Origin of the sequence: Microbacterium sp. H37-C3, assembly GCF_027157935.1 — a bacterium.
Taxonomy (GTDB): Bacteria; Actinomycetota; Actinomycetes; order Actinomycetales; family Microbacteriaceae; genus Microbacterium; species Microbacterium plantarum.
Window position 1 is genome coordinate 282,796 of the sequence record NZ_JAPVLR010000002.1, and the last position, 55,822, is coordinate 338,617.

The following is a 55,822-nucleotide window of genomic DNA, read 5'->3' on the forward strand; positions in this document are numbered from 1 at the left end:
CGCCCCGATCTTCGCGATCGCGGCCGCGGCGGAGCTCGCGGCCATGCACGCGCAGACCCTCCGGCAGTACGACCGGCTGGGCCTCGTGGTGCCCGGGCGCACGCAGGGAGGGTCGCGTCGATACTCGCTGCGCCACATTCGGCAGCTGCGAGAAGTGGCGCGGATGTCGGCGGAAGGCATCAGCCTGCCTGCCATCGCACGCATCCTGGAGCTCGAGAACGAGGTCGCGGGACTCCGCCGCGAGGTGCGGGACCTCGAGCAGCGTCTGCGCGACGAGATGCAGCAGCGCCCCGGCGCGCGGGTGTTCGCCGCCGGCGCCACGGGTGCCGTCGTGACCCTGCGTCACGGTGCGCGCGTGCGCCGGGCCACCGAGGTCGTGCTCTACCGCCGCCCGTCCGACCCGCCCGCGTCCGCGCAGCCGTAGCCGACCCGACGCAAAGGGGCGTTATCCGACGCGCGGACCGACCATTCGGGTCGGTTCGCGCGTGTGGCGGGGATGTGCGCAGGGGGTCCTGCACAGGCGGGGCGACGGAGATCGGATGTCGAACGGGCTGGGGAGAGCTCGGGGTGGGTGCGGGGGGCCGACAGCCTGGACGGGTGGCACGCACTCCTGCTGAACTCCCCGAGGCGCTGCCGGGTGCCTTCTCGGTCGGGACGGCGCGCGCGACCGGCGTGACGCGCGGCAGACTCCGTTCAGCCGACCTGGCCGCGCCCTTCCACAGCATCCGCTCGCGTGCGCCCGTGACGGACGTGCGCGCGCTGGTGACCGCTTATCTGCCGAAACTGCGCGCGGGCGAGCACATCAGTCATGCCACGGCAGTGGCTCTCGTCGGCGGCTGGATCCCCGAGCGGCTGCGCGCGCAGGTGGATGTCGCAGCGCCGCGACCGCTCGGGCGTGCCCGTGGTGCCGGGGTGCGCGGGCACGAAGCTGCCGCGGCGAGTCTGTGGCGATTCGGACCCGTTCCGATCGCGCACCCGGCCGTCGCCTGGTGCCAATCGGCCGAGCTCATGGACGAACGCGAGCTCGTCATCGCGGCAGACTCCCTCATGCGCAGGCATGATCCTGTCTTGTCGATCGAGCAGCTCCGTGGAGCGGTGACGAAGTGGTCCGGTCGGCGCGGCGTACGCGCGCTCCGACTCGCGTACGAACGTTGCCGGGAACGCACCGACTCGGTTGCGGAGACGGAGCTGCGTCTTGACGCCGAAGACCTCGGAATGACCACCTTCGAGGTCAACGCGGTCATCCGCGATGAGGCCGGGCGCTTCGTGGCCTATGGCGACCTCGTCGACGTCGAGCGGCGCGTGCTCCTGGAGTACGACGGTCAGCAGCACCGGCTCGACGACGCGCAGTACGGCCGCGACGTCGACCGCCTCGACGACCTCGCTCGCCTCGGCTGGCGCGTCATCCGGGTGAACAGGACCCACCGCGGTGCGCGGCGGCGAGCCATTCTCCTCCGCGCGCGCGAGGCGTTGGCCCGCTGACCCCCGCCCTCCGCAACTCTGAGCCCAACCGACACGAAAGGTCGCTCCGGCCGGTGATCGGCGACGCTTTGCGTCGGGTCGGCGATCAGGCGGGGGGGAGGCGGAGCGTGTTGGCGGACTCGTCGAGGGTCAGGTCGTCGACGACGCGGAGCGAGCGGGCGAGGTGATCGAGCTCCTCCAGAACCGTCCCCACGCGCTCGCGGTCGCTGCACACGGCCGACAGCGTGACGAGATGGGTTCCCGTGTCCCAGGTGTACGAGACGAACGGGGGAGTCCGCGGGTCAGGCGGCAGCGTCATGACGAGCTTCTCGCCCGCCCCGAGGTAGGGGGAGCGGAAGTCCTCGGTGTCGTCGTACTCCATCGGCATCATCGCTCGCGCGGTGCGCACCTGCGGGGTCGCCTCCTGAATCTGCGCGAGGACGACGAGCAGCTCGGGGTCGGCCTTCCACATCCAGGCCCGCACCCGACCGTTCGCGCGCCGCATGAGCATCGGCACCGCCTGGCTCGCGGCCCACGCGGCGAAGCGTCCACCGGGGCGGGGCGCCGCTCCTGTCGCGGCATTCGCCTGGCTCAGCAGCATCCCGATCGCGCGCTTGCGAGCGCTGCGTCCGGAGAATCCGAACGATTCGGTGACGGCAACCCAGCGGGCGGGATCGGCATCGGCTTCGAGTCGGGCCATGACCCCAGCCTAGGGATGCCGCCTGGGTGCGCGCGGGGCGTCGCGTGCAGCACCCGACGCGGCCCGAGCCGGTTTCCCCCAACGCCGTGCCGCCTCCCGGGAGCCCCTATACCGCTCGGGTAAGCTCGGGGCCGCCGCGTCGGCCACAGCCGGCGGCACGCCGCCGTACAGATTGGGCCTGACCCGTGACCGAATCCACGACGACCGAGGGTGTTCCCGCCGAGAGTTCTCGCGCGCCCCTGACCATCGTGATGGGCGCCGACACCTTCGCCCCCGATGTCAACGGAGCCGCCCGTTTCGCCGAACGCCTCTCCGCCGGCCTCGCCGCCCGCGGTCACGACGTGCACGTCGTGACGCCCAGCGTGAAGCACTCGCAGTCGGGAGTCTTCACCGAGAACATCGAGGGCGCCGACCTCACCGTCCACCGCCTCCCCGGGTGGCGCTGGTACCCGCACGACTGGCTGCGTTTCGTGCTGCCCTGGCGCTCGAAGCACTACGCCCGGCGCGTGCTCGACTCGGTCAAGCCCGACGTCGTCCACAGCCAGTCGCACATCGTCATCGGCCGCGGACTCACGCGCGAGGCGAAGAAGCGCGGCATCCCCGTCGTCGCGACCAACCACGTCATGGCCGAGAACGTCATCGACTTCACGACGCTGCCGCCGTTCCTCGACAAGATCATCATCAAGCTCTGCTGGGACGACGCCAAGCGCACGTTCCTGATGTCGCGCGCCGTGACCACCCCGACGCGCAAGGCCGCGCAGTTCCTCGAGGACACAATCGACATCTCGGGCGTCATCCCGATCAGCTGCGGCATCGACAAGCGCAACTACACCCCCGACCTGACTCCGCGCGAGCACCGCCGCATCCTGTTCGTCGGGCGCCTCACGACCGAGAAGCACGTCGAGGTCACCCTGAAGGCCGTCGCCAAGCTCGCCCCCGAGCTGGACGTCCATTTCGACATCGTCGGCGGCGGCGACCAGCGTCGGAATCTCGAGCAGACCGCGCAGCAGCTCGGCATCACCGACCGCGTCACGTTCTATGGGCGCACCGACGAGGCCGACCTCCGCGCGGCATACACGCGGGCCGACGTCTTCGCGATCGCCTCGATCGCCGAGCTGCAGTCGATCGCGACGATGGAGGCCATGGCCTCGGGCCTGCCCGTCGTGGCGGCGGATGCCGTCGCCCTTCCGCACCTCGTCCAATCGGGTGTGAACGGATACCTCTTCGAGCCCGGCAACGTCGACGACCTCGCCGACAAGCTGCGGCGCGTGCTGACCGCCTCTCCCGAGGAGTACCTGCGGATGCAGCAGGCCTCACTCGACGGCGTCGAGATCCACGACATCGAGCGCACTCTCGACACCTTCGAGAAGCTCTACCGCGGCGAGCCGCTCGACGCCTGACGATGCGGCTCTTCTTCGACGCGCGCTACATCCGCACCGATTTCCACGACGGCATCAGCCGCTTCTCCCATGAGCTCGCCCACGCGCTGTTCGCGGCGGCGCCCGCCGAGGGTGTCGAGGTCACGTTCATCGTGCACGACCCCGCGCAGCTGCCGTTCCTCCCGGCAGGGGCGCCGCACGTCACGCTGCACGCGCCGACCTCCATGCTCGAGCCGTTCGCGGCGCTGCGGCTGAACCGGCACCGACCCGACGTCGTCTACTCGCCGATGCAGACGATCGGGGCCCTCGGTCGGCGGTTCGCGCTGATCCTCACGCTGCACGACACGATCTACTACCGGCACCGCACACCGCCCCGCGATCTGCCGTGGTTCGTGCGCTTGGGCTGGCGGCTCTTCCACCTCTCGTATGCGCCGCAGCGGGCGACGCTGAACGCCGCAGACGTCGTCGCGACGGTCAGCGAGACGAGCAAGCGTCAGTTCGCCGACGTCAAGCTGACCAAGCGCGAGGTGGTGGTGCTGCCCAACGCTCCGCAGCGTCTCGCCGAGCTGGCGCCCGCGACGGCCATGCCCGGGGCTGCGAAGCCGCAGAACATCGTCTACATGGGCTCGTTCATGCCCTACAAGAACGTCGAGACGCTCGTCCGCGCGATGCAGTGGCTGCCCGGCCGCACGCTGCACCTGCTGAGTCGGATCTCCGACGGTCGACGCGCCGAGCTCGAGGAGCTCGCGCCCGCCGGTGCCCGCATCATCTTCCACGGCGGAGTGACGGATGCCGAGTACGCCGCGCTCCTCGCCGATGCGGGAATGCTCGCGACGCTCAGTCTCGACGAGGGGTACGGGCTGCCGATCGCGGAAGCCCTGGCGCTCGGGGTGCCCGCGGTGGTCAGCGACATGGCGATCTTCCATGAGGTCGGCGGCGACGGCGCGCTCTACGTGCCGCCGCGCGACCCGCGAGCCTTCGCCGCGGCCGTCGAGTCACTCGATGACGATGCCGCCCGAGCGGCGCTCGTCGCGGCGGGTCGTGCGCACATCTCCCGATTCACCTGGGCGGAATCGGCGTCGCGACTGCTCGCGGCATCCCGTCGCGCCCGCGCGCGCCGCGACCGCTGACGGCGACCGCGCTCCGGCGCGGTGACCGCTCGCGCTCGCGGTGTGTGGGCGCCGATTCCTCCGCCGGCGGCACGCGTGTCGCATCGGTGGGGACGCGGCGGTAGCCGTCGCGTGCGACCACCGCGAGCGTGCCTGTCACGGCGGCGATCACGAGGAGGACGAGTGCGAGAAGAAGGATGTCGGAAGGCATGGCAGAAACGCTACGATGAGCGTTATCCTGCCGATGCTGGCGGATGAGACGGTATTCGGAGGAATCCTGCCATGCACACGGTCGCTTGCGTCGTCCAGCCCGGGTTCGCGCCCTTCGAGTTCGGTCTCGCGTGCGAGGCGTTCGGTCTCGACCGCAGTGACGAGGGCATCCCGAACTTGGACTTCCGGGTGGTGGCACCCGATCCCGGGGTGGTCCCCGCCAATCTCCCGTTCTCGCTCAACGTCGACGCGGGACTCGGGTTCGCCGACGAGGCCGATCTGGTCGTGATCACTCCCATCCCGCGCGAGACCTGGGACTCCGTGGATGAACGTGTCACAGCGGTCGTCCGACGTGCGGTCGAGCGCGGCGCATGGGTGCTCACCGTCTGCAGCGGAGCCTTCGTGGTCGCGGCATCCGGTGTGCTCGACGGCAAGCGCGCCACGACGCACTGGCGCTACGCCGAGACCATGGCGCAGATGTACCCGCGCATCGAGGTCGACCCCGACGTGCTGTACGTGCAGTCGGACCGGATCATCACGTCTGCGGGCACAGCGGCGGGGCTCGACGCCTGCCTGCACCTGCTGCGCATCGAGCTCGGGGCCGAGGCGGCGAACACGATCGCCCGGCGGATGGTCGTGCCGCCCCTCCGCGACGGTGGGCAGGCCCAGTTCATCGCGCGTCCGCTCCCCGAGGCGGCATCGCTGTCGCTCGCGCCCATCACCGACTGGATGATCGCGAACCTCGACCTCGATCTGTCCGTCGATCTGCTCGCGTCGCGCGCGCACATGTCGCCGCGGACGTTCGCGCGCCGATTCAAGGCCGATTACGGGACGACCCCGGCGGCGTGGCTCGGGCGGCAGCGGATCCTGCGGGCGCAGCGGCTGCTCGAGCGGACCGACCTCGGGCTCGACCAGATCGCGGCAGACAGTGGATTCGGCTCGGCCTCCGTCCTGCGGCAGAACTTCGCGCGAGCCCTCGGGCTCAGCCCCTCGGCGTACCGCGCCCGCTTCGCCTGTACGCCCGAGGCTGCGTCGGTGGCCGGGGCTGCGGCAGAGGCCGTAGCGTCCTGAACGACACGGTGATAAACTTGAGTCACACAGGCTCAAGTTTGAGCCGAGAGATTTCAGGAGAGATATGAACGCCACACAGCAGCCCGGACAGGAGGAGGCGCAGAGCGCCCTCGAGCAGTTCGGCATCAACCTCACCGACCGTGCCCGGCAGGGCAAGCTCGACCCGGTCATCGGGCGCGACAGCGAGATCCGCCGCGTCAGCCAGGTGCTCACCCGCCGCACGAAGAACAACCCCGTCCTCATCGGCGAGCCCGGCGTCGGCAAGACCGCTGTCGTCGAGGGCCTCGCTCAGCGCATCGTCGCGGGCGACGTCGCCGAGAGCCTCAAGAACAAAGAGCTCGTCTCGCTCGACATCTCCGCGCTCGTGGCCGGCGCCATGTACCGCGGTCAGTTCGAGGAGCGCCTGAAGAGCGTGCTCAAGGAGATCACCGAGTCCGACGGCCGCATCATCACCTTCATCGACGAGCTGCACGTGCTCATGGGCGCGGGCGGCGGCGAAGGCTCGGTCGCGGCATCCAACATGCTCAAGCCCATGCTCGCCCGCGGTGAGCTCCGCCTCATCGGTGCGACCACCCTCGACGAGTACCGCGAGTTCATCGAGAAGGATGCCGCGCTCGAGCGCCGCTTCCAGCAGGTCTACGTCGGCGAGCCGAGCGTCGAGGACACCATCGCCATCCTCCGCGGGCTCAAGGAGCGCTACGAGGCCCACCACAAGGTCGCCATCTCGGACGGTGCGCTCGTGGCCGCGGCATCCCTCTCGAACCGCTACATCCCAGCCCGCCAGCTGCCCGACAAGGCGATCGACCTGATCGATGAGGCCGCGTCGCGCCTGCGCATGGAGATCGACTCGGCGCCGCTCGAGATCGACGAGCTGCGCCGACACGTCGACCGGCTGAAGCTCGAGGAGCTCGCGCTCAAGAAGGAGAAGGATGCCGCCTCGCGCGAGCGTCTCGACGCCTTGCGCGCGACGCTGAAGGACGAGCAGCAGAAGCTCGACGAGCTGCAGGCGCGCTGGGAGCGCGAGCGGGCGTCGCTGAACCGCGTCGGTGACCTCAAGACGCGTCTCGACGCGGCTCGCGTCGAAGCCGAGCGCGCGCAGCGCGAGGGCAACCTCGAGAAGGCCTCGCGGCTTCTGTACGCCGAGATCCCGGCGCTCGAACGCGAGGTCGTCGAAGCGGAGCGCGCCGAGACCGCCGTCGACGGGCCCGAGCGGATGGTCAACGAACAGGTCACCGACGAGGACATCGCCGCCGTGATCGCCGCCTGGACCGGCATCCCCGTCGGGCGCCTGCTGCAGGGGGAGACCGAGAAGCTCGTGCGCCTCGAGTCCGAGCTCGGCAAGCGCCTCATCGGGCAGAAGACCGCCGTGAAGGCCGTCGCCGATGCCGTGCGTCGCTCGCGAGCGGGCATCAGCGACCCGAACCGGCCCACGGGCTCGTTCCTGTTCCTGGGGCCGACCGGTGTCGGCAAGACCGAGCTCGCCAAGGCTTTGGCCGAGTTCCTCTTCGACGACGAACACGCCATGGTGCGCATCGACATGTCGGAGTACGGCGAGAAGCACTCCGTGTCGCGGCTCGTCGGTGCCCCTCCCGGGTACATCGGCTACGAGCAGGGCGGCCAGCTCACCGAGGCCGTGCGCCGCCGCCCGTACTCCGTCGTGCTGCTCGACGAGGTCGAGAAGGCGCACCCCGAGGTCTTCGACGTGCTGCTGCAGGTCATGGACGACGGCCGCCTCACCGACGGCCAGGGCCGGACGGTCGACTTCCGCAACGTCATCCTGATCCTCACCTCGAACCTCGGATCGCCGATCCTCATCGACCCGACGCTGAGCCTCGAGCAGAAGCGCGAGCAGGTGCAGATCCTGCTGCGCCAGGCGTTCCGGCCCGAGTTCCTGAACCGTCTCGATGACACCGTCATGTTCGAGGCGCTGAGCCAGGACGACCTGGCGCAGATCGTCGAGCTCTCCGTCGACGCACTGCAGCGGCGCCTGAAGGACCGCCGCCTCTCGCTCGCCGTCACGCCCGACGCGCGCGCGTGGCTGGCCGAGCGCGGTTACGACCCGGTGTTCGGCGCCCGGCCGCTGCGCCGCCTCATCCAGTCCGAGATCCAGGACCGCCTCGCCATGGCCATCCTGTCGGGCGGGGTGCGCGACGGCGACATCGTCCGGGTCGACGTGGCCGCCGACGGCTCGGCGCTCGTGCTGACGAGTGCCGGTCCCGCGGCGGAGCCTGCCGCGCCGGCAGCCGCCGGAGGGGACGACGACGTGATCGAGGCCGAGCTGCTCGACGACTGATCGCGGCGGCGGCCTGCCCACGACGCCGAGGCGCGCAACCCCGTCGGAGCCGATGACCCTGACGTGAGAGTGTGGACGCATGCGTGCGATCCGGGCCCTGTGGGGCGCCTCACACCCGGGGCCCTCGGTCGTCGTGACGGCTCTGGCTCTGGCGCTCGGACTCGCGGCCGGGCTCGAGCCCTGGCGGCTCGCGGTGCTGGTGGCATCCGTGCTTTTCGGTCAGCTCTCGATCGGCATCTCCAACGACGCGATCGACCGTGAACGCGACCGCGCCGTCGGCCGCACCGACAAGCCTCTCGTCCGCGGTGAGGTCTCGAATCGTGCGGCCTGGATCGCGGCCGGGGGCTCCGCCGTCATCGCGCTCGCTCTCTCGGCGGCGCTCGGATGGGGGATGCTGCTCGCGCACGCCGTGACGATCGTGTCGGCCTGGTCGTACAACCTCGGGCTGAAGTCGACGCCGGTGTCGGTCGTGCCTTTCCTCGTGAGCTTCGGTCTCTTCCCCTCGCTGGCGACGCTCTCGTCACCCGATCCGACGCTCGCGGCGCCCTTCGCCGCCGTGGCGGGTGCTGCGCTCGGGGGGGCGGTGCACCTGACCAACGTCCTGCCCGACCTCGACGACGACCGCGACACCGGTGTGCGGGGGCTGCCGCATCGCCTCGGGGCGCCGGTGTCGATCATCATCGCTGTCGCCGGAATCGTCGTCGCCGCGATCGCCGTGCTCATCGGCGGGCGGAGCGAGGGAGTCCTGCCGTGGCTGTTCTTCGGCGTGGTGCTGGTGCTCGCGGTCGCGGTGGTGGTGCGGATGCGGCTCCGCGGTCCTGACCGCACCGGCTTCCGCCTCGTCATGGCCGCGGCTCTCGTGCTCGCCGCGCAGCTGGTGGTGGCTGCGGGCTCGTTGCGCTGAGAGCTCAGCGAGCAGCGGCGTCGAGCCCCATCGCATAGGCGTTCGGGACGAGCGAGCCGGTCGCGGCGAGGACGCCCCCGAGCATCCGAGTGCGCACGGCGTGCGCGCCCGCACTCACCGGGCGGCCGAGACGCATGTTGACCGCCGCCAGCCGGCCCGCCGTGCGGGCCGAACGCAGCCGATCGTGCTCCCATCGTGCGAGGGCAGCAGCGGGCTCGGTGCCGCTGCGGACCCAGGCAGCGAGCAGCGGCGCGAGGGTCGCCGCGTCGAGGAGGCCGAGGTTCATCCCCTGTCCTCCGATCGGGCTGATCTCGTGTGCGGTGTCGCCGATCACCGTCACCCGGCCGCGACGCAGGGCCGGTGCGAGCACACGTCGCACGCGGAACCCCGTTGCGTCGGTCAGTGCCTCTGCGGCATCCGTTTCGCCCCGCTCTCGCATCGCGGTGCGCAGCCGCCGCAGCCGCGCATCCGGCTCGTCGAACCCGCCGTCATCCTGCCCGGGCGGCTCGTCCCAGGCGACGAAGCGGCGTCGGCCTCCCGGCAGGGGGAAGGACTCGAGCACCCCCGCTCGCGCGAGGTGGACCACGGCGACGTCGGCACCGGGTCTCCCGGGGACGTCAGCGTCGCTCATGAGGTACCGGTCGGGATAGCTCGTGCGTCTCACGGCGTTCGGCCGGAACACGAGCTCGCGTGCGCCGACGCCTCCGGCGACCACGACGAGCGGCGCCGACAGTTCGCCGGCCCCGCGAGCACCGGACGTCTCGACCCGTACGTCGGCCGGCCCCGGTGTCACGCGGCTGACGGCGACCCCGCGCAGCGGCGACGGTGCACCGAACGCGAGAGCGCGCTCGGTGAGGGCCTGCGGGAGGGTGGCGACATACGGATGCCGCACCGACAGGCGATCGAATCGGATGACGCCGAGCAGTGTTCCGTCGCTGCGGGCCTCGCCGCGCGAGACACGGACCGCGTCCTCGAGGATGCGGTCGGTCGCACCGCCCTCCTCGAGCGCGGCGAGGACGGGAGCGTGCAGCCCGATCGCCCGCGACCCGTCGCCGCTGCGTTCGCGGCGCTCGAGCACCGTGACGTCGACACCCCGCCGCGTAAGCTCGGCCGCCAGCAGCATCCCCACCGGGCCGGCGCCGACGACGATGACGTCAGGCACGCCCCGCTCCCACGGCGAGCACGCGGAACGGTGCCGGTCGGACGACGTGCCACTCGCCGCGACCGGCCAGCGTCGTCCGCAGCTCTCGGGCACGGTAGCTGCGGCGGATCGAGCGCAGCCCGTCGGTGCGCAGGAAGGTCCCGTGCTGGACCGGCAGGATGGCCGCCGCGTAGAGCGCGTAGGCCGCGCGCCCCCGCTCGATGTCGGCGTGGAGCACGATTCCGCGCGACAGGGCGAGCGAGTCGGCAATGAAGGCGTCGAGCTCGGGCTCGCCGAGGTGGTGCAGCACGTGATTCGAGATGACGGCGTCGAAGCGCTCGCCGCTCGCGCGCAGTGCGGTCGAGTCGGTGCTGCGGAACTCGAGATCGGGCCGGCCGCGCTCACGTGCGACGGCGAGGGCGCGCGGGTCCGGGTCGATGCCGACCCAGCCGACGTCGAGGCCGTCGCGTTGCGCCAGCCGCGCCAGCCGGGCGGTGACGTCGCCACCGCCCGATCCGATGTCGAGGACCCGTGCGGGACGATCCAGGCGAGCCAGGGCGGGCCGCAGATGCCGCCGCCACACCGTTCCCCAGCCGCTCACGGCGCGATTGACGAGGTCAAAGCGGCGGAGCGTCTGCGCGAGGGCCTCCGGATCGCAGTGCGGGTCGTCCATCAGCTCGCGCAGCTCGACGTCGCGACGACTCAGGTCCACGATGCGACGGGTTCCGCCCGCACGGCATCCGTCGACGCTGTCTCCGCAACGCCGGTGTCGGCTCCAGCGGCGACTCCTGCCGTGAGGAGCGCGGCCTCCATCGTGAGTCCGGGGCCGAACGCGAGCGTCGCGATCGTCTCGCCGTCGCGCAGGGTGTCTGCGTCGAGGAGCGAGCGGAGGATGAAGAGGATCGTCGCGCTCGACATGTTCCCGTAGTCCCGCAGCACGGCACGCGATGCCGCGAGGGCATCCGACGGCAGGTCGAGGCCCGATTCGACGCGGTCGAGGACGGCTCGGCCGCCCGGGTGGACGGCCCACGTGTCGACCCGGCCGTCGCCGATCACCTCGGCCACCGCGGCGCGGATCTCGCGCCCGATGATGCGCGGCACCTCCGCCGTCAGCACCATCTCGAAGCCGGCGTCCCCGATCGTCCAGGTCATGTCGCGCTCACCGTCGTCGGTCACCGCGGTCGCGAACCGATCGAGGTCGAGCCACCGCTCTGCGCGACGCGCCGGGTCGGCGCTGACGACCGCCGCCGCGGCGCCGTCGGCGAACAGCGATGCCGCGAGGATCTGGTCGGGGTCGTCGGCAACCCGGAAGTGCAGGGTGCACAGCTCGGCGCAGACCACGAGCACGACGGCGTCGGGCTGGGCGGCGCACATGCGTGCCGCCGCCCGCAGTGCCGGGACGGCGGCCGCGCAGCCGATGAACCCCAGGTGGTAGCGCTCGACGGATGTCGGCAGGCCGAGGTCTCGGACGAGCCGGTAGTCGGGACCCGGCGCGTACATGCCGGTGCACGAGACGGTCACGACGTGAGTGATCTCCGCCGGCGCGACGGATGCCGCAGACAGGGCCTCCCGCGCCGCGCGCGCCGACAGCTCGGGGGCGAGGGCGATATAGGTGTCGTTGCGTGTGCCCGTCGAGGGCGAGAGCAGTGCCTCGTCGTCGGAGATGACGGGAAGGGCGGCCGGGCCGGCGGCATCCGATCCCGCGCCACCGGGATCGAGTGCCTCGGCGAAATCGGTCAGCACGGTGTGCCGGGTCTCGATGGCCGAGGCGTCGAACGCCGCACGGACCAGACGCTGCGACAGTCGTCCGATGCCGGGCTGCGCGGCGAAGAGGTCGCGCACGGCGTTCTGGTGAAGCACGGCCGGCGGCACGGCGGTGCCGATCGACAGGATGCGGGCGGTCATGCTTGACGATAACCGGCCCGCGGCCCCCGCGGCGCGGGGGTGTCGCACCTCACAGCCCTCGTCTATGGTGCGAGCGCCCCCGCGCGATGCCTGCGGGCAGCTCAGTCGTCGATGACGACCGACTCGGCCACGGGCCGGCGGGTGCGGGGCGACAGCTCGCGCTCGCGCACGGCGGCGGGGGCGGCGTCGATGTCGCCGAGGTCGCCGACGGCCATGACGGTGACGGGCGTGAACGGGGCCTCGATGCCGAGCTCCTCGGCGAGGGCTGCGGCATCGAACCCGGTCATCTGGTGGGTGTACAGGCCGTCGGCGTGGGCCTGGACGGTGAAGTGCGCGGCGGCCTGGCCGAGGTCGTAGAGCGCGGTGGGCACGGGCTTGCCGTCGTTCTCGGTCTGCGCGATGAAGACGATGAGGGCGCCAGCGGGGCGGGCCCAGGCCTGGTTGAACTCGACGAGCGTCGACACGACCTTCTCGTGGGTCTGGGTGCCGCGACGAGCGACGACGAAGCGCCAGGGCTGCGCGTTGAAGGCCGACGGGGCCCAGCGTGCCGCCTCGAGGGCGCTGGCGAGGGCGTCCTCGTCGACGGGGGAGACCTCGTCGTACAGGCGCGTGCTCCAGCGGGCGGCGAGGATGTCGAGGACGGGGGCGTCGGTCTCGGCGACGCGCTCTTCGATGAGGGACATGGGATTCTCCCGGGTTCGTGCGGACAGCGTCGGACTCCATCGTCCCGCCACGTGCGAACGACGGCGCGTTCGCCGACATTCCCCGTCACGAGAAACTCATCGCCGCCCTCCGGGCGTGAACCCGGAGGACGGCGATGCCGCGGGAGGGTGGCCGGCCCAGCAGGGGGCGGGTCAGCGGCGCAGGGCCTCGCCGAGCTTGACGCGGGCTCCCATGCGCAGGAGCGAATTCTCGTAGATCTTGGCGCCGACGAGGATCGCCCCGACGCAGGTCAGGAGCAGGATCGCGAGCGAGAGCAGCGGCTCCCACCACAGTGCGTCGCCGAGGAACAGGCGCATCGGCATGCCGACCGGTGCCGAGAAGGGAACGTACGACATGATCCCGAGGATCAGCGGGTTGTTCCACGCGAAGATGACCAGGAAGTACGGCGCCATGACCAGCAGGATGAGGGGCGTCGTCGTCGCTCCGATGTCCTCCTGACGCGAGACCATCGCGGCGGCCGCGGCGAAGAGCGCGGCGAGCAGCACGAAGCCGAACAGGAAGAACACCGCGAACCAGGCGATGGGGGCGCCGATGCCCGTCAGCAGCGCGGTCTGATCCGTGACCGTCAGCCCGATCACCGCCACCGCGGCGAGGATGAGGATCTGCCCCATCGCCAGCACCGTGTTGCCGATCACCTTGCCCGCGAGCAGCGCCCGGACCGGTACGGCCGAGATCAGCAGCTCGACGACGCGCGTCTGCTTCTCCTCGACGACCGACTGGGCGATCGTCGCACCGAAGGTCTGCGCCGAGATGAAGAAGATCGCGCCGAACCCGATCGCGACGATGTAGCCGAGGAAGCCGGCGTCGCCGGAGGGGTCGAGCAGCTCGACTTTCGGCAGCTGCGCGAGCGACAGCAGGATGGTGTTCGACACCGACGTGTCGCCGATGACGACGTATCCGCTCGGCGCGGTCGTGTCGGCGACGACCGCGGCGTCGACGTCGCCGTCGCGCACGGCGCTCTCGGCGGCCGCCCGGTCGGCGACATCCTTCACGTCGAGGCCGGGCGCGTTCTGGACGTACGAGGCCGCGTCCGGGGTCACCGCGACGGGCGAGCCGCTGTCGTTCCCCGCCGAGAAGCCGCCCCAGATCACGAGCGCGAGCGCGCCGAGGAAGAGGATGGCGAACGAGATGACGAACGACTTGCTGCGGAGCTTCGAGCCGATCTCGCGTTCGGCGACGAGCCAGGTGCTCTGGGCGAATGAGGGGGATGCGGCGCTCACGGGGCGACCTCCTGGATGACGTCGGTGAAGATCTGGGCGAGGGACGGATGCCGCGGCGTGAAGCTCGCGACGTCGCCGTGCTCGACGGCCCGGCGCAGCACACGCTGAGCCGTCTCGTCGGCATCGACGTCGAACAGGGCGTAGCCGCCGTCGAACTCGACGACCTCGACGCCCGGCTCTGTGCGGAGCCAGCCGGCATCTCCCGTCGAGACGAGCTCGTAGCGGTGCCCCTGGTGCTCGCGGCGGAGCCCGTCGCGGGTGCCGGCAGCGCGGATGGTTCCGCCGGCGATGATGACGAGGTCGTCGCAGAGGCGCTCGACGACGTCGAGCTGGTGCGACGAGAACAGCACGCCGACGCCCTGGGCCGCCCGCGCCTGCAGGACACCGGCCACGACGTCGACGGCGAGGGGGTCGAGCCCCGAGAACGGCTCGTCGAGGATCAGCACCTCGGGGTCGTGCACGAGAGCGGCGGCGATCTGCGCGCGCTGCTGGTTGCCGAGCGACAGCGTCTCGATGTTGTCGTTCAGGCGCTCGCCGAGACCGAGCTCTTCGAGAAGGGCGCGGGCGCGCGACGTGGCCTCCGGCTTCGAGAAGCCGTGCAGCCGGGCGAGGTAGACGATCTGCTCGAGCACCTTCATCTTGGGATACAGCCCGCGTTCCTCGGGCATGTACCCGAAGCGGCGGCGGTCGGCAGCGGTCACCGGCGACCCGTCGAGGGTGACCTCGCCCCGGTCGCGCGAGAGCACGCCGAGCATGATGCGCATCGTGGTGGTCTTGCCCGCCCCATTGCCGCCGACGAAACCGGTCAGGCGCCCGTCGGGCACTCGGAACCCCACGTCGTCGAGCACGCGGTGCGTGCCGTAGTTCTTGGTGATGCCGCTCAGTTCGAGCATTCCGCCTCCTTAGCCGATGTCTCCACGCTAGGGACCGGGCGGGGGCAGGCGGATCCCCCGTACGGCGGATCGTGCCGGGTTCCGCCCCGCCCAGCGGGGGAGCCGCGCGGGGGAGCGGGGGCGGGCGCGGACCGCGTCAGCGGCGCAGGAAGGTGATGACGGGGTGTCCGTCCCGGGCGTCGGCGGTGACCTCGGCGGTCACGCCGTAGACGTCGGCGATGAGCTCGGCGGTCAGCACCTCGGCGGGGGCGCCCGCGGCGACGACCCGGCCCGACCGCAGCACCATCACGGCATCGCAGTACATCGCGGCGAGGTTCAGATCGTGGATCGCGACGATGCACGTCACCGGCAGGTCGCAGACGAGTTCGAGCAGGTCGAGCTGATGACGGATGTCGAGGTGGTTGGTGGGCTCGTCGAGCAGCAGTTCGCGGGGCTCCTGCGCCAGCGCGCGGGCGATCTGCGCGCGCTGGCGCTCGCCGCCCGAAAGGGTGTGCCAGAGCCGGTCGGCCCGATCGGTGAGACCGACGTGTGCCAGGGCGCGGTCGATCGCGGCCTCGTCCGCCGCCGGGTCGCCGCCGAAGGCGGTGCGGTGCGGGATGCGGCCGAGGCGCACGACCTCGCGCACGGTGATGTCAACCTCCGTGTCGGCGTGCTGCGTGACGGCGGCGACGGCGCGCGCTACTCGACGCCGGCTGAGGGAGGCGAGGTCTTCGTCGTCGAGGGTCACGAGTCCCGCGGTCGGGCGGACGAGCCCGTGCAGGAGCCGGAGAAGCGACGACTTGCCCGATCCGTTGGGCCCGAGCAGGCCCAGGGTCTGCCCCGGCTCGGGGCGCACGCTCACGCCGTCGACGACGAGCGTGCCCGAGCGCGTCCACGACACGTCGCGTGCGGCGAGGGTCATGCGCGGTTCCTCCGGCGGGCGAGCAGAACGATGAAGACGGGCACGCCGACCAGGGCGGTTCCGACGCCGACGGGCAGCGGCGTGGGCGAGAAGGCGACGCGCGAGCCGGCATCCACCCACACCATGAAGATCGCCCCGGCGACGATCGTGGTGGGGATGAGGCGCCCGTGGCGCGACCCAACGAGCAGGCGTGCCATGTGGGGGAGGACGAGGCCGACGAAGCCGATCGCGCCGGCGACGCTCACGAGGGTGGCCGTGATCAGCGCGGTCGTGACGAGCAGGATGCCGCGCGTGCGTGCGATGTGGATGCCCAGGGAGGCCGCGACCTCATCGCCGAAGACGAAGGCGTCGAGGGCCGAGGCGTAGCGCAGGCACAGCAGGGAGCCCAGCGCCACGACGACGGTGCACAGCACGACGTCGTCCCAGCGGATGCCCTCGAGCGAGCCGAGGAGCCAGAACATGACCCCGCGCGTCTCATCGGCGTCGGCGAACGCGAAGATCACGAGAGAGGTGAGTGCCGAGAACAGCTGCGTGCTCGCGACTCCGGCCAGGACGACACGGTCGTCCCCGCCCCCGGCGAGGCGTGCGAGCAGCAGCACCACCGCGAAAGCGACGAGCGCTCCGATGAAGGCCCCGCCGGAGAGGCCGAGCGCGGCGCCGCCGAGGCCGAGCACGCCGATCGCGACGGCACCGGTCGAGGCGCCGGACGAGATGCCGAGGATGAACGGCTCGGCGAGGGGGTTCCGCAGCAGCGACTGCATGATGACGCCGCAGAGCCCGAGCCCCGCACCGCACGCCGCGGCGACCAGCGCGCGGGGCAGTCGCTCCTCCCAGACGATCGCGTCTTTCGCGGTCTTGACGGGGATGTCGGTGAGGCCCAGGTGGTTGGTGACGATGTCGCGGACGTTGACGAGCAGGATGTCGGCCGGGCCGAGGGTGATCGCGACGCCGACCGACACGACGAGCAGCAGGATGCCGCCCCCGAGCAACCCGGCCGTGGCGACAGGGCCGCGGGTCCGCACGCTCAGAGCTCGTCCCGGTGCTCGTCCATCCAGCTCTCGATCTTCTCGAGCCCGTCGACGAAGCGGATCGAGGGGTTGAGCTCGGCGCCGTGCAGCGCGATGTAGCGCTTGTTGCGCACGGCATCGATCGTGCGCGTTACGGGATCCGACTCGAGGAACGCGATCTTGTCGTCGAGCCGGTCGCCGGGGAAGCGATCGCGTTGCAGATCGCCGAGGACGAGAACCTGCGGATCGCGGTCGACGAGGTCCTCCCAGGTCGTCGCGGGCCAGTCGTCCGCGGCATCGGCGTACACGTTGGTGAACCCGGTGGTCGCCGCGAGCAGCGCAGCCGAGCCGAGCCCGCCGGCGACGTACGGGGTCTTGGTGTCGGCGAACCAGAAGGCGACGGTGGCGCCCGAGGCGTCGATGCCCTCCGTCGCGGCCGCAGCGCGGGAGCGCAGATCGTCGACGAGCTTCTCGGCCCGATCGGAGACGTCGAAGATCTGACCCAGCTCGGTGATATCCCGATAGAGCGCGTCGACGGTGAGCGGGGTGGTGCGGGTGCCACCGCCGTTGATGCTGACGCCGTTGTCGCAGTCGGTCGGCGAGAGGTAGCTGCCGATCCCGGTCTCGTCGAACCGGTCGCGCGTCGCGACGCCGCCCTGCGTGAAGTGTCGTCCGAACGAGGCAGTGACGAAGTCGGGGTCGGCGCCGAGCGTGACCTCGTAGGTGGGGGCGTTGTCGGCAAGGCGGGGCACGTTCTGGTTCGCCTCGGCGAGCGAGGGAAGGATCGGGTCGGTCCACGACGCCGTGCCCACGATGCGGTCCTCCAGCCCGAGCGAGAGCAGGATCTCGGTGGAGTTCTGGTCCAGCGAGACGATGCGCTGGGGCGCCGCATCCACCGTGACGGAGCGGCCGCAGTTCTCGATCGTCAGGGGGTAGGACGTCTCCCCGTTGCCGGCCGGGGCGGCCGTGCCGGCCGGGACGACCTCCGATGCGCCGCACCCCGCGAGAGCGAGAGCGGCCAGCGGGACGATGGCGAGACTGGCGAGGAGACGATGACGCACCGCAGAAGGATAGCCTCGCCTAACCAGCATCCGCGAATCGCTGTATTGGCGGATCCGACCCCCGACCGCGATGATGCGAGCATGCCCGCACCGATCGAGCGCTACGCCCTCCTCAGCAACTGCCGCAGTGCGGCGCTCGTGTCCGACCGGGGCGACCTCGACTGGCTGTGCCTTCCCCGCTATGACTCCGGCTCCATCTTCGGCGCCCTGCTCGGCGACAGCTCGCACGGATGCTGGAGCCTGCGGCCACGCGACCCGGACGCGACCGCGACGCGGCGCTACGACGGCGACACGTTCGTGCTCGTGACCCGGTGGGAGTGTGCCGCCGGTGTCGCCGAGGTGCACGAGTTCATGCCGGTCCTCGACGGGGTCGATGCGGTCGTCCGGCGCGTCGTCGGTGTCGCGGGCGAAGTCGACTTCGTGAGCGAGGTGCGGCTGCGGTTCGACTATGCGCGGGCGGTGCCCTGGGTGCGGCAGATCGGTGCGGCCGACACGTCGGATGCCCGCCCGATGGGCGTCCTGCTCGCGGTGGCCGGACCGGATGCCGTCACGCTGCGCGGGCCCCGGCTCGTCGCCCGGGACACGATGCACCGAGGCGAGTTCCGTGTCGAGGCGGGGCGCACCGTCGACTCGGTGCTGCGCTGGGAGGCCTCGTACCGCGACATCCCGCAGCCCTTCGACGTCGACGGCGCCCTCGAGCGCACGCGCGGGTGGTGGACGACCTGGGCGCGGCGCATCCGCGACGGCGGGCGGTGGGGCGACCGGGTGCTGCGTTCCATGCTCGTGCTGCGGGCGCTCACCCACGCCGAGACGGGCGGCATCGTCGCCGCCGCGACAACCTCTCTGCCGGAGGATTTCGGTGGTTCGCGCAACTGGGACTACCGGTACGTATGGCTGCGTGACGCTGCCCTGACTCTCGAGGCCTACATCTCGCACGGCTATCTCGAGGCGGCCGCGCGCTGGCGCGACTGGCTGCTGCGGGCGGTTGCGGGCGATCCCGCCGACGTGCAGATCATGTACGGCATCGCGGGCGAGCGCGACCTGCCCGAGCGCGAGCTGGAGAGCCTGCCCGGCTACGCGGGGTCCGCGCCGGTGCGCGTCGGCAACGGCGCGGTCGACCAGTATCAGGCCGACGTCATCGGCGAGGTGATGGTCGCCCTCGAGGCCGCCCGGCTCGCCGGCGTCACCGAGACCTCGTTCTCGTGGGCGTTGCAGCGGGCACTGCTCGATCAGGTCGTCGCCTGGCTCGACCGGCCCGATCACGGTATCTGGGAGATCCGGGGTGAACCGCAGATGTTCACCCACTCGCGGGCGATGATCTGGGCCGCCCTCGATCGGGGCGTCCGCGCCGTCGAGGAGCACGGGTTGAGCGGCGATCCCGATCGCTGGCGGGCCCTGCGCGACCGCGTCCGCGCCGAGATCGACGAGCAGGGCGTGGATGCCGCGGGCGGGCACTTCACGCAGCACTTCCGCACCGACGAGGTCGACGCGTCGCTGCTGCTGCTTCCGGCCGTCGGGTTCTGCGCTCCCGACGATCCGCGCATGCTCGCGACCGTCGCGCGCATCGAGAGCACGCTGCTGCGCGAGGGCCTGGTGATGCGCTACCGCACCGAGGCCGGCGTCGACGGTCTCGCCGGCACCGAGCATCCCTTCCTCGCCTGCTCGTTCTGGCTCGTCGAGCAGTACGCGTCGACCGGACGCATCGACGACGCCACCCGGCTCATGGACCGCTTGTGCGGACTCGCCAACGACGTCGGGCTCCTGTCGGAGGAGTACGACGTCACCGACGGGCGCCAGGCGGGAAACACGCCGCAGGCGCTGTCGCACCTCGCGCTGGTGGGCGCAGCCGATGCGCTGGCGGGGCACGGCGGGCGCGCGGCGCACCGGCGCTGAGCCGGCCGGCGGTACGCCACAGCGCCCACCTCGGCGTTCATCGGGCAGATATGCGCGGGGCCTATGATGCCCGGGTGACGTCTCTTCCGGCATCCCCCCGCCGCCCGACGCGCCGCCAGCGACTGGCGGCATTCGGCCGAACCCGTCGGGGTCTCGTCACCGGTTTCGTGGCCTTCCACGCGGCCTACATCCTCGCCCTCCTGCCGCTGATCATCGCGGGCGGCACGGAGGGCGACCTCCCGCTGTACCGGCAGTGGGCGCAGGATGCCGTGCAGGGAACCTGGCCCATCATCGACTTCGAGTGGGTGTACCCGGCGGGCGCGCTGCTGCCGATCGTCGCGCCGATCGCGCTGGGCCCCTACCTGTACCAGCTCGTCTGGCTGCTCATGCTCGCCGGCGCCAACTGGCTCGCCCTCGCCGCGATCGCCGGCGCGCGGCTGCAACGTCGCTCGGCCTATCCGGCCGCCTGGTACTGGCTGCTCAGCATCCTGCTCCTCGCCCCCGTGTCGATGCTGCGCCTGGAGGGGTTCGCTGCTCCGCTCGCCATCGCGGGACTCGTCTGGGTCTCGCGGCGCCCCGTCGTCGCCGGAGCGCTCATCGCGCTCGCCACCTGGATCAAGGTGTGGCCGGCCGCCATCGCGGCTGCGGTGATCGCGGTGTGCCGGAGCCGCTGGTGGGTCGCCGTGGGCGGTGGCGTGGCGAGCGTCGTCATCATGATCGCGGTGGTTCTCGCCGGGGGCGCATCGAACCTCTTCAGCTTCCTCACGATCCAAGGGACTCGTGCCCCGCAGCTCGAAGCGCCCGTCGCGACGCCGTGGGTGTGGGCGACGATCTGGGAGCTGCCCGGAGCGCGCATCCAGCAGAATTACGAGCTCGCCACCCGCGAGGTGATCGGGCACGGGGCGATGGCTGCCGGCGAGGTCGTCGGCTGGCTCATGATCGCCGCGTTCGCCGCGATCGCGTTGCTGCTCGTGCGAGCCCGGATGACCTGGGTCGCCGGCGCCCAGCGCGTCGAGCGCGCGGAGGGCCGCCTCATGGTGCTGGGCGCCTTCGCCCTCACCGCCGCGCTGATCGTCTTCAACAAGGTCGGCTCTCCGCAGTACATGCTGTGGCTCGCCCCGATCGTCGTCGTGGGGCTGCTCATCGACCCCGAGCGGTGGCGGACGCCCGCGAAGTGGATGGCGGTGACGAGCTTCCTGACGACGCTCGTCTTCCCGATCTTCTACATGCCGCTCGTGCACGCCGACCCGTTCGCGGCGAGCCTGCTTCTCGCCCGGAACGTGCTCCTGGTCGCACTGTTCATCTGGAGCATCCAGGCGCTCTGGCGCATCGCGATGCCGCGCGCGGTGCGGCCCCTCTCGATGCCCGTGCCGCGCCCCTCGCTCTCGCCCGTCTCCGACCCGGCCTGAGCTCGCGGCTGGTCAGGCCCAGCCGTTGCGGTGGGCCAGGACGACGGCGGCCACGCGGTCGCGTGCGCCGAGCTTGATGAGGATGTTCGACACGTGCGTCTTCACCGTGGCGTCGCCGATGAAGAGCTCTCGCGCGATCTCGGCGTTGCTGAGCGCCCGCGCGAGGAGGCGCAGCACCTCCGCCTCCCGCTCGGTGAGGCCGTGATCGGCGGGAGTCGACGCCTGCGGCGCGGCGGGTGCTTCGGTGGTCGCGGAGGTCGCGTCGGGTGGGCCGCCGGCGAAGCGCTCGATGACCCGTCGGGTGACCTCCGGAGCGAGGAGGGCGTCACCGGCGGCGGCCACCCGCACGGCGGCGGCGAGCTCCTCGGGCCCGGCGTTCTTCAGCAGGAAGCCGCTGGCTCCGGCCTGCAACGCCTGGAACAGGTAGTCGTCGCGGTCGAAGGTCGTCACGACGACGACCGCGCTGGAATTGCGAGGGTCGGCGACGATGCGGCGGGTCGCCTCGAGTCCGTCGAGGACGGGCATCTGGACATCCATGAAGACGACGTCCGGTTGCAGGCGTGCGACCGTCTCGACGGCCTCCGCGCCGTCGCCGGCCTCGCCCACGACGGCGATGTCGCCGCTCGCCTCGAGGATCATGCGGAAACCGGCCCGCATGACGGCATGGTCGTCGACGAGCACCACCGACGTGGGCGTGGTGGGCGAGGGCGTGGTGGTCGTGCTCATGCGAGAACCCCCTGGGTGCTCGGCTGGGACGACCGCGCGCTCGCGGGAACACGGGCCCGGACGAGGAAGCCGCCGCGAGGACGGGGTGCCGCCTCGAGCCAGCCGCCCGATGCCGCCGCGCGCTCCCGCATGCCCACGAGGCCGAGGCCCGGCGTCGCCCCGAAGCGCACGCGGCCGTCATTGGCGATCTCGAGCTCGATCTCGTCGCCGTCGAAGCGCAGCCGCACGTCGGCGCGCGCGTCGGGCCCGCCATGGCGGCGCGCGTTCGTGAGCGCCTCCTGGGCGATGCGGTAGAGGTTCACCTGAGCGACCTCGGACGCCGTGACCGGTTCGCCCACGACGGTGAAGGTGGTCGGCATCCCGTTCTCCTCCGAGTACCGGACCAGCTCGGCGATCGCCTCGAGCCGCAGCGTCGAATCGTGCGGTGCTGCGGCATCCGGGGTCCGCAGCGTCTCGAGCAGCTGGCGGAGCTCCGTCAGCGACGCCCGTGCCGATTCCTCGACCACGGTGAGCGCGCGTCGCGCCGCCTCGGGATCGCGATCGAGCACCGTGCGCGCGGCGCCGGCCTGCACGCCCATCGCCGAGACGTGGTGCGCCACGACGTCATGGAGCTCGCGTGCGATGCGGACGCGGTCGAGCGCCACCGCCTGCGCCGCGGTGATCTCGCGCTCGTGCTCGAGCTCACGCGTGCGCTGTTCGAGCTCCTCGCGGCTGAGCGCGCCCGCGTAGGCGCGCTCGCCGAACGCGAAGGCGCCGGCGAAGAAGACGACGTTGAAGAGGAACTGCAGCATCATCATCGCCGCGACGGGGGAGAACAGCGAGAACTCCGCGGCGCTGTCGCTGCCCTGTTCGCTGGCCGCCTGGAACATCGCCGCGAGCAGCCAGAAGAACATGCCGATGATGACCACGACGCGGACGATCAGGGCCCGCCGCCGGTCGACCACCCACGCGCCGACCGAGTACATCGCGATGAAGAGGGCGATGCTGCCGACGTACATCTCGGGGATGTGCGCCGACATGCCGACGAAGTAGACGACAGCGACGACGATCAGCGCGACCTCGGGGATGCGGCGACGCAGCGCGAGCGGTGCCGTCAGCGCCACGCTGTAGAGCAGGCCCCAGCCGAGGTGCGGTGAGTCGTCGCCCCAGACCTGCGCGACACTGCCGAGCCAGGTGCTGAGGATCGCGCTCACGAGCAGCGCGGCGGCGAGCCACAGGTCGTTGCGCAGTTGCTCGGGGGTCGCGGCGAGACGCTCGTCGGGTACGGGGGAGGCCACGGACATGACCTCCACGCTACGGTGCGCGCAGGGGTGCGACATCCCCCGAGCGGGGGAGCCGGACGGCCGTCGCGACGATCAGAAGATCATCGGACGGTCGTCATCGTCGTCGCCGTCGAGGTCGAGGTCGACGACGACGGGGACGTGATCGCTCGGCGCTTCGCCCTTGCGCTGATCGCGGTGGATGGCGGCGCCGGTGACGGCATCGGCGAACGCGGACGAGCCGAGGATGAAGTCGATGCGCAGGCCCTCGTTGCGGGGGAACCGCAGCTGCTTGTAGTCCCAGTAGGTGAAGCCGGTCGGCACCAGCGGGCGCACGGTGTCGGAGAGGCCGGCGTCGAGCAGCGCCTGGAACGCGGCGCGCTCGGGCGGCGAGACGTGGGTCGTCACGCCCTCGACGAGGGTCGGGTCGCCGACATCCTCGGGGGTGGGGCAGATGTTGAAGTCGCCGGTGAGCGCCAGGGCGAGGCCGGGGGATGCGGCCAGGGTGTCGCGCGTGTACTGCTCGAGCGCCTGCAGCCAGTGGAGCTTGTAGACGTAGTGCGGGTCATCGAGCGACCGGCCGTTCGGGACGTAGAGGCTCCAGACGCGGACGCCGCCGACGGTCGCGGCGATGGCCCGCGCCTCCTGCGGCGCGTCGGGGCCCTCGTGGCCCTTGAGGAATCCCGGCATCCCGGGAAACCCGATCTGCACGTCGGTCATCGGCTCGCGGCTGGCGATCGCGACGCCGTTCCACTGGTTCAGGCCGTGGAGCTCGACGTGGTAGCCGGCCGCCTCGAACTGCTCCATCGGGAACTGCTCGGGCTTGCACTTGATCTCCTGCATCGCCAGGACGTCGATGTCTTCGTTCACCGCGAAGCCGACGATCCGGTCGACGCGAGCGCGGATCGAGTTCACGTTCCAGGTGGCAAGACGCATGCCCCCAGCCTATTCGGCGGCTCGGACCTCGCCCGCTGCGCGGCATCCGGATACCGTCGGGGGATGGCCACGACATTGCTGCTCATCGCCGATACGCATGTCCCCGGGCGGGCGCGGGCCCTGCCGGATGCCGTGCTCGCCGCGGCCGACGCGGCCGACCTCATCGTGCACGCGGGGGACTGGGTCGCGGCATCCGTCCTCGACGAGCTCGAGCGGCACGGCGAGGTGCTGGGGGTGTGGGGCAACAACGACGGAGCCGACCTGCGGTCGCGACTGCCCGAGGTGGCGCGTCGAACGATCGAGGGGGTGCGGTTCGCCGTCGTGCACGAGACCGGCGCCGCGGCGGGGCGCGAGCGACGGATGGACGCCGTCTACCCCGATGACGACGTGCTCGTCTTCGGCCACAGCCACATCCCGTGGGACACGACGACCCCGCGCGGACTCCGGCTGCTCAACCCGGGCTCGCCCACCGACCGGCGTCGCCAGCCTCACAAGACGTTCCTCACGCTCACGGTCGACGCGGGCGAGCTGCGCGATGTCGACCTCGTCGTGGTCTGAGCGACGGCGTCGGGCCGGGGCCACCCGCTCGTAGAATCGGGGTCATGACCGTCGCAGGCACGCCCGAGCTCGAAGCCGACCGCCAGGATCTCATCCGGCTGATCCAGGACGAGGCGGTGTTCCACGGCGACTTCACCCTCTCGAGCGGCAAGAAGGCGACGTACTACGTCGACATGCGTCGGCTGACGCTCGACCACCGCGCCGCGCCGGCGATCGGCCGCATCATGCTCGACCTCATCTCGGACGTCGACGGCGTCGTCGCGGTCGGCGGCCTCACCCTCGGCGCCGACCCGATCGCGAACGCCGTCATGCACGAGTCGGTGCGCGCGGGCCGCCCCCTCGATGCGTTCGTCGTGCGCAAGGAGCCCAAGGACCACGGCCGCGGTCGGCAGGTCGAGGGCGCGGATGTCGCAGGCAAGCGCGTCGTCGTCGTCGAGGACACCTCGACCACCGGCCAGTCCGCACTCAAGGCCGTCGAGGCGCTGCGGCGCGAGGGCGCCGAGCCCGTCGCGGTGGCCGTCATCGTCGACCGCAAGACCGGCGCCCAGGCAGCGGTCGAGGAGGCCGGGCTGCAGTGGCTCGCCGCGATCGACCTCGACGACCTGGGCCTCGCCCCGCAGTAAGGCGCTTCACCTGGCAGCATCCGCCGCTTCGGGCTGCGTGAGGGGGCATGAACTGCCAGGTGAACCGCAGCCGCCGAGGAATAGCGCGCGGGGCCTGGGCGGTTGCGGTTCAGTATGAGCCTGTACGAGCCCGCCGTCTTCGGTGCCCTGAACCTGTCGAACCGCGTCGTCATGGCGCCGCTCACGCGCACCCGCGCGGGCGAGGACGGTGTTCCCACCGACGTCATGGTCGAGTACTACCGCCAGCGCGCGGGGCAGGGCCTCATCATCACCGAGGGCACGTGGCCTGTCGTGGAGGGCAAGTCGTACCCCGGGCAGCCCGGCATCCAGACCGAGGAACAGATCGCGGGCTGGCGACGCATCGCCGACGCCGTCCATGAGGCCGGCGGCACCATCGTCATGCAGCTGATGCACGGCGGACGCGTGTCGCACCCCGACATCACCGGTGCCGACCGAGTCGTGGGCCCGAGCGCGCTGGCCGCGCCCGGGCAGACCCGCACCCCGAAGGGCAAGGCCGACATGCCGATCGCGCACGCGCTGACCGCGGCGGAGGTGCCCGAGGTCGTCGAGCAGTTCGCGCAGGCCGCGCGCAACGCGCTCGCGGCGGGGCTCGACGGCGTCGAGGTCCACGGCGCGAACGGATACCTCGTGCACGAGTTCCTCTCGCCCGTCTCGAACGTGCGCGACGACGAGTACGGCGGATCGCCCGCGAACCGCGCGCGCTTCGCGGTCGAGGTCACCCGGGCCGTAGCCGCTGCCGTGGGCGCCGACCGCACCGGCATCCGGCTCTCGCCGCAGCACAACATCCAGGGTGTGCTCGAGCACGACGACGCCGACGCCCGCGCGACCTACACGGCTGTCGCCGAGGGGCTCGCCCCCCTCGGGCTCGCGTTCGTCGATGTGCTCAGCGCCGACCCGACGGGCGAGCTCGTGCAGCACATCCGTCGCACGGCCGCCGCCCCCTTCATCCTCAACTCGGGCTTCGGGTCGCCCACGACCCGCGAGGAGGCCGAGACGCTCGTGACGTCGGACTGGGCGGATGCCGTCGCCGTCGGTCGCCCCGTGATCGCCAACCCCGATCTGGCGGCCCGGTGGCAGCAGCGGGCGGAGCTCAACGAGGCGCGCCCCGAATTCTTCTACGGCTCGACCGCCGAGGGCTACATCGACTACCCGTTCCTCGACGAGGTGCCCGCCGGCGCGGTCTGAGCGCCCGCAGGCCCGTCCCGTCCGTTCCTGCGCGCGGGACGGTCGACCTGCGGTTCCGCTCCGGCATCGACCTCGCGTCGGATTCCGGTCCGGGCGCCACTCTGCCCGTGGTCTTCGTCCCGTCGGCAGGACGACGCGATGCCGGCCAGGCCCGGAACGCTGCGCGAAGCTCCTCAGCCTGTCGACGGCACGACCGTCGCGGCATCCGAGCAGCATTCCCTCGCTGCGACTCAGGCGGCCCGGACGTCAGTAGTCGGGCTCAGGCGGTCCGGTGAGAGGTTCGAAGGCGGGCGTCGCGGCATGGTCCCACCGTGCGAGGGGCTCAATGCTCGTGATGATCAGAGCGTGGTCCAGTCCGATCAGCCGGGTCGCGATGCCGGAGCGTGCGTCCATGACGAGCGTCTGTCGGTACGCCGGATCGTCGACGTGCTCGAAGGTGAAGAGTATGGCGTGCCGGCCGAGAGACTGTGCCAGCACCGGATAGAAGCTGCCGTGCGGATTCGCCCAGGTCAGCAGACGGGTGGGCCACAGCATCTGGAGCGCCTGCGGCATCGGGCGGAAGAACTCGGCGGCCACGTGCTCGTGATTGCGCGAGCTTCGGTACGAGTACGTGCCCTCGCGGTAGTCCTCATGTCGACCGTCCTCGCATGTCAGCTCCCACCAGTCGTCGGTCTGGTCCACGGCGAAGGCGAACTGAACAAGCCCATCCGACGACTGCGCGATCCCACGTCCCGCCAGGCTCCGCGGCTGCTCGAGTTCGCCGACGGCCGCGACGACCTCTGCGGTGTCGGCTCGTCGGAGCACGGAGTCGAATCGGATGGGACTCATCGCCCCGAGTGTACGAGACGCCCCCGCCCGCGCCCGGGCTCAGCTCTGGAAGACGGGCAGCTGCGACGCGAGGCCGAGCAGCAGGCCGAAGAACATGAGCAGGATGATGCCGCGACGGGTCGACCCGCGATTGGTGCCGTCGGTGCCGATCTGCTGGTTGCGCACGAAGATGATCAGCGCGATCAGCAGGATCGCGAGCCCGGTGAGCGCGAGGACGATCGACATCAGTCGTCGTCCCCGTCGCGGCGGCGCCGGACGAACTGCACGACGACGACCACGAGGGTCGTCGTGAGCATGAGCGCGACGCTGATCAGCAGGAGGTTCTGCTCGAACTCGTTCACAGGATGCCCGGATCCTCGGTCTCGTACGGCTCCGTCTCGAGCAGATCGGCGACGGAGTCGAGGATCTCGTCGGGGCGGAACGGGTACCGCTCGATCTCGGCGTCGTCCGAGATGCCGGTGCGCACGAGCACGGTGTGCAGACCCGCTTCGATGCCCGCCACGACGTCGGTGTCCATGCGGTCGCCGATCATGCCGGTGTTCTCGGAGTGCGCTCCGATGCGGTTCATCGCCGAACGGAACATCATGGGGTTCGGCTTGCCGACGACGTACGGGCTCTTCCCGGTCGCGTGCGAGATCAGGGCCGCGAACGAACCGGTCGCCGGAACGACGCCCTCCGGGGTCGGGCCCGTGGCATCCGGGTTGGTGATGATGAACCGCGCGCCGGCGTTGATGAACCGGATCGCCTTCGTGATGGCGTCGAAGGAGTAGTTGCGCGTCTCGCCCACCACGACGTAGTCGGGGTCGGTCTCGGTCATGATGTAGCCGGCCTCGTGGAGGGCGGTGGTGAGGCCCGCCTCGCCGATCACGAACGCCGAGCCGCCCGGATGCTGCGAACGCAGGAAGTCCGCCGTCGCGAGCGCCGACGTCCAGATACGGTCCTCCGGCACCTCCAGCCCCGACCGCGCGAGACGCGCGCTGAGGTCTCGGGGCGTGAAGAAGGGGTTGTTGGTCAGCACGAGGAACGGCGTGCCCGTCTCGCGCCACTGCGCGAGCAGTTCCGCCGCCCCCGGGATGGGGTGGTTCTCGTGGACGAGAACGCCGTCCATGTCCGTGAGCCAGCACTCGATATCGGCGCGTGTCCGCATGGCCCCAGCCTAGCTGTGGCGATCCGGCCGTAGTCTTCACTCGTGGCCCACGACGACTGGAATCCCCGCAAGCTGCCCGACCTGTCGGGCAAGCGGTATCTCGTCACGGGCTCCAACGCGGGACTCGGGTATTTCGCCAGTCTGCAGCTCGCTTCGGCCGGGGCCCACGTCATCATGACCGGCCGCAGCCCGCAGCGGCTCGCGACGGCGCGTGCCTCGGTCGTGCGAGCCCTGCCCGACGGGGTGGGATCGGTCGAGACGCTGCTGCTCGATACGAGCAACCTGGGCTCCGTGCGGGCAGCGGCGGCGACCGCCCGCGGCCGAAAGCCCCTCCACGGCCTGCTCCTGAACGCCGGGGTGGTGCATCCGCCCCGTCAGCGCCGCACGACGCCCGACGGTCACGAGCTGGTGTTCGCCACCAACGTCCTCGGCCACTACGCGCTCGCGGGGGAGCTGCTCATCGCGCTCGCCGCCGGCCGCGGCCGCATGGTCTGGGTCGGCTCGGTGTCGACATCGATCTGGAAGTACGACCCGACCGACATCGAGCTCGAGAGCGACTACTCGCCCTGGCGCGCATACGTGCAGTCGAAGGTCGCCACGACGTCACTCGGCCTCGAGGCCGACGAGCGCCTGCGGGCGGCGAGCGTGCCGGTCTCGAGCCTGGTCGCCCACCCCGGCTATTCCACGAGCGGGCGCACCCGCGGCATCGCCGGCATCAACGAGCCGTCGCGGATGACGCGTTTCACCGACAACCTGCAGGTCGCCGTGACGCAGTCCAAGGAACGGGGGGCGTGGGCGCTCGTGCGCGCTCTCGTCGACCCGGATGCCGCGGGCGGCGAGTATTACGGGCCGGCCGGTGTGCTCCGGGGCGAGCCGCGCGTCGCGACGCCCGCGGCGATCACGCGCGATCCGGACATCGCCGCGCGCCTGTGGTCGTACTGCGAGCACACGACGCGCACGCCGTGGCCGTATCTGAAGGCGAGCCGGACGCGCGCCAGGAGCTGATCGCGCTCAGGCGGTGACCCAGATGGCCGCGGCGGCACCGGGTGGCAGCACGACGGAACCGCCGCCATCGAGCCGCACGCTGTCGCGTCCGCTGACCGTCAGGGTGTGGCCCACGTCGACGCCGTGGCCCTCGAGCGTGCGCAACAGGGCGGGATCACGGTCGCTCACGCGGAGGATGCGGCCCTCGTGGCCGATCGCCGCTTCGGCGAGCAGCACGAACGGTTCGCGATGGACCTCGCCGTCGGCGTCCGGGATCGCGTCGCCGTGCGGATCGAACCGGGGATCGCCGAGCCGTTCGGCGATGCCCGAGAGCAGCCGGTCGCTGATGGTGTGCTCGAGCACCTCGGCCTCGTCGTGGACCTCGTCCCAGGCGTAGCCGAACTCGCGGACGAGCCAGGTCTCGATGAGGCGGTGACGCCGGATGATGGATGCCGCACGCCGCCGGCCGGCTTCGGTCAGGGCCACCGGTCCGTACGGGCGATGCGACACGAGGTCCTGAGCGGCGAGCTTGCGGACCATCTCCGTGACCGTCGACGGCGCGAGCCCGAGCGTCGCCGCGAGCTGCGAGGGGGTGATCGGCGCCGGCTGCCACTCGGTGTGGTGGTAGATCGTCTTCAGGTAGTCGTCGACGGCGGGGGAGGGCACACTCCAGATTATCCGCGGCGGCGGGATAGCCTGTCCCGGTGACCCGCCCCGACCCCGCCGACGCGAGCGGCGACCGCGACGGCGTCGACGCGGAACCGCAGCTGCCGGTCGGCGTGGGGCCGTGGCCGGGCGGTCCGGACGCGTGGCCTGACGACCCCCGGTACGACCCGCAGCTGCTGGCCGACGGTGACCGCCGGAACGTCGTCGACCACTACCGCTATTGGCGGCTCGAGGCGATCGTGGCCGACCTCGACGAGCACCGGCATCCCTTCCACGTCGCGATCGAGAACTGGCAGCACGACATGAACATCGGCTCGATCGTGCGCAGCGCGAACGCCTTCGGCGCGGCGGAGGTCCACATCGTGGGACGGCGGCGGTGGAACCGTCGGGGCGCGATGGTGACCGATCGCTACCAGCACGTCCGCCACCACGAGGATGTGGCCTCCTTCGCGGCGTGGGCACGTGAGAACGACCTCCCGATCGTCGCGGTCGACAACGTCCCGGGGTCGGTTCCGGTGGACCGCGCCGACCTGCCCGAGCGGGCCGTCCTGATGTTCGGTCAGGAGGGGCCGGGGCTGTCGCCCGAGGCCGTGGCTGCGGCATCCGTCGTCGTCGAGATCACGCAGTACGGCTCGACGCGTTCCATCAACGCATCGGCCGCCGGCGCCGTGGTCATGTACGAGTGGTGCCGTCGCTGGGCTCGATGAGGACCGACCGGCGAGAGGTCACCGATCCGGGTGGCGGTCCGGGGTGACGGCGTAGACGAACAGACCCGTCGCCGACGCGCTGAGTTCGACCGTCGCGTCGGCCGGGACGTCCCGGATGCCGTGCGGCTCGGAGTTGCCGTCGACGGCGGCGCACGGCACCTTTCCGCTTTCGATGGTCGTGCCGTCGGCGGTGACGGTGTAGGCCAGCTCGCTTCCCGATCCGGTGACGCAGGCGATCGTCACGACGGCGGGCGCTTCGCCGGCGGTGACGGAGATGATCGGCTCTCTGCCGGGCTCGAGGACACCGGCCTCGCGCTGGGTCCAGGTCGCCCCGCCGAGCCCGTTCTCGGGGATGACGGTGTCAGCCCACTGCCGGGCGTCGTCGGCGGTGGGGCGGGGCAGCGTCCGGGGGTCGTCGGAGCGCGTCGGGATCTCGACCGGCGCTGTCTCCTGCGCGCAGCCGGAGGCGAGCATCCCGACCACGAGCACGGCGGCACCGGCGGCGGCGGCAGAGGTGAGCTTCGGCATGCCGCCACGCTAAGCGCGGAGTCTGAGGTTCGCACGTGAATGGGGTTTCGACCCGATCACAGTTCGGCTTCGCGTCTCCGGGGTTCAGACGGCGATGCGCACCCACGCGCCGCGCCGGACGCGCCACCCCAGCGTGACCAGCCGGGCGATCATGTAGACGCCGAAGAACGCCACCGCGAGCCAGGCGAGGCCTGCCGCGCCGCCCGGGTGCAGCGCTCCGATCACCAGGAGAGCGGGGATGAAGGGGATGAGGTTCAGGCCTCCGGCGATCGCGAGATAGCGCGCGTCGCCGGCGCCCATCAGCACCCCGTCGAGGACGAAGACGATGCCGCAGACGGGCTGCGCGATCGCGAGGACGAGCAGCGCCGGCTGGATCAGGGCGGCCACGGCCGGGTCGCCGGTGAACAGCAACCCGATGGCCCCCGACGTCGCGGCGATGACGCCCCCGACGAGTACGCCGAACCAGGCGCCCCAGGCGACGGTGCGACCGAGGACGCGCTGGACGAAGGCCTCGTCGCCGGCACCCAGGCCACGCCCGATGAGCGCCTGCGCGGCGATCGCGAGCGCGTCGAGCGCGAAGGCCGCGGTGGAGAAGATCGTGAAGGCGACCTGCCAGCCGGCGAGTTCGCTCGTGCCCAGGCCGGTCGCGACGGCGACGGTCGCGAGCAGCGCCGCGCGCAGCGAGACCGTCCGGAGGAACAGCCAGCCGCCGAGACGCGCCGACCCGCGCATGCCGTCGGCGCGGGGCCGGAGCGACGCCGAGTGCCGGCGAGCGAGGCGGCCGATCACGACCACGTAGGCTCCGACCATGCCCCACTGGGCGATCACGGTGCCCATCGCCGACCCGGCGATGCCCCAGCCGAACCCGTAGATGAAGAGGACGTTCAGCACCGCGTTGGCGCCGAAGCCGAGGCCGGCGATCCACAGCGGGGTGACGGTGTCCTGCATGCCGCGCAGCAGCCCGGTCGCGGCGAAGACGATGAGCATCGCCGGAAGACCCCACATCGACAGGCGGAGGTAGGTCTCGGCATCCGTCGCGACGGCCTCGCCGGCTCCGAACATGCCGACCAGCAGCGGCGTGGCGAGCGAGCCCGCGGCCGCGAGCACGGCGCCGAGGCCGAGCGCGAGCCACAGCCCGTCGATCCCCGCGCTGACGGCGCTGGTCGAATCGCCCGCTCCGAAGCGACGGGCCACCGCCGGGGTCGTGGCGTAGGCGAGGAACACCATCAGCCCCACGATCGTCTGCAGCACGGCGCCGGCGATGCCGAGCGCCGCGAGCGGCACGACGCCGAGGTGGCCGATGAGCGCGGCGTCGACGATGAGGAACATCGGCTCGGCGATGAGGGCGCCGAGGGCGGGAACGGCCAGCCGCAGGATCTCGCGGTTGAGCGTGGGCGCCATGACTCGAGCCTAGAGGCGTGACGCCGGCGGACCCGCCTTTGCACGACCGCCGGGTCGCTGTCGAGCGCGCGGAACGCCACCGCAACGACGGCTACCGTGGATCATCGACCGAGGGAGAGGACGCCGGATGCGGCTGCTCGAACGCCTGGCGATTGCGCGCCTGCACGCTCGGCTGCCGACGTGGGTCCGCGTCGTCGTGGCCGCAGCGGCCGTCGTGCTCGGCGTCGTCATCGTCATCCGTCCCACGACGGCTCTCGACGTCCTCGCCTGGTTGATCGGCGGCGGAATGGCGCTGACAGGCCTCCTCGAGCTCACCGGGCGCGAGGGCGAGGCGCACCGCCCGCGCTGGCGCACGGCAACGGGGGTCGCCTGGCTTCTCGGCGGCGCGATCGTCCTCCTCGCGCCGGGACTGACGGTGCGTGTCGTCGCGGTCGTCGTCGGCATCCTTCTCCTCGGTGGCGGCATCCTCGGCGTCATCGCGGCCTTCGGGCGTGGCCGTACCTGGGACGCGCGCATCGCCGACGCCGCTTTCGGCGCGTCGGGCGTCATCTTCGGCGCGCTCGCACTGTTCTGGCCCGACATCACCCTGCTCGTGACCGCCGTCGTCTTCGGCGCCCGGCTGATCATGAGCGGCGTCGTCGACCTCTGGACGCGGCTCCGCCGCCGTCGCGACGACCGCGTGGCCGAACGCGTGGGGCCGGACGGCAGGCCTCGCCGGCGCTGGGGACGGACGGTGGTCGCCATCGCCTCCGTCGCGCTGGCCGTGACCACGACGATCGTGACAGCGCCGTTGCGCGACGGCTCGACCGTCGTCGACGACTTCTATGCGGCGCCGCGTGACCTGCCCGACGAGCCCGGACGTCTCGTGCGGGCGGAGCCGTTCGACGCCGGCATCCCGGCCAGCGCGGAAGGGTGGCGGATCCTCTACACGACGACCGGCCTCGACGGAGATGTCCGCGTCGCGAGCGCCATCGTCGCGGTGCCGCGCGAGGGCGACGGGCAATGGCCGGTGATCGACTGGAACCACGGGACCACCGGGTTCGCGCAGCACTGCGCCCCGTCGCTGCAGCCGCGCGGACTGTGGGCGGGCGCCTTCTACATGCTGCCGCGAGCCATCAAAGAGGGCTGGGCCGTCGTCGGCACCGACTACATCGGACTCGGCACCGAGGGGCCGCATCCCTATCTCGTCGGGCTGCCGAGCGCCCACGCCTCGCTCGACGCCGTTCGGGCTGCGCGCGAGCTCGAGGAGGCCGACCTCGGCGCCCGCACCGTCGTGTGGGGGCATTCGCAGGGCGGTGCGGCGGCGCTGTGGACGGGCGCGGTCGCCCGTGAGTACGCTCCCGAGGTCTGGGTGCAGGGCGTCGCCGCCCTCGCGCCGGCGAGCGACCCCGCAGCTCTCGTGCAGGGCATCTCGAGTGTCACCGGCGGCAGCATCTTCGCGTCCTACGCCTTCGCCTCGTTCTCGTCGATCTATCCCGAGATCGAGTACCGCGACTATGTGCGTCCCGGCGCGGAGACCGTGCTGCGGCAGATGTCGGAGCGGTGCCTGTCCGACCCGACGATCGTGCTCTCCGTCGCCGCGGCTCTCGGGATGAGCCGCGACCCGGCGCTGTTCTCGCGGTCGCCGGCATCCGGAGTGCTCGGGCGGCACCTGCGCGAGAACACGGCGCCGCTGCGCTCCACCGCGCCCGTGCTGCTGGCGCACGGCGGGGCCGACAGCGTCATCCCGGTGCAGACCCAGGCCGCATTCGTCGACCGCATGTGCGCGGCCGGTCAGGACGTCGACTTCCGCACGTACGCGGGGTTCGAGCATGCGGGGGTCGTCGAGCGACCGTCGCCCCTCATCGACGAGCTGTTCGACTGGACGAGGGATCGTTTCGCCGGCATCCCGGTTGCCGAGGGGTGTACCACCACGGAACGCTGAATGGTCTCAGAAGTTCGTGTCGTCCGGTCGGCCTAGCATGGGTGCCATGACCGACCCCGTCCTTCCCTCCGGCATCGACATCGCCGAGCTGAGTCCCGAGATCCGACCGCAGGACGACCTGTTCCGGCACGTCAACGGCAGCTGGCTCGAGCGCACCGAGATCCCCGACGACAAGGCCCGCTGGGGATCGTTCCACGTCATCGCCGAGCAGGCCGAGAGCGACGTCCGCGCCATCATCGACGAGGCGACGACCGCCGAGCCGGGCACGGTGCAGCGGAAGATCGGCGACCTGTTCACGAGCTTCATGGACACGGCTCGCATCGACGAGCTCGGTGCCGAGCCGCTCCGACCGCAGCTGGCGCGCGTCGATGCGGTCGACTCGATCCCGGCGCTGCTGCGCACCGTCGGCGAGCTCGAGCGCGAGGGCATCGGCGGCATGATCGGCACCTTCATCGAGCCCGACCCGGGCAATCCCGAGCGCTACGTCGTGTTCTTCGTGCAGGGCGGGCTGTCGCTCCCCGACGAGAGCTACTACCGCCTCGACGGCTTCGCCCCGACGCGCACGGCCTTCCGCGGATACGCCGAGCGCATGCTCAAGCTCGCCGGGGTCGCAGACGCCGCGGAGCAGGCCGAGCGCATCGCACGGCTCGAGACGGAGCTCGCCGCGCACCACTGGGACAACGTGCGAAACCGCGACGCCGTCGCGACCTACAACCTGCACACGTGGGACGAGGTGACGGCCCTCGCCGGCGTCGACCTCGACCCGTGGCTGGAGGGGCTCGCGCCGCGGCACCGTGACGGTTTCGCCGAGATCAACGTCAATCAGCCGAGCTTCCTCTCCGGGCTCGGCACGCTCTTGACCGACGAGCACCTCGAGGACTGGAAGGCCTGGCTGCGCTTGCAGGTCGTTCGCGCCTCAGCGCCGTTCCTGCCCGAGGCTTTCGTCGCCGAGAACTTCGACTTCTACGGCACCCAGCTCACCGGCGTGCCCGTCAACCGCGAGCGCTGGAAGCGCGGCGTGAGCATCGTGCAGGCGGCGCTCGGCGAGGCTGTCGGCGAGATCTACGTCGAGCGCCATTTCCCGCCGCAGGCCAAGGTCGAGATGGATGCCCTCGTCGACAACCTCATCGAGGCGTACCGGCAGTCGATCACGGGGCTCGAGTGGATGACGCCGGCCACCCGCGAGCGCGCTCTCGAGAAGCTCGCTGCCTTCACCCCGAAGATCGGCTACCCCGACCGCTGGAAGGACTACTCCGCGCTCGAGATCGACCCCACCGACCTCCTGGGCAACGTGCTGCGTTCCACCGAGTGGGAGTACGAGCGTCAGCTGGCGAAGCTCGGTCAGCCGATCGACCGCGACGAGTGGCACATGACGCCCCAGACGGTCAACGCGTACTACAACCCGCTGATGAACGAGATCGTGTTCCCCGCGGCGATCCTGCAGCTGCCCTTCTTCTCGTCCGAGCGCGATGCCGCGGCGAACTACGGCGGCATCGGGGCGGTCATCGGTCACGAGATCGGTCACGGGTTCGACGACCAGGGCAGCGCCTACGACGGCACCGGCGCGCTCAACGACTGGTGGACCGACGCTGATCGTGCTGCCTTCGAGGAGCGCACGGGCGCCCTGATCGAGCAGTACAACGCCCTCGTGCCGCGGGGCCTCGGCGACGAGCACACCGTGAACGGCGCCCTGACCATCGGCGAGAACATCGGCGACCTCGGCGGCCTCGGCATCGCCCTCAAGGCCTACCGGCTCCACCTCGCCGCGACGATGTCGCCGGAGGAGCTGGCCGAAGCGCCCGACGGTCCCGTGATCGACGGCTTCACGGGTGTGCAGCGGCTGCTCCTGAGCTGGGGTCAGATCTGGCAGCAGAAGGGCCGCGACGCCGAGACCATTCGACTGCTCACGATCGACCCTCACGCTCCGAACGAGTTCCGTTGCAACCAGATCGTCCGTAACATCGATGCGTTCTACGACGCATTCGGCGTCACCGAGGGAGACGAGCTGTGGCTCGCCCCTGATCGCCGCGTCACGATCTGGTGATCACCCGAACCGAATCGCTCAGACTGACTCCGACGGAGACGAGAACATGACGGTGGATGGATCCGAGTCCTCCTCCGGGACCGCCCGCTCGCGCGCGGAGCGACGGGGCGCCGCGCGTCCGCGACGTCGCTCGAGCGTGCCGCGCCGGGGGTTCGCGTCGACCGAGAAGGCGCTCGACACGCTGGCGGCTTCAGGAGCACGGGTGTCCGTGCGGGTCAGCGACCTCGACCGCGGCACACCGGTGCTCGCGGGCGACGACTTCGTCACGCTGCCCGTCGCGGGGATGGGGATCGTCCCGCTGCTGATCGAGGTGGCCGCGCGGTTCGACGCCGGGACCCTCGACCCGCTCGAGATCGTCGATCGTTCGACCGTGGGCGACGTCGCCGTCGCGGGACTCTGGCGACACCTCGTGGCACCGGCCCTCCCGCTCGGCGACCTCGCCGTGCTCGCGGCTTCGACGGGCGACGCCCTCGCGGCCAACGCCCTGCTCGAGCGGGTCGGTCTCGATGCGGTGCGCGCCCGGATCGGGAGCCTGGGGATGCCGCGCACGGCGCTGCTCGACCGGTTCCGTGACACCCGTGGGCCCGACGATGCCCCGCACTACGCGCTCGGCACGGCACGCGAGCTCGCCGCGATGTTCGCGGCCCTCGTCAACACCGACGTCGTCTCGCCCGGCGTCAGCGCCCAGGTGTCGGAGTGGCTGAGCCTGAACCACGACCTGTCGCTCGTCGGCTCGGTGACGGGACTCGACCCCTTCGCGCACGACGACGACAAGCACGAGCTGCTGTTCGTGAACAAGACCGGCCGCGCCGACGGCATCCGCGCCGAGGCCGGCGTGCTCGCCGGCCCCCGTGCCGGGGTGTCGTACGCGCTCCTGGTCGGGTTCGACGACCTGTCGATGAGCGACCGCCTGCGCGCTCATGAGGCGTTCCGCGCGTTCGGGCTCGATCTCATGGAGTACGTCTTCTGATCTGATCCCGCTGTTCGCTTGACTCTCACACCGTGTCAGGCTGTCGAGTGGGATCACCATGTTGAGTATCGGAGAGTTCGCCCGGCTGGCCGGCGTGTCGGTGCGGATGCTGCGCCATTACGACCAACTCGGTCTGCTGCATCCGCATCGCGTCGATCCGGCCTCGGGCTACCGCTCGTACTCCGCGTCGCAGCTCGATCGAGCCAACCGGCTGATCGCGCTGAAGGACCTCGGCTTCACCCTCGAACAGGTCGGCCGGCTGCTCGACGACGGTATGTCGTCGGCATCGGTGGCCGCGCTCCTGCGGGATCGGAGGGCTGAGCTGAGCGGTCAGATCACCGCGGACGTACAGCGGCTGCACGAGGTCGAGGCGAGGCTCCGATCGATCGAGAAGGAGATACCCGTGTCCACATTCATCGAGACCGCACTGCCCGAGCTGACTCTGACTCAGCTGTCGGTCCGCATCGACGAGATGGCGCAGATCGAAGACGAGATCAGCGTCATGTTCCAACGCGTGAACGACAGCATCGATGCCGCCGGTGCGCGACGGCTGGGCCCCGGCGTCGCGGTCTACATGACAACAGGCGACGGCATGATCGCCGCCGCGGCCGAGCAGATCGGTGACGCTCCGGTGCCCGACGGCCTCGAGCGGGCGGTCGTCTCGGCCGAACCGCGAGCGCTCACCCTTCGCTACGAGGCCGACGATCTCGCTGGCATCCAGAGCGCGTGGCAGGCGCTGGTCGCCGAGGCGGAGCGGCGCGGACTGCGATCCGACGGCGCGTGCCGCGAGATCTACCTGCAGACGCCCTATGACGGCGACCGATGGGTCATCGACCTGCAGCAGCCCGTGTCCTGAGCGCCGGCGCGGGCAGCGCTAGCCTGGGGGAGTGAGTTTGCTGGATCCCCGAGAAGCCGCACGACGTGAACAGGCCAAGTATCGGGGGACCACCTCCGCCTTGGCCGCGAGCCTGATCTGGGGCATCCTGTCGGTCGCCGCTGCGGCGGTCGTCGGGTTCGCTATCGGCGGCATCTTCGAGCAGCTCCGGGTCGTGAACATCAACAGTGTGTTCGGCACGCGCGACACCGGCGTCCCCATGGCTGCGCGCGGGTGGGGCCTGCCCGTCGGCATCCTTCTGCTGATCGTCTGCATCGGCCAGTACGGCAAGTGGAACCACCGGTTCAGCGCCCGCGAGAAGGGCTACGCGGCGATCGGCCCGCTCACGATGATCCTGGCCGGGCTGGCGATCGGCACGTGGATCGCGACGACGATGTGGATCGAGCCCGACGCCGTCGGCGTCGCCGTCGACCCGACATTCGGCGGCAACGAGACCTGGGGTGTCGGCGAGTGGATCCTGTACGCCGGACAATGGTGGCTGCCCGGGCTCTTCACGCTCCTCGCCGTGCTGAGCTACATCGCGCGGGTGCGCTCCCTCGCGACGCGCCGCCGCAACAACGCGGTCATCTCACGCCTCCTGGCCTCCGGCTCGCGCGTCGACGCGGAGATCGTCGAGGCACCCCTTCCCGCGCATGACGCGTCGCGGATGGCCGCGTCGCTGGTGGCGAAGTTCACCGACGCCGTGGGCACGGATCGTTGGGTCACGACCATGGTGCTCATCGCGCCGCGCGAGGTGCCGGCGATCGGTGACACGCGTCCGCTCGTATTCGATCCCGCCGATCCCGGCGACACGACGCGCATCTTCCTGTCGCCGACCGGCGCGACGGGCCCCGACGACTTCGAGCCGGTGCAGCCCGCGAGCTGAGACCCGGCCCGCGAGCTCGCGCGGCCCGCGGTCAGAAGACGATCGTGTGGTTGCCGTGTCGGATGACGCGGTCCTGTGCGTGCCACAGCACCGCCCGCGAGAGCACCTGACGCTCGACGTCGGCGCCGCGGCGGGCGAGCTCGGCCGCCGTCTCGGCGTGGGTGACCCGGATCGTGTCCTGCTCGATGATCGGCCCCTCATCGAGGTCGGTCGTGACGTAGTGGCTCGTCGCGCCGATGAGCTTGACGCCGCGTTCCTTGGCCTTCTTGTAGGGCTCGGCGCCGATGAAGGCGGGGAGGAACGAGTGGTGGATGTTGATGACGGGCACGCCGAGCTTCTCGAGGAAGTCCGACGACAGGATCTGCATGTAGCGGGCCAGGACGACGAAGTCGACGTTGCCGACGAGCAGCTTCAGGATCTCGGCCTCGGACGCCGACTTGTCGGGGCCGGGCGTCGACGGGACGTGGAAGAACGGGACGTTGAACGAGCGGACGTCCTCGGCCGAGGTGGTGTGGTTCGACACGACCATCGGCACCGTCACGGGCAGATCGCCGCGGCGGTGGCGCCACAGCAGGTCGAGCAGGCAGTGGTCCTGCTTCGACGACAGGATCGCCATGCGCTTGGGCACCGACTGGTCGGTCAGCGACCACTGCAGATCGAACCCGGCGAGCGTCTCGCCGATCTCGGCTTCGATCGACGGGCGGTCGACGGCGAAGTTCGGGCGGTGGAAGACCACGCGGCAGAAGTAGGCGCCACCGGTCGGGTCGTCGGAGTACTGGTCGAACGCGACGATGTTGCCGCCCACGCGGGTGACCATCGCCGACAGGGCGGCGATGATGCCCGGCTGGTCCTGCCCGTGCACGATGAGGCAGGCGTGGGCGGGGTGGAGCGCAGTCGACGAATCGGTCATCCTTCGATTCTGCCCTGTCCCAGCCCCCGGTTCGGCACCCGGCTCAGTCGACGTCGAGGTAGTCCTCGATGACGAAGGCGGCCTCGCCGGCGTGCGTCGCCGGGAAGAGGTGCCCGCCACCCTCGAGGGTCACGAGGCTGACGAGGCCGGGAGCGGCGGCCTGCAGGCGCTCGCCGTTCGCGGGCGGCAGCACCTCGTCGTCGGCGCCCTGAATGAGCATGACGGGAACCGTCGGGGCGAGCGCGCGCCACTCCTCGGCCGACACGGATGCCGCGGCCGCCGCCTGCAGCGGCTCGAGGTCGGTGCGGGGCTCGTCGCCCTCGGCGCCGAGCAGCAGCACGCCGTCGACGCGGTCGGTGTGGTCGATCGAGACGGTGCGCGCGACGGCGCCGCCGAAGGCGTGACCGCCGACCCAGGCGTCGCCGAGTCCGACGTGGTCCATGACGTCGACGACATCCTGTGCCAGGTCGTGCAGCGTGACGCCCTCGGTCTGCGCCGTGCGGTAGCCGACCCGCAGGATGCGGAAGTCCTCCTCGGCCAGCACGTGGGCGAGCGTTCCGAGCGCCGCGACGTTGCTGTAGCCCGGGATCAGCACCAGGACCGGCTCGCTGCCGGCATCCTCGACGTAGGGGATGGCGCGGCCCTCGGGCTCGAAGATCTGCGGCTGTGTGTCGGTCATGGCTCCCTCTCGCGGTGTCCTGCGACCATTCACGCTAGCCGAATCAGCTGGGCGCCCGCGGTCGCGGGTGCATCGCGGCCCGACAGCCCGCGGGGGTGGGTCACCAGACGATGCCGCCGCCGAGCGAGATGCCGCCCCAGGTGAGCAGCACGAAGATGCCCGCGAAGACGACCGGAGCGATACCGGCGCCGCTGCGCGCGAGGCCCTTGAGCAGGGCGATCACCACCAGCACGGCGGCCACGAGCGAGAGACCGCCCCCGAGCACGAAGCCGATGAACAGCGGGATCGGCATGAGGATGAGCCCGAGGAGGCCGACCCAGAAGGCGGCCCAGGCGGTGGGGTTGGAACGACGCGCGACGGAAGAGGACATGTGTCCATCCTCTCGCGTGTGTCAGCGGACGTCGCGCATGAGAGCGAGCACGGGCTTGCGGGCCGCTGCGAGCGCGAGGCCGAGGACGATCGCGATGGCGGCGAGGATCGAGAAGTAGGGCACCTCGTTCTCGGGATTGTAGAGCGGCGCGAGCAGTCCCGAGATCGCCGTTCCCAGCGAGACCGAGAGGAAGAACAGCGCGACCATCTGCGTCTGGAACCTCGCCGGCGCGAGCTTCGTCGCGGCCGACAGCCCGACGGGCGAGATCAGCAGCTCGGCGACGGTGAAGACGAACAGAATGCCGACGATGCCGAGCAGCGGTGTCGCGGCCGGGCCGCCGCCGGCGAATGGCAGGAAGAGCAGGAACGCCAGTCCCATGACGATGACGCCCGCGGCGAATTTGATCGGCGTCGAGGGCTGACGTGTTCCGAGCTTCGTCCACAGGGCCGCGAAGACCCCCGAGAGGATGATGATGAACACGGGGTTGATGGAATTGACCCAGTCCGGCGGCATCTCCCACCCGAGGACGTTCCGGTCCAGCCGCTTCTCGGCGTAGATCGGGATGACGGTGAACTGCTGCTGATACAGCGACCAGAAGGCGACGCTGACGATGAACAGCGGGATGAAGCCGTACACGCGCGACCGCTCGGTCGAGGTGATCCGGGAGCTCGAGATGATCACGGTGAAGTAGGCGATCGTCGCGGCGATGACGACGATGACGACGACGAGCGACAGGTTGTCGGCCCGGATGACGCCGAGGGTGATCAGGAGCGCGATGGCCGCGACGGCTGCGACCGCGATGCCGATGACCAGCGGGTAGCGCGACCGGGGCAGCGGGTTGGGAACGCGACGTGCGGCCTCGGGCAGCGACCGGCGTCCGATCGCGTACTGGATCAGGCCGATGGTCATGCCGACCGCCGCGGCTCCGAACGCCCAGTGGAAACCGAGGCTCGTGCGCAGGAAGCCGGTGAGCAGCGGCCCCGCGAAGGCGCCGAGGTTGATGCCGAGGTAGAACAGCGAGAATCCGGCGTCGCGGCGGGGGTCGTGCTCCGAGTAGAGGGATCCGACGACCGCCGTGGCGTTCGCCTTCAGCCCGCCCGAGCCGAGCGCGACCAGCACGAGTCCGACCGCGACAGACAGCAGCCCCGGGAGCACGGCGAGCGCGACGTGGCCCGCGACGATGATGATCGCGCTGAAGAAGAGCATGCGCTCGGAGCCGAGCAGGCGATCGGCGATCCAGGCTCCGAGGATCGTGGAGAGGTAGACCGCTCCGCCGTAGGCGCCGACGATGCCGACGGCTGTGGCCTCGGGCAGGCCCGCCCCGCCCTCCGAGACCGAGAAGTAGAGGTAGTAGACCAGGACGATCTGCATGCCGTAGAAGCTGAACCGCTCCCACAGCTCGACACCGAAGATATGTGTGAGCGCCCACGGCTGCCCGAAGAAGCGGCGGTCGTTCCGGCTGTCGTCGGGGGAGTGGGGGCGGGATGCGGTGGTGTCTGCGTCCTCGTGGCTCATGGATGCCGACGATACGCCGCTCAGGGCAGCGACGGGCGCGACTCGTGCGGATCGCGGCGCTGCGGTATGCACAGCGCCACGGCCAGGGCGATCACGGCGGCGCCCAGGCCGAGGGCGAACGAGACCTGGAACGCGGCCGGTGTCGGCACGGCGACGCCGTCGCGCTCGATCGACAGGGCAGCCAGCACGGCGCCGACGAGAGCGGCCGCGGTGCTCGTCCCGAGGGAGCGGAAGAGGGCGTTCAGGCCGTTCGACGCGCCGGTCTCGGTCGGCGGGACCGAGCGCATGATGAGCATCGGCATGCCGGCGTAGCCGAATCCGATGCCGACGCCGATGAGGAGGTTCGCCACGAGCAGGTGCCAGACCTCGGAGGCCCACAGCAACGAGAAGCCGTAGGCGAGGATCAGGGCGATCGAGCCGAGGACGAGCAGCAGGCGCGGCCCCACCGTTCGGGCCAGCCGCCCCGAGAACGGCGAGAGGATCATCATCACCAGACCCGCCGGCATGATGATGAGGCTCGCCTGCAGCAGCGTCAGCCCGAAGCCGCCGACCGTCTCGGGAAGCTCGAGCATCTGCGGGTACGACACGTTCGAGGCGAAGAGCGAGAAGCCGATCGCGATCGACGCGAGGTTGGTCAGCAGCACGGCCGGGCGGGCGGCGACGCGCAGGTCGAGCAACGGGTCGGCGATGCGCAGCTCGAACCGGCCCCACACCAGCAGGACGAGGATGCCGCCGAGGCCGCACGCGAGGGTCGCCGCCGAGGTCCAGCCCCAAGTGTTCCCGCGCGAGACCGCGAGGAGCACTCCGGTCAGACCGACCGCGAGGCCGATCGCCCCGATGAGGTCGAAGCGCCCCGGCGTCCGCAGCACGCTCGGGGGAACGACGAGCACGACCAGCACGAGCACGATCGCGCCCAGGCCCGCCGACATCCAGAACAGCACGTGCCAGTCGCTCGTCTCGGTGATGAGCGCGCTCACGGGCATGCCGACGGCGCCCCCGACGCCGAGGGTCGCCGACATCAGTGCGATCGCCGCGTCGACGCGGTTCTCGTGCAGCACGTCGCGCATGATCGAGATCCCGAGGGGCACGACGCCGGTCACCGCACCCTGCAGCGCGCGCCCCACGATCACCCCGACGATGTCCGTGGACAGCCCCGCGACGACCGACCCGGCGATGAGCAGGCCGAGCAGTACGAGCACGATGCGGCGCTTGCCGTACATGTCGCCGAGGCGCCCCGCGATGGGGGTGAACACCGCGGCGGCGAGGAGGGTGGCGGTGACGACCCACGCCGTGTCTTCGCGGCTCGCGTCGAGCAGCTCGGGCAGTTTCGACTGAATGGGGACGACGAGGGTGAACATGAACGACGAGGCCAGTCCCGCGATCGCCAGCACCGTGACGATCGCGCCCTGTCGCGGCATCCGGGTGAGTCGTCGTCGTCCGCTCTCACCCGATGCCATCCCTTCAGGCTATCCGCGGCGGCGTAGGGTGGGCTCATGAGCGAGAGCGTTCCCCCGACCCCAGCCGACGTGCCCGCGGGGATCGACATCCGCCCCCTCGAGACCGTCGCCGACATCTTCGCCGGCGCCGCGGTGCTGCGCGAGGTGTGGGGCGGCGACCGCGATTCGGTGCCCACGAACCTCATGCGCGCCCTCGCCTACTCCGGCAACTACGTGGTCGGACTCTTCGACGGCGACCGGGTCGTCGGTGCGTCGGTGGCGTTCTTCGCCGAGCCGGGTGCGCGGTCGATGCACTCGCACGTGACCGGTGTGCTGCCGGAGTACCAGCAGCAGGGACTTGGGCGCGTGCTCAAGCAGCACCAGCGCGCGTGGGCCTTCGCCCGTGAGGTCGGCACCATCACGTGGACGTTCGACCCGCTCTTCGCGCGCAACGCGCACTTCAACCTGCAGGTACTCGGAGCCCGCATCAGCGACTACCTCGTCGACCAGTACGGGCTCATGGACGACGGCATCAATCGCGGCGAGGTCACCGACCGGCTCATGGTGACGTGGCCGCTCGCGGCGCCGCCGCAGGAGCGTCCGTCCGACGACCGGATCGTCGCGACGATCGAGGTGCCCGCCGACATCCACGCCATCCGCGCCGCCTCTCCCGCGGACGCCGACGCCTGGCGCGACCGCGTGCGCGCGCAGTTCCTCGAGCACTTCGCGGCCGGGCTCACCGTCGGCGGCTTCGACGACGAGCGCGGCTACCTTCTCGTCCGGCCCTGACACGCGCGGCGCGGCCGAGAAACCCCGCGAGGTCCCACTCCGGCCGGGTATGAACTCTGCATAACCGGCCCAAGTGGGACCTCGGGGTGTGTGGACGCGGTTACTCCGCGCCGGCGTCGCGCCAGTCGTCGGACTCGAGGTGCGAGCCGGCCTGCGGGCCCATCTGCAGCATCCCTCCGTCGACGACCCACGTCGCACCGGTGACATACGACGACGCCGGCGACGCCAGGAACGCGACGACCGCGGCGATCTCCTCGGGCTTGCCCGGACGCGGGATCGGGATGCCGGGGCGGTGGGTCTTGTCGGCCTCGTCGCCTTCCATGTCGTTGATGGGGGTCGCGATCTCGCCGGGCGCGACGGAGTTGACGGTGATGTCTCGGGGGCCGAGCTCCTGCGCCATCGTCTTCACGAGGCCTTCGAGGCCGTGCTTCGAGGCGACGTAGGCGGCCGAGCCGACGCGCGGCTGCGAGCCGTGGACGCTCGTCACCGCGATGATGCGCCCGCCGTCACCGGCATCCGCCATGAGCTTCGCGGCGGTCTGCATTCCGAGGAAGGCGCCGTCGAGGTTGAGCGCGACGACCGTCCGCCACCCGTCGAGGTCGAGGTCGAGCACGGGCCCGCCGGTGCCGCCGCCGGCGTTGTTGACGAAGACGTCGAGGCCGCCGAGCTCCTCGGCGAGGTGCTCGATGACACCGGGGACCTTCTCGAACTCGGTCGCGTCGAACTGGGCGACGACGGCCTTGCGGCCCCGGGCCCGAACGCCCGCTGCGGTCTCGTTCGCGCCCTCCTCGTCGGAGTGCCAGGTGACCCCGACGTCCATCCCCGCGTCGGCGAGGGCGAGGGCGGTCGCACGGCCGATCCCCGAGTCGGAAGCGGTCACGATGGCACGGCGAGGAGTGAACGTCATGCCCCGACGCTACGAACCCCCGGCGCGGTGTCGCACCCGGTTGACAATCCCGCGCGGGAACTCCTCAGATCCCGGCGCCCGGAAACGACGAAGCCCCGTCATCACGCGAGAGGTGAGACGGGGCGTCGTCGGATGTGAGGAGTCAGCGCGGGGTCACTCCGCGGAGGTCTCCTCCGGAGCCGGAGCCGGAGCCGGAGCCGGAGCCGACGCCGAAGCCGCGGCGGCGTCGTCCTCGCGCAGGCCCTGGGCAACACCGCGGCCGGTGGCCTGGCCCTGGATGATCTGGCGCAGGTCGATGCCGGTCGTGGCCTGCACGGCGTCAAAGGTGGCGCGCATGCTCGACGCGCTCTCGGAGGCGATGTGGCTCGATGCGCCGTCGCCGCCGAGCACCGTGATGGAGCCGACCTTGTCGAAGCCGCGGGCGAACTCGGTCATCAGCGGCACGAGGGCCTCGATCGCACGCTGGGCGAGCAGGGCCTCCTGGTTCTGGGCGATGGCGGCGGCCTCGGCCTCGATCGCCTCGGCGCGGGCCTCACCGGCCAGGCGCACGGCGTCGGCCTCGGCCTGGGCGCGCAGGCGCGTGGCCTCGGCCTCCTGGGCAGCGATCTGTGCGCGGGCCTCGGCGGCCTTGACCTCGGCGTACGCATCGGCGTCGGCCTTGCGCTGGCGCTCGTAGAGCGAGGCGTCGGCGACCTTCTTGATGTCGGCGTCGAGCTGGGCCTGCCGGTTCTCGGCGGCCTGCAGCAGCACGTCCTGCTCGCGCTGCGCGCGGGCGAGAGCCTCGGCCTGCTCTGCCTCGGCGCGGGCGCGGCCGACCTCGGCGGAGGCGGCGGCGGAGTTCTTGTCGTACGCGGTCTGCTCGATGAGGTTCGCCTCGTCGGTCGCGAGCTGACGCGCCTTGACCTCGCGGGCGGCGTTGATGCGGGCAACCTCGGCCTCGCGGCGAACGCGCTCGACCTCGGTCGCGCCGAGGGCGTCGATGTAGCCGTTCTTGTCGGTGATGCCCTGGATCTGGAACGAGTCGAGGATGAGGCCCTGGGCCAGCAGGTCGCTCTTGATGCCCTCGGCGATCTGGTCCGACAGTTTCTGGCGGTCCTTCATGAGCTGCTCGACGGTCAGCGTTGCGACGACGCCGCGGAGCGCGCCCTCGAGCTGTTCGGTCGTGAACTGCTCGATCGCGCCGTCCTGCGACAGGAAGCGCTCGGCGGCACGACGCACGAACTCGGGGTCCGAGCCGATCTTCACGAGGGCCACGCCTGCCACCGACACGGTGACGCCGTTGGATGCCTGAGCCGTGGGCTCCATCTTGATCTGACGTGCGCGCAGCGAGATCATCTCGGCGCGCTGGGTCAGCGGGTTGACGAGGGCGCCGCCGCCGGTGATCACCGAGATGCGCGAGGAGTCTCCCGCCGCGTTCTTCTGGCTGCGACCGACGACGACGAGTGCCTGGTCGGCCTTGGCGACCTTGTACCAGGCCCGCACCATGATCAGCAGGAAGATCAGAAGGATGATGACGGCGATCACGGCGATGCCGCCGATCACGAGCGCGCCTCCGGCGAATAGAGCTTCCATGCTGACCTTTCCCGTGCGTAACGATGTGTCCTTCGACCGTATCGGGGTCGACCTGCGCGGCGCGACTAGAATCGAGGATGCCGTTGTCTGCGGCATCCGCGCCGCCGGCGCATCCCGAAAACGACCATGAGGAGCCACCTGTGGCCGAGCAGTCCCGCCTCGACAAAGTCATCGCCCTCGCCCGTCACCGCGGGTTCGTCTTCCAGGCGGGGGAGATCTACGGCGGTTCGCGCTCCGCGTGGGACTACGGCCCCCTCGGCACGGAGCTCAAGGAGAACATCCGCCGCCAGTGGTGGCAGACCTTCGTGCGCGGTCGCGGCGACATGGTCGGCCTCGACTCGTCGATCATCCTGCCCAAGCGCGTCTGGGAGGCCTCCGGCCACGTCGCGACCTTCACCGACCCCCTGGTCGAGTGCCTGCAGTGCCACAAGCGCTTCCGCGAAGACACCCTCATCGAGGACTTCGAGGCGCGCAAGGGCCGCAAGGCCGAGAACGGCCTCGCCGACGTCCCGTGCCCGAACTGCGGCACCAAGGGCCAGTACACCGAGCCCAAGTCGTTCTCGGGCCTCGTGAAGACCTACCTCGGCGTCGTCGACGACGAGACCGGCCTGTACTTCCTGCGCCCCGAGACCGCGCAGGGCATCTTCGTGAACTTCTCGAACGTGCTCACCGCGAGCCGCAAGAAGCCGCCGTTCGGCATCGGCCAGGTCGGCAAGGCGTTCCGCAACGAGATCACGCCGGGTAACTTCATCTTCCGCACGCGCGAGTTCGAGCAGATGGAGATCGAGTTCTTCACGCCGCCCGCCGAGGCGCAGCAGTGGTTCGAGCACTGGGTCGAGGCGTGCTGGAACTGGTTCATCGAGCTGGGCATCGACGCCGACAACATGCGGCGCTTCGACGTCCCCGAGGACGACCGCGCCCACTACTCCGCCGGCACGATCGACGTCGAGTACCGCTTCGGGTTCCCGGGCAAGGAGTGGGGCGAGCTCATGGGCGTCGCGAATCGCACCGACTACGACCTGGGCAGCCACTCCGAGGCATCCGGCCAGTCGCTGACCTACTTCGACCAGGCATCCGGCGAGAAGTACACGCCGTACGTGATCGAGCCCTCGTTCGGCCTGACGCGGGCCATGATGGCCTTCCTCGTCGACGCGTACGACGAAGAAGAGGTGCCCAACGCGAAGGGCGGCGTCGACACCCGCACCGTGCTGCGCCTCGACCCGCGCCTGGCGCCCGTCAAGGTGGCCGTGCTGCCGCTCAGCCGCAACGAGCGCCTGTCGCCGCTGGCGCGCGAGGTCGCCGACACCCTCCGTGGCCGCGGCTGGAACATCGACTTCGATGACGCCGGTGCAATCGGGCGCCGCTACCGCCGTCAGGACGAGGTCGGCACGCCGTTCTGCGTCACCGTCGACTTCGACTCGCTCGACGACCGGGCCGTCACCGTGCGCGACCGCGACACGATGGCGCAGGAGCGCATCGCGCTCGACGCGCTCGAGGGCTATCTCGCCGAGCGCCTGCGCGGTGCCTGACGCACCTTCGGACGGAGAAAAGCGCGAACCTCGGAGCCATCCTGCGATGGACTCCGAGGTTCGCGCTCTTCTCCGACGTTCGCGCCTGAGAGCAGACCCGCGGGTCAGGGGGTGCGGCGTCGCCGCAGCGCCAGGAACAGTCCGCCCGCGGTGAGCAGCACCGCCGCGGCGAGCGCCGCACCCCACGGCAGTTCGCCGCCGGTCGCGCTGAGGCTACCGCTCCCGCTGGCCGTGCCGCCCGCGGCGGCGCTGCCGCTCGAGGCGCCGCTCACGACCGTCACGGCCACGCGGATGTCGTCGAACCCGGGCGACGTGATGACGAGCGTGTGCTCTCCGGTCGGGAGGTCACGGGGGATGGCGACGGCGAAGCGCACCTCGCCTGACGCATCGGCCGCGGGGATGCCGCTGACGACGATCGGATCGCTGTACAGCGTGGCGCCGATCTGCTGCTGCGGCTCGAGGCCCGAGACCCGCACGGGCAGCGATCCGCCCTGGGCCACGCGGCCGTCGCCGATGTCGACGGTCGCCCACGCGTCGGGCTCGCCGGGCTCACCCGGACCGCCCGGTTCGCCCGGCGTGGTCAGCGACTCGACGAGGTGCACGACGCCCCACCGCGAGGTGGTCTGGTAGCCGGTGCCGGTCGGCTCGGCCCACGTGTGCACGGCGAAGCGCGAGCCGCCGCGAGCGTCGTTGACCTGCGCGTCGAAGCCTTGGAAGGTGCCGGCACCACCGAGCGGAACGTCGCTCTGCCCGCCGGACTGACCGACGAGGTCGATGGCCGCCTCGACGATGTACCCGTTCGCGGTGCGCGCGGTCGCGCTCTCGAGCAGTCGTGACCGCTGGAGCGCCTCGTTGCCGGTGCCGAAGGTGACGTCGCCGTCGACCGTGATGCGGATCTGCGTGTCGTTGGGACCGTACGCGCCGCTCTTGGTGTTGCCGAGATCGAGGAAGATCTCGACGCCGTCGCGGTTCCAGGGATCGCTGTTCGACGTGTCGATCTCGGGATCGACGACCTCGAACAGGGTGTAGAGCACGTTGTCGCGCCAGAGCGTCCGGACCGTCGCCGTGGCGCCGGTCGCGTCGCCCTCGACGCGCTTGGCCGTCTCGATCCGCGGAGCGTCGGCCCACGCGTCATCCACGACCGCGTCGACCGTGATCGTATCAGCGCGGGGGATCTCGAGGTACGACAGCTCCTCGTAGAAGGTCAGCTGACCCGTGGCACCCGCCGAGTTCCACGATCCCACGAGCCCGTCGGCACCGAAGACGCGCACGTCGAATGCGGCGGTCGCGCCTACGGCCGGGGCTTCGTGCGGCAGCTGAACGACGGAGTAGAACGCGCCGCCGGCCTCGACGGTCCGGCCGGCGAGGTCGCCGCCGGTGCCGAAAGCGGCCTGCTCGTCACGGTAGGTGAACTCGATCCGCTCGGGCCGCACGTTCGAGCGAACGAGCACCGTGAGGTGATCGTCGCTCCAGCGCGTCTGGAAACCGCCCGCGTCGCCGGTGAGCGGGTGCTCGGGCAGGTTGCGCCATTCGGCGGCATCGACGATCGCGCCGTCGAGCCCCACGTCGCCGCGGAACACATCGGCGGTCGTCACCAGCGGCGGCAGACCGTCGTCCTGGCCGATCGCACCGAAGAACGCCGACTTCGCGCTCAGGTCGCCCGCGAACAGCAGCGGCGCCTGCTCCGAGCGCCACGAGCGGGCGTCGGTGAGACCCCACACGGTGACCGAGTAGAGGCCCTCGGATGCCGGCGCCCCGGCGTGGTAGCCGCGGAACACCTCGAACGCGTCGCGGTAGTAGTACCCCTGGCGCGCGAGGTTCGCCGCGGTGGCGGGGTTGACGGTGACGTCGAGCTCGGTGACCGCCTGCATGAGGCCGAGTCCGGCGAACCGGTCGAGCGTGCTCGCGAGAGCGCTGACAGGGGTGTTGATCGAGACGTGGAACTGGTGGCCGACGCCGTCGAGGGGCGTTCCGGCGGCGACCATCCGGCCGACGAGGGCCTCGTACTGCGTTCCCTTGGCGTCCTGCTCGGTGTTGTAGTCGTTGATGAACAGCTTCACGGGGCGGTCCGAGCCCGGGGCCGCATAGTCGCGGTTGAACGCCTGGTCGGCGAGCCGGAAGGCGAGGTGGATGAACTCCTCACCGAGGACGTCGTGCCACCGGCTGGTTCGCAGGCCGTCGGGCGTCGCCTGGTCGGAGATGACCTCGTTGACGACGTCCCACGCGACGAGGGGATTGGTCTCGGACCCGAACAGGCCGTAGTCGTCGGCGATCGACCGGGCGACGTCGTCGATGTGCGTCGCGAGCCGGTCGCGCAGCAGCTGCTTGTCGGCCTCCGAGTCGGTGAGCTCTCGCCCGGAAGCATCCTGGAAGAACCAGTCGGGGGTCTGGGCGTGCCACAGCAGCACGTGCCCGTAGAGCCGCAGGCCGTTCGCGGCCGCGTAGTCGAGCAGCGCGGTGGCCTGCGGGTGGCGCTCGAACCGCTGCTGGTCGTCGTACCAGGCCTCGACCTTCATGTGGTTCTCGGGTGTGATCTGGTCGAAGTGGTGCCGGAGCAGATCGGATGCCGCGCCGCTGGTCTCGCGCTGATCGATCGCGACGCCGACGGGGAAGTCGGTCGTGTCCTTCAGCGGAGTGAGATCGAGGTCGCCTTGGCCGGCTTCGGGCACCGCGACCCGCACCTGGTCGACGAGGAACGGCGAGGTGTTGCCGGAGTTGTACCGCGCCTCGATGTAGAGCTCGGCCGCGGCGTCGTACCCGGGGATCGTGATGTCGCCGGCGACGGTTGTCCATCCGGTCGCCGAGACGCTCTCGGCCTGCAGGAGGTTGGTATAGGTGACCGTGCCGCCGTCGTCGGTGCGCATCGAGACGGTGAGGCCCTGGCCGGGATCCGCGCCGGGCGCGAAGCGCAGCGCCGCGGAGAAGGCGTAGGTCTGTCCCGCGAGAAGGGTGTCGGTGACATCGAGGAGGATGCCGTCGCCTTCGTGCGTCCGATCGGTGACGAGAGCCGCGTGCGACGACTCGACGGCTCCGCCGGGCACGACCTCCACGGTCGGGCCGGCACCGCTCGACCCGGCCCGCGGCTGCCAGGCGCCGAGGGCGCCGTCGTCGAACGTGCTCTCGATCAGGACGGTGCCCGGGGCGTCGGGGCCGGTACCCGGATTCGTGCCCGGATCGCCGTCCGTCGCCGTGACGGTGACGTCGTCGACGAGGTAGGTGTACGCGGCCGTGCCGGCGATGTCGCCGGTGCCGAGGTAGAGCCGGACGTCCTCGGTGGTCTGCGGCGACGTCCAGGTGCCGGTGACCGTCGTCCAGTCGCCGGCCGTGATGGTCGTGTTCCCGATCCAGGTGTATCCCGGGACGCCGACCCAGCGCGCCTGCGTGTCGGGCGTGCCCGCGGCCAGCCGGACGCGGGCGCTGACGGTGTACTCGGTCTCGGGCTCGAGGATGCCCAGCGCCGTCTGGATGCCGACGTAGTCGGCGTCGCGGTCCCGCACGACGAGAGCGCCGTCGACGTAGTCGAGCGTGGAGCCGTCGCCTCCGCTCTGCGTCAGCGCGTCACCGAGCGTCGGGCTCGAGAAGTCGTTGGCGACGACGGGGGTAGTCGCTCCGGGGGCCGCGGCGGCTCCCGTCGCGACGAGTAACGGTGCGGCGAGCGCCGCGGTCGCCGCGGCTGCCAGTAAACGGGGTCGACGAATTCGCATGGTTCGAGCGCTCCTTTGCGCAGACCGGGGGTACGGAATGTCGACTACTCAAACATATTCGGTGTCGTCCGCCAGTCTTTTCGAAAACCGCGACTCAGGAGGCAGAGGCGTCCTTCGCTGCCGCCTTCGCCGCGCGCTTGTACTCGCGGACCTTCGTCAGCGACTCGGGTGAGACGATGTCGGCCACCGAGCGGAACGAGCCCTCGTCGCCGTACGAGCCCGCGGCCTCCCGCCAACCGTCGCCGGTGAAGCCGTACTGCTTGCCCAGAAGCGCGAGAAAGATCTTCGCCTTCTGCTCACCGAACCCCGGCAGCGCCTTGAGCCGCTTCAAGACGGTGAGGCCGTCCGGGTCGCCGGCGGTCCAGATCGCCGACGCGTCGCCGTCCCAGTCGTCCACGATCGTCCGGCAGAGCGTCTGCACCCGGCCCGCCATCGACCCGGGAAAGCGGTGCACGGCCGGCGTCTGGCGGAAGACCTCGACGAACTCGTCGGGGTCGTAGCCCGCGATCGTCGCCGCGTCGACCGACCCCGCGCGCTCGCGGATCTTCAGCGGCCCGGTGAACGCCGTCTCCATGGCGATCTGCTGGTCGAGCAGCATCCCGATCAGCAGCGCGAGCGGATTCTCGGTCAGCAGCTGGTCGGCGGCGGAGTCGTCGGTGATGTGCAGGCTCATGCTCTCCATGTTCTCATCGGCGAGACGGCAGGATGGGGGCATGACGGATCTCGTGACGCATGCCCACGACACCCGGGTCGTCGTCGTCGGCGGCGGTATGGCGGGCATCGTCGCGGCGCTCGAATGTGCGCGCCTCGGACTGCAGGTCACCCTGATCGAGGCCGGGCCGCAGCTCGGCGGCTCCCTCGACCGGGCGACGCTGGGCGACCTGACGGTGGATGCCGCGGCCGACGGCATCCCGGCGTCCGCGAAGACGCTCGCGAAGCTCATCGACGAGGTCGGGCTGAGCGATGAACTCGAGACCGCCCGCGACGACGAGCTGTGGCTCGGCGCCGGTCCGGCCGGACCTGCTCCCGCGCCCGCGGGGACGGTGCTGGGCATCCCCGCCAACCCCTGGGCCGAGGATGTGCGACGACACATCGAGGGGCGTGGCGCCTGGCGTGCCTATCTCGACCGCGTGCGCCCGCCGCTGACGGTCGGGCGCCACCGCAGTCTCGGCGAGCTGGTCTCGTCGCGCATGGGCGAGCGGGTGCGCGACCGGCTCGTAGCCCCGTATGTGCTCGCCGTCCACGGCGTCGCTCCCGAGTTCATCGACGTCGACGCCGCGGCGCCGTCGCTCAACCCCGCGCTCACGCGGACCGGCTCGCTCAGCGGCGCGGTCGCGCAGACCGTGCGCCCCGGTTCCGCGCAGCGCCGCGCGCCGCGCGGCGGGCTGTTCCGCCTGATCGATGCGCTCGAAGCGCGCCTGCGGGACTTCGACGTCGACATCCGCACCGGCGCGGCCGTGACGGAGATCCGTCGCGAGCGCGACACGTGGCTCGTGCGTGCCGACAGCGTCGAAGAGCCGGTACCTGCCGATCTGCTGATCGTCGCCGCGGACGAAGACGCCGCGCGCCGATTGCTGTCCCCGCACGTGGAGCTTCCCGCGAGCGCCGAGCCCCGGCCAGCGCCGCTCGACGTGGTGCTGCTCCGCATCGAGGGGGTCGACCTGCCCGAGCGGGGGTCGCTCGTGATCGGGCCCGGGTCCGAGCCGGCCACCGTGCGTCCGATCTCGCGGACCTGGCCGTGGATCGGCGAGGCGCTTGCCGAGGGCGAGCACATCATCCGGGTGACCCTGCCGCACACCGCCGGGTCGGACGCGGAGGGCGTCGGGGCCGCGCGCGCGGCGGCGTCCGATCTGTGCGGCGTGGCGATCCCGGCAGGCGCCGTACGCGCGTCGGCCCGCATCAGCTACTCCCGCGCGGCCCCGGCGTCACTGCTGGGTCATGACGAGGCGGCCCAGGCTGTCCGGGCGCGGGCGCGTGAGATGCCCGCCCTGGCGCTCGTGGGCGGGTGGCTGTCGGGCAACAGCCTCGATCGGGTCGCCGCCGACGCCATCGCCGAGGCGGACGCCGCTCGCCGTGCGGTGCTCTGGCGAGGAGTCGATCCGGCATGATAGTCGGCTCCGCCGGGTTTCGGGAGTGGATACCTGAGGCGGCATACGGCGATAGCCTGGGACCACGCAGCAACGTCGAACGTGAGGAGACCCCATGAGGGGCAAGATTGGCATCGCCGTCGGACTCGCCGCGGGCTACGTGCTCGGGGCACGCGCCGGGCGTCAGCGCTACGAGCAGATCAAAGAGAAGGCCCAGCAGGTCTGGGAGCTCGACCCCGTGCAGAAGCAGGTCGGCAAGGTGACCGAGCTCGGCAAGTCCGCCGCCCTCGCCGTCCCCAGCGTCGTCTGGGACAGTGCGAAGAAGGTCGTCAAGGCCGCGAGCAAGAGCGGCACCCCCGGCGAGAAGCTCGACGCGGCCGTGGCCGAGGGCGAGAAGGCTGCCGGCGACGTGCGCAAGGCCGCCGAGCGCGACGCGCGCAAGGTCGCCGACGCGAGCGCCGTGGCGGACAGCTGAGATGAGCACGCCCCGCGGATTCCGCGATCGCGCCGACGACAGCCTGTTCGCTCTGATCGGCGAGATCCCCGAGCTGGTCCGCAACCTCGTCGTCGCCGAGATCGATTCGGCGAAGGCCTGGGCCAAGAAGACGGGAAAGGATGCCGGCCTCGGCGGTGTCTGGTTCATCGTCGCGCTGTTCTTCCTGTTCTGGACGATCCCGGCCATCGGCGCTTTCGCGATCATCGGGCTGTCGTCGTGGCTGCCCGCGTGGGCCGCCTCGCTGATCGTGATCGGAATCCTCCTGGTGATCGCCGCCGTGT

Annotated in this window: 52 protein-coding genes (2 of these 52 running past the window's edge); 24 read left to right on the forward strand and 28 right to left on the reverse strand. The window is 71.1% G+C overall.

Going from position 1 to position 55,822, the window contains the following annotated elements:
* Positions 1–424, forward strand: partial view of a heat shock protein transcriptional repressor HspR gene (locus tag O1W71_RS06370; RefSeq protein ID WP_269267034.1) — the 3' portion only. It extends 26 nt beyond the left edge of the window; 424 of the gene's 450 nt are visible here — the last part of the coding sequence; its start codon lies off the left edge, out of view; its stop codon occupies positions 422–424.
* A 173-nt stretch (positions 425–597) separates the two neighbouring features.
* A complete protein-coding gene (locus tag O1W71_RS06375; RefSeq protein ID WP_269267035.1) occupies positions 598–1,482 on the forward strand; it encodes a hypothetical protein in 885 nt (294 codons plus the stop codon).
* A gap of 85 nt (positions 1,483–1,567) precedes the next feature.
* Here the strand turns inward: O1W71_RS06375 and O1W71_RS06380 are convergent, their stop codons facing one another.
* Entirely contained in the window at positions 1,568–2,161 is a 594-nt protein-coding gene (locus O1W71_RS06380; RefSeq protein ID WP_269267036.1) for a hypothetical protein, read from the reverse strand.
* 251 nt (positions 2,162–2,412) lie between these two features.
* On the opposite strand from O1W71_RS06380, the gene O1W71_RS06385 reads away from it, so the two are divergent.
* From O1W71_RS06385 to O1W71_RS06405, 5 genes are all read left to right on the forward strand, one after another.
* Positions 2,413–3,561 carry a glycosyltransferase gene (locus O1W71_RS06385; protein WP_439117189.1) on the forward strand — a complete coding sequence of 383 codons (1,149 nt, stop codon included), beginning with the start codon at positions 2,413–2,415 and terminating at the stop codon, positions 3,559–3,561.
* Positions 3,562–3,563: 2 nt separating this feature from the next.
* Positions 3,564–4,670 (forward strand): glycosyltransferase, encoded by a 1,107-nt coding sequence (locus tag O1W71_RS06390; RefSeq protein WP_112616087.1) that lies wholly within the window; start codon positions 3,564–3,566, stop codon positions 4,668–4,670.
* A gap of 261 nt (positions 4,671–4,931) precedes the next feature.
* Positions 4,932–5,930: a helix-turn-helix domain-containing protein gene (locus O1W71_RS06395; RefSeq protein ID WP_269267038.1), complete on the forward strand. Its 999-nt coding sequence runs from the start codon at positions 4,932–4,934 to the stop codon at positions 5,928–5,930.
* A 64-nt stretch (positions 5,931–5,994) separates the two neighbouring features.
* Positions 5,995–8,223 (forward strand): ATP-dependent Clp protease ATP-binding subunit, encoded by a 2,229-nt coding sequence (locus tag O1W71_RS06400; protein ID WP_269267039.1) that lies wholly within the window; start codon positions 5,995–5,997, stop codon positions 8,221–8,223.
* Between the two features lie 79 nt (positions 8,224–8,302).
* The gene (locus tag O1W71_RS06405; protein ID WP_269267040.1) at positions 8,303–9,127 is read left to right on the forward strand and encodes a UbiA family prenyltransferase; all 825 of its coding nucleotides are present in this window, start codon (positions 8,303–8,305) and stop codon (positions 9,125–9,127) included.
* Positions 9,128–9,131: 4 nt separating this feature from the next.
* Here the strand turns inward: O1W71_RS06405 and O1W71_RS06410 are convergent, their stop codons facing one another.
* The 9 genes from O1W71_RS06410 to O1W71_RS06450 all read right to left on the reverse strand — a co-directional run bounded on the left by O1W71_RS06410 (position 9,132) and on the right by O1W71_RS06450 (position 17,978).
* Positions 9,132–10,289: an FAD-dependent oxidoreductase gene (locus O1W71_RS06410; protein ID WP_269267041.1), complete on the reverse strand. Its 1,158-nt coding sequence runs from the start codon at positions 10,287–10,289 to the stop codon at positions 9,132–9,134.
* Positions 10,282–10,980 carry a methyltransferase domain-containing protein gene (locus O1W71_RS06415; protein ID WP_269267042.1) on the reverse strand — a complete coding sequence of 233 codons (699 nt, stop codon included), beginning with the start codon at positions 10,978–10,980 and terminating at the stop codon, positions 10,282–10,284. Before O1W71_RS06415 ends, O1W71_RS06410 begins: the two co-directional genes overlap by 8 nt.
* Complete coding sequence (locus O1W71_RS06420) at positions 10,971–12,173, reverse strand: type III polyketide synthase (RefSeq protein ID WP_269267044.1); 1,203 nt, start codon at positions 12,171–12,173, stop codon at positions 10,971–10,973. The genes O1W71_RS06415 and O1W71_RS06420 overlap by 10 nt, the downstream gene beginning before the upstream one ends.
* A gap of 101 nt (positions 12,174–12,274) precedes the next feature.
* Positions 12,275–12,856, reverse strand: coding sequence for a nitroreductase family protein (locus O1W71_RS06425; protein ID WP_269267045.1), 582 nt, complete (start codon positions 12,854–12,856; stop codon positions 12,275–12,277).
* Between the two features lie 171 nt (positions 12,857–13,027).
* On the reverse strand, positions 13,028–14,116 hold the full coding sequence (locus O1W71_RS06430) for an ABC transporter permease (protein WP_269267046.1): 1,089 nt from the start codon (positions 14,114–14,116) through the stop codon (positions 13,028–13,030).
* Positions 14,113–15,009, reverse strand: a complete 897-nt coding sequence (locus O1W71_RS06435; RefSeq protein ID WP_269267047.1) for an ABC transporter ATP-binding protein — start codon at positions 15,007–15,009, stop codon at positions 14,113–14,115. Before O1W71_RS06435 ends, O1W71_RS06430 begins: the two co-directional genes overlap by 4 nt.
* Positions 15,010–15,145: 136 nt before the next feature.
* A complete protein-coding gene (locus O1W71_RS06440) occupies positions 15,146–15,910 on the reverse strand; it encodes an ABC transporter ATP-binding protein (RefSeq protein WP_269267048.1) in 765 nt (254 codons plus the stop codon).
* Positions 15,907–16,932 (reverse strand): FecCD family ABC transporter permease, encoded by a 1,026-nt coding sequence (locus O1W71_RS06445; protein ID WP_269267049.1) that lies wholly within the window; start codon positions 16,930–16,932, stop codon positions 15,907–15,909. Before O1W71_RS06445 ends, O1W71_RS06440 begins: the two co-directional genes overlap by 4 nt.
* A gap of 2 nt (positions 16,933–16,934) precedes the next feature.
* Positions 16,935–17,978: an ABC transporter substrate-binding protein gene (locus O1W71_RS06450; RefSeq protein ID WP_269267050.1), complete on the reverse strand. Its 1,044-nt coding sequence runs from the start codon at positions 17,976–17,978 to the stop codon at positions 16,935–16,937.
* Between the two features lie 81 nt (positions 17,979–18,059).
* Between O1W71_RS06450 and O1W71_RS06455 the strand changes: the two genes are divergently transcribed.
* A complete protein-coding gene (locus O1W71_RS06455) occupies positions 18,060–19,871 on the forward strand; it encodes a glycoside hydrolase family 15 protein (RefSeq protein WP_269267051.1) in 1,812 nt (603 codons plus the stop codon).
* A 74-nt stretch (positions 19,872–19,945) separates the two neighbouring features.
* Positions 19,946–21,280, forward strand: a complete 1,335-nt coding sequence (locus O1W71_RS06460) for a glycosyltransferase family 87 protein (RefSeq protein ID WP_269267052.1) — start codon at positions 19,946–19,948, stop codon at positions 21,278–21,280.
* Between the two features lie 12 nt (positions 21,281–21,292).
* On the opposite strand, the gene O1W71_RS06465 is transcribed toward O1W71_RS06460, so the two are convergent.
* From O1W71_RS06465 to O1W71_RS06475, 3 genes are all read right to left on the reverse strand, one after another.
* Positions 21,293–22,006 (reverse strand): response regulator, encoded by a 714-nt coding sequence (locus tag O1W71_RS06465; RefSeq protein ID WP_269267053.1) that lies wholly within the window; start codon positions 22,004–22,006, stop codon positions 21,293–21,295.
* Entirely contained in the window at positions 22,003–23,289 is a 1,287-nt protein-coding gene (locus O1W71_RS06470) for a sensor histidine kinase (protein ID WP_269267054.1), read from the reverse strand. The genes O1W71_RS06465 and O1W71_RS06470 overlap by 4 nt, the downstream gene beginning before the upstream one ends.
* A 72-nt stretch (positions 23,290–23,361) precedes the next feature.
* Positions 23,362–24,201: an exodeoxyribonuclease III gene (locus O1W71_RS06475; protein WP_112616115.1), complete on the reverse strand. Its 840-nt coding sequence runs from the start codon at positions 24,199–24,201 to the stop codon at positions 23,362–23,364.
* A gap of 63 nt (positions 24,202–24,264) precedes the next feature.
* Between O1W71_RS06475 and O1W71_RS06480 the strand changes: the two genes are divergently transcribed.
* From O1W71_RS06480 to O1W71_RS06490, 3 genes are all read left to right on the forward strand, one after another.
* Complete coding sequence (locus O1W71_RS06480) at positions 24,265–24,759, forward strand: metallophosphoesterase family protein (protein WP_269267055.1); 495 nt, start codon at positions 24,265–24,267, stop codon at positions 24,757–24,759.
* 44 nt (positions 24,760–24,803) lie between these two features.
* Positions 24,804–25,382, forward strand: coding sequence for an orotate phosphoribosyltransferase (gene pyrE, locus O1W71_RS06485; RefSeq protein WP_112616119.1), 579 nt, complete (start codon positions 24,804–24,806; stop codon positions 25,380–25,382).
* 114 nt (positions 25,383–25,496) lie between these two features.
* Entirely contained in the window at positions 25,497–26,588 is a 1,092-nt protein-coding gene (locus O1W71_RS06490; RefSeq protein ID WP_269267056.1) for an alkene reductase, read from the forward strand.
* Positions 26,589–26,834: 246 nt separating this feature from the next.
* On the opposite strand, the gene O1W71_RS06495 is transcribed toward O1W71_RS06490, so the two are convergent.
* The 3 genes from O1W71_RS06495 to O1W71_RS06505 form a co-directional block, all read right to left on the reverse strand.
* Positions 26,835–27,416, reverse strand: a complete 582-nt coding sequence (locus tag O1W71_RS06495) for a hypothetical protein (RefSeq protein ID WP_269267057.1) — start codon at positions 27,414–27,416, stop codon at positions 26,835–26,837.
* A gap of 39 nt (positions 27,417–27,455) precedes the next feature.
* Positions 27,456–27,641 (reverse strand): hypothetical protein, encoded by a 186-nt coding sequence (locus tag O1W71_RS06500; protein WP_112616125.1) that lies wholly within the window; start codon positions 27,639–27,641, stop codon positions 27,456–27,458.
* Positions 27,642–27,753: 112 nt separating this feature from the next.
* Positions 27,754–28,563 carry an HAD-IIA family hydrolase gene (locus O1W71_RS06505; RefSeq protein WP_112616127.1) on the reverse strand — a complete coding sequence of 270 codons (810 nt, stop codon included), beginning with the start codon at positions 28,561–28,563 and terminating at the stop codon, positions 27,754–27,756.
* A 42-nt stretch (positions 28,564–28,605) separates the two neighbouring features.
* Here O1W71_RS06505 and O1W71_RS06510 point away from each other — a divergent pair, with 42 nt between their 5' ends.
* Positions 28,606–29,568, forward strand: coding sequence for an SDR family NAD(P)-dependent oxidoreductase (locus O1W71_RS06510; RefSeq protein WP_269267058.1), 963 nt, complete (start codon positions 28,606–28,608; stop codon positions 29,566–29,568).
* A gap of 6 nt (positions 29,569–29,574) precedes the next feature.
* Here O1W71_RS06510 and O1W71_RS06515 read toward each other — a convergent pair whose 3' ends face one another.
* A complete protein-coding gene (locus O1W71_RS06515; protein WP_114589053.1) occupies positions 29,575–30,213 on the reverse strand; it encodes a metal-dependent transcriptional regulator in 639 nt (212 codons plus the stop codon).
* 38 nt (positions 30,214–30,251) lie between these two features.
* On the opposite strand from O1W71_RS06515, the gene O1W71_RS06520 reads away from it, so the two are divergent.
* Positions 30,252–30,920: a TrmH family RNA methyltransferase gene (locus O1W71_RS06520; RefSeq protein WP_407667123.1), complete on the forward strand. Its 669-nt coding sequence runs from the start codon at positions 30,252–30,254 to the stop codon at positions 30,918–30,920.
* An 18-nt stretch (positions 30,921–30,938) separates the two neighbouring features.
* On the opposite strand, the gene O1W71_RS06525 is transcribed toward O1W71_RS06520, so the two are convergent.
* Positions 30,939–31,448, reverse strand: coding sequence for a hypothetical protein (locus O1W71_RS06525; protein WP_269267059.1), 510 nt, complete (start codon positions 31,446–31,448; stop codon positions 30,939–30,941).
* A gap of 84 nt (positions 31,449–31,532) precedes the next feature.
* Positions 31,533–32,849, reverse strand: a complete 1,317-nt coding sequence (locus O1W71_RS06530; protein ID WP_269267060.1) for an MATE family efflux transporter — start codon at positions 32,847–32,849, stop codon at positions 31,533–31,535.
* 127 nt (positions 32,850–32,976) lie between these two features.
* Between O1W71_RS06530 and O1W71_RS06535 the strand changes: the two genes are divergently transcribed.
* Genes O1W71_RS06535 through O1W71_RS06555 form a run of 5 tightly spaced genes read left to right on the forward strand, consistent with a single transcriptional unit; the run spans position 32,977 to position 39,547 of the window.
* The gene (locus tag O1W71_RS06535) at positions 32,977–34,773 is read left to right on the forward strand and encodes an alpha/beta fold hydrolase (protein ID WP_269267061.1); all 1,797 of its coding nucleotides are present in this window, start codon (positions 32,977–32,979) and stop codon (positions 34,771–34,773) included.
* Between the two features lie 46 nt (positions 34,774–34,819).
* Positions 34,820–36,817: a M13 family metallopeptidase gene (locus O1W71_RS06540; protein ID WP_269267062.1), complete on the forward strand. Its 1,998-nt coding sequence runs from the start codon at positions 34,820–34,822 to the stop codon at positions 36,815–36,817.
* Positions 36,818–36,863: 46 nt separating this feature from the next.
* Complete coding sequence (locus O1W71_RS06545; RefSeq protein WP_269267063.1) at positions 36,864–37,787, forward strand: serine hydrolase; 924 nt, start codon at positions 36,864–36,866, stop codon at positions 37,785–37,787.
* 58 nt (positions 37,788–37,845) lie between these two features.
* Complete coding sequence (locus O1W71_RS06550) at positions 37,846–38,643, forward strand: MerR family transcriptional regulator (RefSeq protein WP_269267064.1); 798 nt, start codon at positions 37,846–37,848, stop codon at positions 38,641–38,643.
* A 31-nt stretch (positions 38,644–38,674) separates the two neighbouring features.
* The gene (locus tag O1W71_RS06555) at positions 38,675–39,547 is read left to right on the forward strand and encodes a hypothetical protein (protein ID WP_269267066.1); all 873 of its coding nucleotides are present in this window, start codon (positions 38,675–38,677) and stop codon (positions 39,545–39,547) included.
* A gap of 31 nt (positions 39,548–39,578) precedes the next feature.
* Here O1W71_RS06555 and purU read toward each other — a convergent pair whose 3' ends face one another.
* The 5 genes from purU to O1W71_RS06580 form a co-directional block, all read right to left on the reverse strand.
* Positions 39,579–40,457 (reverse strand): formyltetrahydrofolate deformylase, encoded by an 879-nt coding sequence (purU, locus tag O1W71_RS06560; protein ID WP_114589060.1) that lies wholly within the window; start codon positions 40,455–40,457, stop codon positions 39,579–39,581.
* A gap of 43 nt (positions 40,458–40,500) precedes the next feature.
* A complete protein-coding gene (locus O1W71_RS06565; protein ID WP_112616151.1) occupies positions 40,501–41,136 on the reverse strand; it encodes an alpha/beta fold hydrolase in 636 nt (211 codons plus the stop codon).
* Between the two features lie 100 nt (positions 41,137–41,236).
* Positions 41,237–41,506: a hypothetical protein gene (locus O1W71_RS06570; protein WP_112616153.1), complete on the reverse strand. Its 270-nt coding sequence runs from the start codon at positions 41,504–41,506 to the stop codon at positions 41,237–41,239.
* A gap of 21 nt (positions 41,507–41,527) precedes the next feature.
* A complete protein-coding gene (locus tag O1W71_RS06575) occupies positions 41,528–43,021 on the reverse strand; it encodes a peptide MFS transporter (protein ID WP_269267067.1) in 1,494 nt (497 codons plus the stop codon).
* 20 nt (positions 43,022–43,041) lie between these two features.
* Complete coding sequence (locus O1W71_RS06580) at positions 43,042–44,439, reverse strand: MFS transporter (protein WP_269267524.1); 1,398 nt, start codon at positions 44,437–44,439, stop codon at positions 43,042–43,044.
* A 75-nt stretch (positions 44,440–44,514) separates the two neighbouring features.
* On the opposite strand from O1W71_RS06580, the gene O1W71_RS06585 reads away from it, so the two are divergent.
* Positions 44,515–45,246 carry a GNAT family N-acetyltransferase gene (locus O1W71_RS06585; RefSeq protein WP_181574180.1) on the forward strand — a complete coding sequence of 244 codons (732 nt, stop codon included), beginning with the start codon at positions 44,515–44,517 and terminating at the stop codon, positions 45,244–45,246.
* Between the two features lie 100 nt (positions 45,247–45,346).
* Here the strand turns inward: O1W71_RS06585 and O1W71_RS06590 are convergent, their stop codons facing one another.
* Positions 45,347–46,153, reverse strand: coding sequence for an SDR family oxidoreductase (locus tag O1W71_RS06590; protein WP_269267069.1), 807 nt, complete (start codon positions 46,151–46,153; stop codon positions 45,347–45,349).
* Between the two features lie 153 nt (positions 46,154–46,306).
* Positions 46,307–47,725 carry an SPFH domain-containing protein gene (locus tag O1W71_RS06595; RefSeq protein WP_269267070.1) on the reverse strand — a complete coding sequence of 473 codons (1,419 nt, stop codon included), beginning with the start codon at positions 47,723–47,725 and terminating at the stop codon, positions 46,307–46,309.
* A gap of 140 nt (positions 47,726–47,865) precedes the next feature.
* Here O1W71_RS06595 and O1W71_RS06600 point away from each other — a divergent pair, with 140 nt between their 5' ends.
* Complete coding sequence (locus O1W71_RS06600) at positions 47,866–49,254, forward strand: glycine--tRNA ligase (RefSeq protein WP_112616161.1); 1,389 nt, start codon at positions 47,866–47,868, stop codon at positions 49,252–49,254.
* Between the two features lie 104 nt (positions 49,255–49,358).
* On the opposite strand, the gene O1W71_RS06605 is transcribed toward O1W71_RS06600, so the two are convergent.
* Complete coding sequence (locus O1W71_RS06605; protein WP_269267071.1) at positions 49,359–52,958, reverse strand: endo-1,4-beta-xylanase; 3,600 nt, start codon at positions 52,956–52,958, stop codon at positions 49,359–49,361.
* 94 nt (positions 52,959–53,052) lie between these two features.
* A complete protein-coding gene (locus O1W71_RS06610; RefSeq protein WP_269267072.1) occupies positions 53,053–53,631 on the reverse strand; it encodes an HhH-GPD-type base excision DNA repair protein in 579 nt (192 codons plus the stop codon).
* 7 nt (positions 53,632–53,638) lie between these two features.
* Here O1W71_RS06610 and O1W71_RS06615 point away from each other — a divergent pair, with 7 nt between their 5' ends.
* The 3 genes from O1W71_RS06615 to O1W71_RS06625 form a co-directional block, all read left to right on the forward strand.
* Positions 53,639–55,066: a protoporphyrinogen/coproporphyrinogen oxidase gene (locus O1W71_RS06615; RefSeq protein WP_269267526.1), complete on the forward strand. Its 1,428-nt coding sequence runs from the start codon at positions 53,639–53,641 to the stop codon at positions 55,064–55,066.
* Between the two features lie 94 nt (positions 55,067–55,160).
* Positions 55,161–55,520, forward strand: a complete 360-nt coding sequence (locus O1W71_RS06620; RefSeq protein ID WP_112616169.1) for a hypothetical protein — start codon at positions 55,161–55,163, stop codon at positions 55,518–55,520.
* 1 nt (position 55,521) lies between these two features.
* A protein-coding gene (locus tag O1W71_RS06625) for a phage holin family protein (RefSeq protein ID WP_269267073.1) crosses the window boundary here: on the forward strand, positions 55,522–55,822 show its 5' portion. The gene runs 110 nt beyond the window's last position; the window shows 301 of its 411 coding nt (coding positions 1–301); the start codon lies at positions 55,522–55,524; the stop codon falls past the right edge of the window.

Excerpts from the sequence above, each read along its gene's own strand:
- O1W71_RS06380 (WP_269267036.1), bottom strand. The coding sequence starts at position 2,161 with ATGGCCCGACTCGAAGCCGATGCCGATCCCGCCCGCTGGGTTGCCGTC.
- O1W71_RS06385 (WP_439117189.1), top strand. The coding sequence starts at position 2,413 with ATGGGCGCCGACACCTTCGCCCCCGATGTCAACGGAGCCGCCCGTTTC.
- O1W71_RS06390 (WP_112616087.1), top strand. The coding sequence starts at position 3,564 with ATGCGGCTCTTCTTCGACGCGCGCTACATCCGCACCGATTTCCACGAC.
- O1W71_RS06395 (WP_269267038.1), top strand. The coding sequence starts at position 4,932 with ATGCACACGGTCGCTTGCGTCGTCCAGCCCGGGTTCGCGCCCTTCGAG.
- O1W71_RS06400 (WP_269267039.1), top strand. The coding sequence starts at position 5,995 with ATGAACGCCACACAGCAGCCCGGACAGGAGGAGGCGCAGAGCGCCCTC.
- O1W71_RS06405 (WP_269267040.1), top strand. The coding sequence starts at position 8,303 with ATGCGTGCGATCCGGGCCCTGTGGGGCGCCTCACACCCGGGGCCCTCG.
- O1W71_RS06420 (WP_269267044.1), bottom strand. The coding sequence starts at position 12,173 with ATGACCGCCCGCATCCTGTCGATCGGCACCGCCGTGCCGCCGGCCGTG.
- O1W71_RS06425 (WP_269267045.1), bottom strand. The coding sequence starts at position 12,856 with ATGTCCCTCATCGAAGAGCGCGTCGCCGAGACCGACGCCCCCGTCCTC.
- O1W71_RS06435 (WP_269267047.1), bottom strand. The coding sequence starts at position 15,009 with ATGCTCGAACTGAGCGGCATCACCAAGAACTACGGCACGCACCGCGTG.
- O1W71_RS06440 (WP_269267048.1), bottom strand. The coding sequence starts at position 15,910 with ATGACCCTCGCCGCACGCGACGTGTCGTGGACGCGCTCGGGCACGCTC.
- O1W71_RS06455 (WP_269267051.1), top strand. The coding sequence starts at position 18,060 with ATGCCCGCACCGATCGAGCGCTACGCCCTCCTCAGCAACTGCCGCAGT.
- O1W71_RS06465 (WP_269267053.1), bottom strand. The coding sequence starts at position 22,006 with ATGAGCACGACCACCACGCCCTCGCCCACCACGCCCACGTCGGTGGTG.
- O1W71_RS06470 (WP_269267054.1), bottom strand. The coding sequence starts at position 23,289 with ATGTCCGTGGCCTCCCCCGTACCCGACGAGCGTCTCGCCGCGACCCCC.
- O1W71_RS06475 (WP_112616115.1), bottom strand. The coding sequence starts at position 24,201 with ATGCGTCTTGCCACCTGGAACGTGAACTCGATCCGCGCTCGCGTCGAC.
- O1W71_RS06480 (WP_269267055.1), top strand. The coding sequence starts at position 24,265 with ATGGCCACGACATTGCTGCTCATCGCCGATACGCATGTCCCCGGGCGG.
- pyrE (WP_112616119.1), top strand. The coding sequence starts at position 24,804 with ATGACCGTCGCAGGCACGCCCGAGCTCGAAGCCGACCGCCAGGATCTC.
- O1W71_RS06490 (WP_269267056.1), top strand. The coding sequence starts at position 25,497 with ATGAGCCTGTACGAGCCCGCCGTCTTCGGTGCCCTGAACCTGTCGAAC.
- O1W71_RS06495 (WP_269267057.1), bottom strand. The coding sequence starts at position 27,416 with ATGAGTCCCATCCGATTCGACTCCGTGCTCCGACGAGCCGACACCGCA.
- O1W71_RS06500 (WP_112616125.1), bottom strand. The coding sequence starts at position 27,641 with ATGTCGATCGTCCTCGCGCTCACCGGGCTCGCGATCCTGCTGATCGCG.
- O1W71_RS06505 (WP_112616127.1), bottom strand. The coding sequence starts at position 28,563 with ATGCGGACACGCGCCGATATCGAGTGCTGGCTCACGGACATGGACGGC.
- O1W71_RS06525 (WP_269267059.1), bottom strand. The coding sequence starts at position 31,448 with ATGCCGAAGCTCACCTCTGCCGCCGCCGCCGGTGCCGCCGTGCTCGTG.
- O1W71_RS06530 (WP_269267060.1), bottom strand. The coding sequence starts at position 32,849 with ATGGCGCCCACGCTCAACCGCGAGATCCTGCGGCTGGCCGTTCCCGCC.
- O1W71_RS06535 (WP_269267061.1), top strand. The coding sequence starts at position 32,977 with ATGCGGCTGCTCGAACGCCTGGCGATTGCGCGCCTGCACGCTCGGCTG.
- O1W71_RS06540 (WP_269267062.1), top strand. The coding sequence starts at position 34,820 with ATGACCGACCCCGTCCTTCCCTCCGGCATCGACATCGCCGAGCTGAGT.
- O1W71_RS06545 (WP_269267063.1), top strand. The coding sequence starts at position 36,864 with ATGACGGTGGATGGATCCGAGTCCTCCTCCGGGACCGCCCGCTCGCGC.
- O1W71_RS06550 (WP_269267064.1), top strand. The coding sequence starts at position 37,846 with ATGTTGAGTATCGGAGAGTTCGCCCGGCTGGCCGGCGTGTCGGTGCGG.
- purU (WP_114589060.1), bottom strand. The coding sequence starts at position 40,457 with ATGACCGATTCGTCGACTGCGCTCCACCCCGCCCACGCCTGCCTCATC.
- O1W71_RS06565 (WP_112616151.1), bottom strand. The coding sequence starts at position 41,136 with ATGACCGACACACAGCCGCAGATCTTCGAGCCCGAGGGCCGCGCCATC.
- O1W71_RS06570 (WP_112616153.1), bottom strand. The coding sequence starts at position 41,506 with ATGTCCTCTTCCGTCGCGCGTCGTTCCAACCCCACCGCCTGGGCCGCC.
- O1W71_RS06575 (WP_269267067.1), bottom strand. The coding sequence starts at position 43,021 with ATGAGCCACGAGGACGCAGACACCACCGCATCCCGCCCCCACTCCCCC.
- O1W71_RS06580 (WP_269267524.1), bottom strand. The coding sequence starts at position 44,439 with ATGCCGCGACAGGGCGCGATCGTCACGGTGCTGGCGATCGCGGGACTG.
- O1W71_RS06585 (WP_181574180.1), top strand. The coding sequence starts at position 44,515 with ATGAGCGAGAGCGTTCCCCCGACCCCAGCCGACGTGCCCGCGGGGATC.
- O1W71_RS06590 (WP_269267069.1), bottom strand. The coding sequence starts at position 46,153 with ATGACGTTCACTCCTCGCCGTGCCATCGTGACCGCTTCCGACTCGGGG.
- O1W71_RS06595 (WP_269267070.1), bottom strand. The coding sequence starts at position 47,725 with ATGGAAGCTCTATTCGCCGGAGGCGCGCTCGTGATCGGCGGCATCGCC.
- O1W71_RS06605 (WP_269267071.1), bottom strand. The coding sequence starts at position 52,958 with ATGCGAATTCGTCGACCCCGTTTACTGGCAGCCGCGGCGACCGCGGCG.
- O1W71_RS06610 (WP_269267072.1), bottom strand. The coding sequence starts at position 53,631 with ATGAGCCTGCACATCACCGACGACTCCGCCGCCGACCAGCTGCTGACC.
- O1W71_RS06615 (WP_269267526.1), top strand. The coding sequence starts at position 53,639 with ATGTTCTCATCGGCGAGACGGCAGGATGGGGGCATGACGGATCTCGTG.
- O1W71_RS06620 (WP_112616169.1), top strand. The coding sequence starts at position 55,161 with ATGAGGGGCAAGATTGGCATCGCCGTCGGACTCGCCGCGGGCTACGTG.